At 60.4% G+C, this 54,478-nt stretch carries 59 protein-coding genes (1 of these 59 cut by a window edge); 25 read left to right on the top strand and 34 right to left on the bottom strand.

Annotated elements, in window-relative coordinates; translation table 11 throughout:
* Nucleotides 1–463, bottom strand: partial view of an NADPH-dependent 2,4-dienoyl-CoA reductase gene (locus ACR0MI_RS04240; protein ID WP_170816827.1) — the 5' portion only. The gene continues 1,565 nt to the left of window position 1, outside the view; only the first 463 of its 2,028 coding nucleotides appear in the window; it begins with the start codon at nt 461–463; its stop codon lies beyond the left edge, outside the window.
* A 138-nt stretch (nt 464–601) separates the two neighbouring features.
* On the opposite strand from ACR0MI_RS04240, the gene ACR0MI_RS04235 reads away from it, so the two are divergent.
* A complete protein-coding gene (locus ACR0MI_RS04235; protein WP_170613028.1) occupies nt 602–1,087 on the top strand; it encodes an RNA pyrophosphohydrolase in 486 nt (161 codons plus the stop codon).
* 49 nt (nt 1,088–1,136) lie between these two features.
* On the opposite strand, the gene ACR0MI_RS04230 is transcribed toward ACR0MI_RS04235, so the two are convergent.
* The 6 genes from ACR0MI_RS04230 to ACR0MI_RS04205 all read right to left on the bottom strand — a co-directional run bounded on the left by ACR0MI_RS04230 (nt 1,137) and on the right by ACR0MI_RS04205 (nt 5,081).
* A complete protein-coding gene (locus ACR0MI_RS04230) occupies nt 1,137–1,910 on the bottom strand; it encodes an extensin-like domain-containing protein (protein ID WP_480441010.1) in 774 nt (257 codons plus the stop codon).
* Between the two features lie 126 nt (nt 1,911–2,036).
* A complete protein-coding gene (locus ACR0MI_RS04225) occupies nt 2,037–2,252 on the bottom strand; it encodes a hypothetical protein (RefSeq protein ID WP_170613031.1) in 216 nt (71 codons plus the stop codon).
* Nucleotides 2,253–2,259: 7 nt separating this feature from the next.
* On the bottom strand, nt 2,260–3,249 hold the full coding sequence (locus tag ACR0MI_RS04220; RefSeq protein WP_170613033.1) for an adenosine kinase: 990 nt from the start codon (nt 3,247–3,249) through the stop codon (nt 2,260–2,262).
* The gene (gene nth / locus ACR0MI_RS04215; RefSeq protein WP_170613035.1) at nt 3,246–3,890 is read right to left on the bottom strand and encodes an endonuclease III; all 645 of its coding nucleotides are present in this window, start codon (nt 3,888–3,890) and stop codon (nt 3,246–3,248) included. Before nth ends, ACR0MI_RS04220 begins: the two co-directional genes overlap by 4 nt.
* Nucleotides 3,891–3,991: 101 nt before the next feature.
* Nucleotides 3,992–4,630: a cysteine hydrolase family protein gene (locus tag ACR0MI_RS04210; RefSeq protein ID WP_480853724.1), complete on the bottom strand. Its 639-nt coding sequence runs from the start codon at nt 4,628–4,630 to the stop codon at nt 3,992–3,994.
* Nucleotide 4,631: 1 nt separating this feature from the next.
* Nucleotides 4,632–5,081, bottom strand: coding sequence for a MarR family winged helix-turn-helix transcriptional regulator (locus ACR0MI_RS04205; RefSeq protein WP_170613039.1), 450 nt, complete (start codon nt 5,079–5,081; stop codon nt 4,632–4,634).
* Between the two features lie 120 nt (nt 5,082–5,201).
* Between ACR0MI_RS04205 and ACR0MI_RS04200 the strand changes: the two genes are divergently transcribed.
* Complete coding sequence (locus tag ACR0MI_RS04200) at nt 5,202–6,044, top strand: bifunctional helix-turn-helix domain-containing protein/methylated-DNA--[protein]-cysteine S-methyltransferase (RefSeq protein ID WP_170613041.1); 843 nt, start codon at nt 5,202–5,204, stop codon at nt 6,042–6,044.
* Between the two features lie 54 nt (nt 6,045–6,098).
* On the opposite strand, the gene ACR0MI_RS04195 is transcribed toward ACR0MI_RS04200, so the two are convergent.
* Nucleotides 6,099–7,538: an aldehyde dehydrogenase family protein gene (locus tag ACR0MI_RS04195; RefSeq protein WP_170619085.1), complete on the bottom strand. Its 1,440-nt coding sequence runs from the start codon at nt 7,536–7,538 to the stop codon at nt 6,099–6,101.
* Nucleotides 7,539–7,740: 202 nt separating this feature from the next.
* On the opposite strand from ACR0MI_RS04195, the gene ACR0MI_RS04190 reads away from it, so the two are divergent.
* Complete coding sequence (locus ACR0MI_RS04190) at nt 7,741–8,391, top strand: peroxiredoxin (RefSeq protein ID WP_170613045.1); 651 nt, start codon at nt 7,741–7,743, stop codon at nt 8,389–8,391.
* 81 nt (nt 8,392–8,472) lie between these two features.
* On the opposite strand, the gene ACR0MI_RS04185 is transcribed toward ACR0MI_RS04190, so the two are convergent.
* The 3 genes from ACR0MI_RS04185 to ACR0MI_RS04175 form a co-directional block, all read right to left on the bottom strand.
* Nucleotides 8,473–9,195, bottom strand: a complete 723-nt coding sequence (locus ACR0MI_RS04185) for a glycosyltransferase family 25 protein (protein ID WP_170613047.1) — start codon at nt 9,193–9,195, stop codon at nt 8,473–8,475.
* 70 nt (nt 9,196–9,265) lie between these two features.
* Nucleotides 9,266–9,961: an outer membrane beta-barrel protein gene (locus ACR0MI_RS04180; RefSeq protein ID WP_170816826.1), complete on the bottom strand. Its 696-nt coding sequence runs from the start codon at nt 9,959–9,961 to the stop codon at nt 9,266–9,268.
* Nucleotides 9,962–10,177: 216 nt separating this feature from the next.
* Complete coding sequence (locus ACR0MI_RS04175) at nt 10,178–11,485, bottom strand: aminotransferase class I/II-fold pyridoxal phosphate-dependent enzyme (protein WP_170613050.1); 1,308 nt, start codon at nt 11,483–11,485, stop codon at nt 10,178–10,180.
* Between the two features lie 133 nt (nt 11,486–11,618).
* Between ACR0MI_RS04175 and ACR0MI_RS04170 the strand changes: the two genes are divergently transcribed.
* The gene (locus tag ACR0MI_RS04170; protein WP_480441015.1) at nt 11,619–12,503 is read left to right on the top strand and encodes a LysR family transcriptional regulator; all 885 of its coding nucleotides are present in this window, start codon (nt 11,619–11,621) and stop codon (nt 12,501–12,503) included.
* A 52-nt stretch (nt 12,504–12,555) separates the two neighbouring features.
* On the opposite strand, the gene pnp is transcribed toward ACR0MI_RS04170, so the two are convergent.
* The 9 genes from pnp to rbfA form a co-directional block, all read right to left on the bottom strand.
* Nucleotides 12,556–14,706 (bottom strand): polyribonucleotide nucleotidyltransferase, encoded by a 2,151-nt coding sequence (gene pnp / locus ACR0MI_RS04165; RefSeq protein WP_170613054.1) that lies wholly within the window; start codon nt 14,704–14,706, stop codon nt 12,556–12,558.
* 453 nt (nt 14,707–15,159) lie between these two features.
* Nucleotides 15,160–15,405, bottom strand: coding sequence for a hypothetical protein (locus tag ACR0MI_RS04160; protein WP_170613056.1), 246 nt, complete (start codon nt 15,403–15,405; stop codon nt 15,160–15,162).
* A 163-nt stretch (nt 15,406–15,568) separates the two neighbouring features.
* A complete protein-coding gene (gene rpsO, locus ACR0MI_RS04155) occupies nt 15,569–15,838 on the bottom strand; it encodes a 30S ribosomal protein S15 (RefSeq protein ID WP_170613058.1) in 270 nt (89 codons plus the stop codon).
* A 144-nt stretch (nt 15,839–15,982) separates the two neighbouring features.
* Nucleotides 15,983–17,005 carry a calcium-binding protein gene (locus ACR0MI_RS04150; protein WP_170613060.1) on the bottom strand — a complete coding sequence of 341 codons (1,023 nt, stop codon included), beginning with the start codon at nt 17,003–17,005 and terminating at the stop codon, nt 15,983–15,985.
* Nucleotides 17,006–17,089: 84 nt separating this feature from the next.
* On the bottom strand, nt 17,090–17,593 hold the full coding sequence (locus ACR0MI_RS04145; RefSeq protein ID WP_170613062.1) for a DUF1643 domain-containing protein: 504 nt from the start codon (nt 17,591–17,593) through the stop codon (nt 17,090–17,092).
* Between the two features lie 42 nt (nt 17,594–17,635).
* Nucleotides 17,636–18,400 carry a DNA repair protein RecN gene (locus ACR0MI_RS04140; protein WP_170613064.1) on the bottom strand — a complete coding sequence of 255 codons (765 nt, stop codon included), beginning with the start codon at nt 18,398–18,400 and terminating at the stop codon, nt 17,636–17,638.
* A gap of 46 nt (nt 18,401–18,446) precedes the next feature.
* A complete protein-coding gene (gene truB / locus ACR0MI_RS04135; RefSeq protein WP_170613066.1) occupies nt 18,447–19,355 on the bottom strand; it encodes a tRNA pseudouridine(55) synthase TruB in 909 nt (302 codons plus the stop codon).
* A gap of 54 nt (nt 19,356–19,409) precedes the next feature.
* Nucleotides 19,410–20,153 carry a phosphodiester glycosidase family protein gene (locus tag ACR0MI_RS04130; protein ID WP_170613068.1) on the bottom strand — a complete coding sequence of 248 codons (744 nt, stop codon included), beginning with the start codon at nt 20,151–20,153 and terminating at the stop codon, nt 19,410–19,412.
* Nucleotides 20,150–20,545 carry a 30S ribosome-binding factor RbfA gene (rbfA, locus tag ACR0MI_RS04125; RefSeq protein WP_170613070.1) on the bottom strand — a complete coding sequence of 132 codons (396 nt, stop codon included), beginning with the start codon at nt 20,543–20,545 and terminating at the stop codon, nt 20,150–20,152. Before rbfA ends, ACR0MI_RS04130 begins: the two co-directional genes overlap by 4 nt.
* A gap of 103 nt (nt 20,546–20,648) precedes the next feature.
* Between rbfA and dapB the strand changes: the two genes are divergently transcribed.
* Complete coding sequence (dapB, locus tag ACR0MI_RS04120; RefSeq protein ID WP_170613072.1) at nt 20,649–21,458, top strand: 4-hydroxy-tetrahydrodipicolinate reductase; 810 nt, start codon at nt 20,649–20,651, stop codon at nt 21,456–21,458.
* A 38-nt stretch (nt 21,459–21,496) separates the two neighbouring features.
* Nucleotides 21,497–22,180 (top strand): DUF2306 domain-containing protein, encoded by a 684-nt coding sequence (locus ACR0MI_RS04115; protein WP_170613074.1) that lies wholly within the window; start codon nt 21,497–21,499, stop codon nt 22,178–22,180.
* Here ACR0MI_RS04115 and ACR0MI_RS04110 read toward each other — a convergent pair.
* From ACR0MI_RS04110 to tmpA, 3 genes are read right to left on the bottom strand one after another with little or no spacing between them, the layout of a single operon-like run.
* On the bottom strand, nt 22,167–22,835 hold the full coding sequence (locus ACR0MI_RS04110) for an ureidoglycolate lyase (RefSeq protein WP_170613076.1): 669 nt from the start codon (nt 22,833–22,835) through the stop codon (nt 22,167–22,169). The genes ACR0MI_RS04115 and ACR0MI_RS04110 overlap by 14 nt on opposite strands.
* Nucleotides 22,832–23,422, bottom strand: a complete 591-nt coding sequence (tmpB, locus tag ACR0MI_RS04105; protein ID WP_480441021.1) for a (R)-1-hydroxy-2-trimethylaminoethylphosphonate oxygenase — start codon at nt 23,420–23,422, stop codon at nt 22,832–22,834. Before tmpB ends, ACR0MI_RS04110 begins: the two co-directional genes overlap by 4 nt.
* On the bottom strand, nt 23,419–24,555 hold the full coding sequence (gene tmpA / locus ACR0MI_RS04100; RefSeq protein ID WP_170619087.1) for a 2-trimethylaminoethylphosphonate dioxygenase: 1,137 nt from the start codon (nt 24,553–24,555) through the stop codon (nt 23,419–23,421). Before tmpA ends, tmpB begins: the two co-directional genes overlap by 4 nt.
* A gap of 98 nt (nt 24,556–24,653) precedes the next feature.
* Here tmpA and ACR0MI_RS04095 point away from each other — a divergent pair, with 98 nt between their 5' ends.
* Complete coding sequence (locus ACR0MI_RS04095; protein WP_170613081.1) at nt 24,654–25,508, top strand: LysR family transcriptional regulator; 855 nt, start codon at nt 24,654–24,656, stop codon at nt 25,506–25,508.
* A gap of 4 nt (nt 25,509–25,512) precedes the next feature.
* On the opposite strand, the gene ACR0MI_RS04090 is transcribed toward ACR0MI_RS04095, so the two are convergent.
* Entirely contained in the window at nt 25,513–25,695 is a 183-nt protein-coding gene (locus ACR0MI_RS04090) for a DUF1674 domain-containing protein (RefSeq protein ID WP_170613083.1), read from the bottom strand.
* An 89-nt stretch (nt 25,696–25,784) separates the two neighbouring features.
* Here ACR0MI_RS04090 and ACR0MI_RS04085 point away from each other — a divergent pair, with 89 nt between their 5' ends.
* From ACR0MI_RS04085 to ACR0MI_RS04055, 7 genes are all read left to right on the top strand, one after another.
* Complete coding sequence (locus ACR0MI_RS04085; RefSeq protein WP_170613085.1) at nt 25,785–27,041, top strand: transcription antitermination factor NusB; 1,257 nt, start codon at nt 25,785–25,787, stop codon at nt 27,039–27,041.
* 90 nt (nt 27,042–27,131) lie between these two features.
* Nucleotides 27,132–28,871 (top strand): heparinase II/III domain-containing protein, encoded by a 1,740-nt coding sequence (locus ACR0MI_RS04080; protein WP_170816823.1) that lies wholly within the window; start codon nt 27,132–27,134, stop codon nt 28,869–28,871.
* Between the two features lie 22 nt (nt 28,872–28,893).
* Nucleotides 28,894–30,483 (top strand): bifunctional phosphoribosylaminoimidazolecarboxamide formyltransferase/IMP cyclohydrolase, encoded by a 1,590-nt coding sequence (gene purH, locus ACR0MI_RS04075; protein ID WP_170613088.1) that lies wholly within the window; start codon nt 28,894–28,896, stop codon nt 30,481–30,483.
* Nucleotides 30,483–30,959 (top strand): signal peptidase II, encoded by a 477-nt coding sequence (gene lspA / locus ACR0MI_RS04070; RefSeq protein WP_170613090.1) that lies wholly within the window; start codon nt 30,483–30,485, stop codon nt 30,957–30,959. Before purH ends, lspA begins: the two co-directional genes overlap by 1 nt.
* A gap of 50 nt (nt 30,960–31,009) precedes the next feature.
* Nucleotides 31,010–31,528, top strand: coding sequence for a DUF3035 domain-containing protein (locus ACR0MI_RS04065; RefSeq protein WP_170613092.1), 519 nt, complete (start codon nt 31,010–31,012; stop codon nt 31,526–31,528).
* An 81-nt stretch (nt 31,529–31,609) separates the two neighbouring features.
* On the top strand, nt 31,610–32,950 hold the full coding sequence (locus ACR0MI_RS04060) for a M16 family metallopeptidase (protein ID WP_170613094.1): 1,341 nt from the start codon (nt 31,610–31,612) through the stop codon (nt 32,948–32,950).
* The gene (locus tag ACR0MI_RS04055) at nt 32,947–34,257 is read left to right on the top strand and encodes a M16 family metallopeptidase (RefSeq protein WP_480853711.1); all 1,311 of its coding nucleotides are present in this window, start codon (nt 32,947–32,949) and stop codon (nt 34,255–34,257) included. The genes ACR0MI_RS04060 and ACR0MI_RS04055 overlap by 4 nt, the downstream gene beginning before the upstream one ends.
* Before the next feature lie 21 nt (nt 34,258–34,278).
* Here ACR0MI_RS04055 and ACR0MI_RS04050 read toward each other — a convergent pair whose 3' ends face one another.
* From ACR0MI_RS04050 to deoC, 3 genes are read right to left on the bottom strand one after another with little or no spacing between them, the layout of a single operon-like run.
* Nucleotides 34,279–35,088 carry an SDR family oxidoreductase gene (locus ACR0MI_RS04050; RefSeq protein WP_170613097.1) on the bottom strand — a complete coding sequence of 270 codons (810 nt, stop codon included), beginning with the start codon at nt 35,086–35,088 and terminating at the stop codon, nt 34,279–34,281.
* 25 nt (nt 35,089–35,113) lie between these two features.
* On the bottom strand, nt 35,114–37,447 hold the full coding sequence (locus ACR0MI_RS04045; RefSeq protein WP_170613099.1) for an aldehyde dehydrogenase family protein: 2,334 nt from the start codon (nt 37,445–37,447) through the stop codon (nt 35,114–35,116).
* 48 nt (nt 37,448–37,495) lie between these two features.
* Nucleotides 37,496–38,494: a deoxyribose-phosphate aldolase gene (deoC, locus tag ACR0MI_RS04040; RefSeq protein WP_170613101.1), complete on the bottom strand. Its 999-nt coding sequence runs from the start codon at nt 38,492–38,494 to the stop codon at nt 37,496–37,498.
* 199 nt (nt 38,495–38,693) lie between these two features.
* Between deoC and ACR0MI_RS04035 the strand changes: the two genes are divergently transcribed.
* The 6 genes from ACR0MI_RS04035 (at nt 38,694) to ACR0MI_RS04010 (ending at nt 46,018) form a co-directional block, all read left to right on the top strand.
* Nucleotides 38,694–39,647 (top strand): metal ABC transporter solute-binding protein, Zn/Mn family, encoded by a 954-nt coding sequence (locus ACR0MI_RS04035; RefSeq protein ID WP_170613103.1) that lies wholly within the window; start codon nt 38,694–38,696, stop codon nt 39,645–39,647.
* A gap of 4 nt (nt 39,648–39,651) precedes the next feature.
* Entirely contained in the window at nt 39,652–40,455 is an 804-nt protein-coding gene (locus ACR0MI_RS04030) for a metal ABC transporter ATP-binding protein (protein WP_170613105.1), read from the top strand.
* 3 nt (nt 40,456–40,458) lie between these two features.
* Nucleotides 40,459–41,664 carry a metal ABC transporter permease gene (locus ACR0MI_RS04025; protein WP_170613107.1) on the top strand — a complete coding sequence of 402 codons (1,206 nt, stop codon included), beginning with the start codon at nt 40,459–40,461 and terminating at the stop codon, nt 41,662–41,664.
* On the top strand, nt 41,661–42,590 hold the full coding sequence (locus tag ACR0MI_RS04020; protein ID WP_170613109.1) for a metal ABC transporter permease: 930 nt from the start codon (nt 41,661–41,663) through the stop codon (nt 42,588–42,590). The genes ACR0MI_RS04025 and ACR0MI_RS04020 overlap by 4 nt, the downstream gene beginning before the upstream one ends.
* A gap of 280 nt (nt 42,591–42,870) precedes the next feature.
* Entirely contained in the window at nt 42,871–44,736 is a 1,866-nt protein-coding gene (gene mutL, locus ACR0MI_RS04015) for a DNA mismatch repair endonuclease MutL (RefSeq protein WP_170613111.1), read from the top strand.
* Nucleotides 44,737–44,788: 52 nt separating this feature from the next.
* A complete protein-coding gene (locus ACR0MI_RS04010; protein WP_170613113.1) occupies nt 44,789–46,018 on the top strand; it encodes a DNA recombination protein RmuC in 1,230 nt (409 codons plus the stop codon).
* 9 nt (nt 46,019–46,027) lie between these two features.
* Here ACR0MI_RS04010 and ACR0MI_RS04005 read toward each other — a convergent pair whose 3' ends face one another.
* Nucleotides 46,028–46,678: a ChrR family anti-sigma-E factor gene (locus ACR0MI_RS04005; RefSeq protein WP_170613116.1), complete on the bottom strand. Its 651-nt coding sequence runs from the start codon at nt 46,676–46,678 to the stop codon at nt 46,028–46,030.
* Between the two features lie 7 nt (nt 46,679–46,685).
* Complete coding sequence (locus ACR0MI_RS04000; protein ID WP_170613167.1) at nt 46,686–47,342, bottom strand: sigma-70 family RNA polymerase sigma factor; 657 nt, start codon at nt 47,340–47,342, stop codon at nt 46,686–46,688.
* Nucleotides 47,343–47,491: 149 nt separating this feature from the next.
* On the opposite strand from ACR0MI_RS04000, the gene ACR0MI_RS03995 reads away from it, so the two are divergent.
* The 4 genes from ACR0MI_RS03995 to ACR0MI_RS03980 all read left to right on the top strand — a co-directional run bounded on the left by ACR0MI_RS03995 (nt 47,492) and on the right by ACR0MI_RS03980 (nt 49,345).
* On the top strand, nt 47,492–48,262 hold the full coding sequence (locus ACR0MI_RS03995) for a DUF1365 domain-containing protein (protein ID WP_170613117.1): 771 nt from the start codon (nt 47,492–47,494) through the stop codon (nt 48,260–48,262).
* Between the two features lie 99 nt (nt 48,263–48,361).
* Entirely contained in the window at nt 48,362–48,679 is a 318-nt protein-coding gene (locus ACR0MI_RS03990) for a DUF3775 domain-containing protein (RefSeq protein WP_170613119.1), read from the top strand.
* Nucleotides 48,680–48,856: 177 nt separating this feature from the next.
* A complete protein-coding gene (locus tag ACR0MI_RS03985) occupies nt 48,857–49,090 on the top strand; it encodes a YjiS-like domain-containing protein (RefSeq protein WP_170613121.1) in 234 nt (77 codons plus the stop codon).
* A 54-nt stretch (nt 49,091–49,144) separates the two neighbouring features.
* A complete protein-coding gene (locus ACR0MI_RS03980; protein ID WP_170613123.1) occupies nt 49,145–49,345 on the top strand; it encodes a DUF1127 domain-containing protein in 201 nt (66 codons plus the stop codon).
* A 68-nt stretch (nt 49,346–49,413) separates the two neighbouring features.
* Here the strand turns inward: ACR0MI_RS03980 and ACR0MI_RS03975 are convergent, their stop codons facing one another.
* From ACR0MI_RS03975 to ACR0MI_RS03960, 4 genes are read right to left on the bottom strand one after another with little or no spacing between them, the layout of a single operon-like run.
* Nucleotides 49,414–50,556, bottom strand: coding sequence for a saccharopine dehydrogenase C-terminal domain-containing protein (locus ACR0MI_RS03975; RefSeq protein WP_170619091.1), 1,143 nt, complete (start codon nt 50,554–50,556; stop codon nt 49,414–49,416).
* A gap of 3 nt (nt 50,557–50,559) precedes the next feature.
* Nucleotides 50,560–51,615 (bottom strand): saccharopine dehydrogenase, encoded by a 1,056-nt coding sequence (locus ACR0MI_RS03970; RefSeq protein ID WP_170613127.1) that lies wholly within the window; start codon nt 51,613–51,615, stop codon nt 50,560–50,562.
* A gap of 14 nt (nt 51,616–51,629) precedes the next feature.
* Nucleotides 51,630–52,244: a glutathione S-transferase family protein gene (locus tag ACR0MI_RS03965; protein ID WP_170613129.1), complete on the bottom strand. Its 615-nt coding sequence runs from the start codon at nt 52,242–52,244 to the stop codon at nt 51,630–51,632.
* A 19-nt stretch (nt 52,245–52,263) separates the two neighbouring features.
* Nucleotides 52,264–52,914: a histidine phosphatase family protein gene (locus tag ACR0MI_RS03960; protein WP_170613131.1), complete on the bottom strand. Its 651-nt coding sequence runs from the start codon at nt 52,912–52,914 to the stop codon at nt 52,264–52,266.
* A 155-nt stretch (nt 52,915–53,069) separates the two neighbouring features.
* Here ACR0MI_RS03960 and ACR0MI_RS03955 point away from each other — a divergent pair, with 155 nt between their 5' ends.
* Complete coding sequence (locus ACR0MI_RS03955; RefSeq protein WP_170613133.1) at nt 53,070–54,272, top strand: Zn-dependent hydrolase; 1,203 nt, start codon at nt 53,070–53,072, stop codon at nt 54,270–54,272.
* A gap of 14 nt (nt 54,273–54,286) precedes the next feature.
* Here the strand turns inward: ACR0MI_RS03955 and ACR0MI_RS03950 are convergent.
* On the bottom strand, nt 54,287–54,478 hold a 192-nt coding region (locus ACR0MI_RS03950), incomplete at its 5' end, for a hypothetical protein (protein WP_480441028.1).

Here is a 54,478-nt window from a genome sequence, read left to right as displayed (position 1 = left end):
CCGCTTTCTGCGCCAGAACGGCGGCGGTCACGATGTCGCTGATCTGCTTCTCGATGCCGTCTTCATCCAGCTCATGCGGGGGAAACGGCGAGATCGGGGATTTGACCGGGCTGGGGGCCACACATTTCGGGCCATAGGCATACCGTCCCGCATGCAGGATCTGCATGGCGATCTTGCCGCCCGCGTCGTGCACGCGCTGGGTCACGATGGAATGGTTCGCCACTTCTGTCTCGTTGGTCATCATCGCCGCCCCGGGCAGCACCGATCCCTCAAGGTTCGGGCCAATTCCGCCCGTCACCATCAGTGCGACGCCGCCCCGCGCCCGGTCGGCATAGAATTCGGCCACCCGGTTCCAGTCGCCGGTTTCCTCAAGTCCCGAGTGCATCGACCCCATCAACACGCGGTTTTTCAGCGTGGTAAAGCCCAGATCCAGCGGGGCCAGCATGTTTGGGTACGCAGTCATGGCGGAACTCTCCCTCGTAAACTTGGCTGATAGATTGACGTTCGCGTCAACATTGTCACGTGAAACCTAACGTCATACTCTTTGCCTTCGCCGTGCCGCTTGTTACAGACGCTGCACAGCATTTTCACGAGGCCGCACATGACACCTGAAGAAATCGCCAGACTGCCGTATCGTCCCTGCGTCGGGCTGATGCTGATGAATGGCGAGGGCAGGATATTCGTCGGTCAGCGCAACGACCGCCACGCCGAGGCCTGGCAAATGCCGCAAGGTGGCGTGGACAAGGGCGAAGACCCCCGCGATGCGGCCCTGCGCGAACTGATGGAAGAGACGGGCGTGACCGCGGACCTGGTTCAGATCGTGGCCGAGACCGACGGCTGGCTGCCCTATGATCTGCCGCATGACATCGTTCCGAAAATCTGGAAGGGCCGCTTTCGCGGGCAGGAGCAGAAATGGTTTCTGCTACGCTTTACAGGCCGTGACGATCAGATCGATATCCAGACCGAACACCCGGAATTTACCCGCTGGAAATGGCAGGAACCCGCACACCTGGTCGACGAGATCGTTCCGTTCAAGCGGGACGTTTACCAAAGGGTGTTGGAGGCCTTTGAAGAACACCTTTTCTAAGTCAGGCGTCCGTCAGCCGACTTGACTGCGTGATGACCATGCCCTGCGCCTACCGGCACAACGGCCCACCGCCGCGTCGGGCGGTGTCGAAATGAAAATGGCCTTTGTGAAACCGGTCTGAATCTGGGCCGAGAACTGTTCCGAACAGACCACAGGCACCCTTGTGCAGTTCACGCAAAACGTCGCTGTTGTCCTCATCTGTCCAACCGTCGCCCACCGTGATGATGGTGCCGTCCCAGAGCACAAAGGAAGAAATGTCCACGGCACGGCCTCTGGCGTGTTCCGACAGGCGCGCGCGGGGCCGGTTGTTCTGCGTCCGACAGGCGTAGTGGCCCGCAAGCCGCATTCCTTTCAGGCCACCGCCCTGATCCGCGAAGGCCGGTTTGGCCGTGTTTTCAATCCAGGTCTTCAGCGTGATTGCGGTTTCGCAATCCATCAACGCCAATTGACTGAGCGCAACATCCGAGATCTTTCGGACACGAACCGGGTTCGCGATCCTGCACCCCCTGTATGGCCCCGATATCTGCTTGAGCGTTTCGCCCAGGATGGTCCAGTCTTTGCACACCGCACCCCGATTGCGCATGCGTTCGCGTCCCAGGGCAATGTTGCGGAACTTGCAGGGCCTTAATTGCGGTCGCCGTGACTCGGTGACTTCGGTCCCGGGTGTTTTGGCAGACAGGTCCGATGCCTTGTCCGATTCAAGCGCGCCGATTTCAAAGGCAACCAGATCGACCGCGTTTCGCACCGGGCTTTCGGCACAGTCCGGTTCGGCGTGTGCTGCGGCGGCCCATAGCACCAGAAGTGCGACCAGACCCCGCCTCAACGCGCTGAATCCACCGAAAGGTTCTTCACATTCAAATCCCGGGACGCCGCTGACTTGTGGGCACATCCGGATCGGGAACGGGTAAAGAATGGTCCCAGAAAGGAATTATCAGATTTACGTGCCAAACTAAGTTTCGCTTTTCAAACAGTGCCAGAACGCCGGGAGCAGCGAAGGGCTTCGGCTGAATGATAAGAAGAAATGCCTTCTGTTGTTAAACAGTTTTTTCCAAGCGATCAGGACACGTCGGCGCAAGGCTACGCGGAAAAACCCGCGCCCGATCCGCCGATCCTGAAAAAGAAAACCCGCCAGCCGATCCGGCAGGCGGGTCAGGAACGCATCCATGCAGGGGTCAGAGCAATCCTTCTTCCCACAACAGCGCGACCAGATCCGCCTCGGGCCTGGGTCCGATATGGCTGATGACTTCACGGGCGCAGATATTGCCGATCCGGGCGCATGTCTCATAGTCCCGGCCTGTGGCCATACCGAACAGGAACCCGGCAGCGAACTGGTCGCCCGCGCCGGTCGCATCCACCGGTACAACCTTCTGAACGGGAACGTCGATGCGCTGTCCTTCGTGCAGAATAGTCACACCGTCGCCCGAGCGGGTGCATACGACCAGCCGGCAAATCTCGGCGGTTTTGGCCAACGCTTCTTCCAGGTCGTCAGTTTCGAACAGCGACTTGATCTCGGCTTCGTTGCCGATCACGAAATCCAGCTCGTTCTCGATCAGCAGAAGGAAGTCCACCCGGTGGCGTTCCACGCAGAAGGGATCTGAAATGGCGATACCTGCCTTGCCGCCGCCTTTGTGGCAATTGCGCGCGGCCTCAAGGAACGCGGCTTTGCCCTTTTCCTTGTCGAACAGATAACCCTCAAGAAACATGATCTGGCTGTTGCCTGCCACGTCGGCTGGAACATCCTTGGACGACAGTTCCGAGGAAATCCCCAGATAGGTGTTCATCGACCGTTCACCATCGGGCGAGACAAAGATCATTGAGCGAGAGGTCGGCAGTTCACCACCCGGGACCGGTGCGTTCACGAAATCCACACCGTCTTCGTTCATCGCGTTGGCATAGAACCGGCCAAGCGCGTCGTCATGCACCCGACCGATGAAGGCAGCGTCCAGCCCAAGCGCTCCGGCACCGGCGATGGTATTGGCCACCGAGCCACCTGGCGTCTGGACCCGGCTGCCCATCGCGGCGTACAGCACCTCGCCGCGCTCGCGTTCGATCAGTTGCATGATGCCTTTTTCGATGCCCATCAGCTCAAGAAAGCTGTCATCGGCTTGGGAAATCACGTCAACGACGGCATTTCCGATGCCGACAAGCTGGTAGGTTTTCATAGGTTCTTGTCCTCGAATTGACAGAGATCGCGGATAATGCAGGTTCCGCACAGAGGTTTGCGCGCTTTGCAATGATAGCGGCCGTGCAGGATCAGCCAGTGATGCGCGTGCAGCTGGAAATCGGCCGGAATGTTGTCCTCGATGGCACGTTCGACGGCGTCCACGTCCTTGCCGGGGCAGATCCCGGTTCGGTTGCCAACGCGAAAGATATGGGTGTCCACCGCCTGCGCCGGTTGCCGCCACCACATGTTCAGCACCACATTGGCCGTCTTGCGCCCCACCCCCGGCAGCGATTGCAGCGCGGCACGGGAGTTGGGAACTTCGCCGCCATATTCCTCGACCAGAATTCGGCTCAGCTTGATGACGTTCTTGGCTTTCTGACGAAACAAACCGATGGTCTTGATGTGTTCGGTCAGACCCTCTTCGCCCAGCTCCAGCATCTTCTGCGGTGTATCTGCGATCTTGAACAGCGCGCGCGTGGCCTTGTTGACACCCGCATCGGTTGCCTGCGCCGAAAGCGCCACCGCCACGACCAGGGTGTAGACATTCACATGTTCCAACTCGCCTTTGGGTTCCGGGTCGGCTTGTTGAAAGCGTGTGAAGATCTCTCGGATCGTGTGGTAGTCGAGTTGTTTAGCCATCCAGCACGGTATGCCCTGCCGGATCGCTGCCCGCAATTAAAAAGGCGGGAAATTGGCAATACGGATGGCCGAGTGTCGGGGCTGCTATCAGAGTTTCACGCCTATAGCCCTCGAAGCTCCGCCCCATTTGACTCCAGCCGCTCCTTGACCTTCGCCCAGTTTGCTGGATTGGCCGCCAGAACAGCAGTTGGATCGATGCGAACCTGATATCCCCGGTTCAGCGCCCCCTGCGCCGTCTTGTTGACGCAACGACAACGATCAAGGCCGGTCAGGATCAGTGTTCCGATCCGATTGTCTTCCAAAAACTGTTCAAACGCACTCGAGGAAAAGGCATCACCTATGGATTTCACAAATTCCGCGTCCGCATCCAGCCCGAGGCGCGGATCGGTCTCGATCCCGGCCGACCCTTCATTGCCACGCCCCTGATTGAACCAGCCGTTCAGAAGGTTCGCCAGCCTGCCCTTGAAAATGTGCCGAATGGCGATCACGGGCATTCCGGTTTCGCGGGCCTGCCTGACGGAGTCTCTGATGTTCGAAATGGCACCATCCAACTCCGCTGCATCCCATCCGGGTATTGAGGTGAAATCAGTCTGCATGTCGATCACCACCAGCGCCGTTTCAGGACGAGCGGCCAGATCAATTGCCGGTCCGGTTGTTGGCGTGCCGATCCTGCGAATTTCATTGAGAACATAGAGAACCGCGATCACACTTCCAGTGACGATGATCCAAAGAACCGACATCTCATACCTCCTCAGTCAGATTGGCAAAAAACCGTGTGAGCGCCAGTTGCACCTTATGGTAAGTCGCAAGCTCTTCGGGAGAGAAGTCTGTGGAAAAACCGGCCAGTTTTGACATTTCATCTGTTCTGATCGCAGTGATGATGTCTTGGCCGGTAGGTGTCAGCCGATAGCAGTAAGAACGCGCGCGCTTGGGGTTGGCGCGACTGTCGACCAGACCGGCCTTCATCACTTCCTGCAGGATGCGCGCGACGTATTGCCGTTTTAGCTGCAACTCGGTGCACAACTGTGGGGCTGTCGCTCCGGGGAAAAGGGATAACCCCTCAAGGATCGCACGTTGTCCAACAGTTACGCCTTCGCGATTGCTGCCGCGTTCAACCGCGGCTGTAATGTTGCGCAGCAGGGGCCGGGTGGCCTGAACTGCCTGATAGAGCTGATCCAACGAATGTTCCATGCCCTCAATCTTGATGGGTGTAAAACAATTCGTCAACTCAGTTGACAAGAATATGCGCAGGTTCCGGGTCGCGGCATTGGTCTGAGCGCGGTAATGTTAGTGCAAGCGAAGAGGTGCAACATGAACGTCCAGAACCCAGAAACCGGCTATCACTACAACGTCATGCGCCGGGCCATCGATCTGATCGACCAGGGCGGCGAAGCGCTCAGCCTCGAAGAGCTTGCTCGTCAGATGGACATGAGCCCCGCGCATTTTCAGCGATTGTTTTCGCGCTGGACCGGTGTGTCGCCGAAACGTTACCAGCAATATCTGACGCTGGGCCACGCCAAGGCCCTGCTGAGGGAACGGTTCACCACGCTGGAAACCGCGCACAATGTCGGCCTGTCCGGCAGTGGCCGTCTGCACGATCTGTTCCTGAAATGGGAGTCCATGAGCCCCGGCGAATATGCCCGCAAAGGTGAAGGGCTGACGATCTTCTGGGGCTGGTTCGAAAGCCCCTTTGGCCCGGCTCTGGTCATGGGAACGGAAAAGGGCATCTGCGGTATCGCGTTTGCGTCCGAGACGGGCGGGGAAGCAGCGATGGAGGACATGGTCGCGCGCTGGCCGAATGCGGAGTTTGTGGAAAATTCCGAACGGCTGCAATCATGGGTGCAGGGCGCTTTCGGGCCCAGCCGCGCCGAGACGCCGCTGCACCTGCTTGGCTCACCTCTGCAGATCAAGGTGTGGGAAGCGCTGATGCACATCCCGTCGGGTCAGGTCACGACCTATTCCGAGATTGCGCAGCGGGTCGGTTCGCCACAAGCCGTGCGCGCCGTGGGAACAGCCGTGGGCCGTAACCCGGTCAGCTGGCTGATCCCCTGCCACCGCGCGCTGCGCAAATCCGGCGGGTTGGGCGGCTATCATTGGGGGTTGCCGGTGAAACGCGCGATGCTGGCATACGAAGCCGCGCAGGCGGATGCCTGACGCCCAGTAAGCGAGGCACCCTCAGGTGCCGCGCATCTGACTTGTTGTGGCGCGTTACTCTGCCGCCCAGCCGCCGACGGCTTTGACTTCCAGAAAGTCCTCAAGCCCCCAGACGCCGCCTTCGCGCCCATTGCCGGATTGCTTCATGCCGCCAAAGGGCGAGCCGGCACTGCGGGACTGGCCATTCATCTCAACCATGCCGGACCTCAGGGCGCGGGCCATCCGGTTGGCACGTGCACCGTCCTGTGTCTGGACATAATTCGTCAGGCCGTAGGGCGTGTCATTGGCGATCCCGATGGCCTCTTCCTCGGTGTCGAAGGGGATCATGGTCAGGACCGGGCCAAAGATCTCCTCGCGGGCGATGGTCATCTGGTTGTTGGCATCGGCAAACACGGTGGGTCGCACATAGTAGCCCTTGTTCAAACCTTCAGGCCGACCGGTGCCGCCCGCGACCAGGCGTGCGCCTTCGTCAATGCCTTTCTGGATCAGGTCCTGAATCTTGGTCCACTGCACCTCATTCACGACCGGGCCAATGTGGCGACCTTCTTCGGCAGCGCTGCCGACAGTGACCTTACCGGCCACTTCGGCCGCCGTTTCGACCGCCTGATCATAAATCGGACGTTGCACCAGCATTCGGCTGGGCGCGTTGCAGCTTTGGCCCGTGTTGTTCATCATGTGCAGAACGCCGCGCTTGACCGCCTTTTCGTCCGCGTCGGCGAAGACGACATTGGCGCCCTTGCCGCCCAGTTCCAGATGAACTTTCTTCAAGGTATCAGCCGCGCTTTTCGAAATTGCGGTCCCAGCACGGGTCGAGCCGGTGAAGCTGACCATATCCACATCCGGATGCGCAGACAGTTGCGAGCCGACCCCGGCGCCATCACCGTTGACGAGGTTGAACACACCGGGCGGAAAGCCTGCCTCGTCCATCATCTCGGCAAAGATCATCGCGTTCAGCGGGCTTTGTTCCGAGGGTTTCAGCACCATGGTGCAGCCTGCGATCGCCGCCGCACCGACCTTGAGCGTGATCTGGTTCATCGGCCAGTTCCACGGGGTGATCAGGGCCGCCACGCCGACGGCCTCGTAGATGATTCGGTCATTTGGGGCGTGGTCGCCCAGCGGACGCTCGAACTCAAAGGCTTTGGCGGCCCGGATGAAGTTCTTCAGGTGCCAGATACCTGCACCCGATTGCTGGGTGCGCGCCATGTCGATGGGCGCACCCATCTCAAGCGACATTGCCTGCGCCAGATCTTCGCTGCGGGTCTGGTAGATATCTGCAAGTTTTTCCACCATTGCGATCCGCTGCGCCACCGGTGTCGCCATCCAACCCGGCAGAGCGGCCTTGGCAGCAGCAACTGCAGCGTCGGTATCCGCCTGGGAGCCCAGTGAAATCACCGCGCATGGTTCCTCGGTCGAGGGGTTGATGACGTTGAAATCCTGGGGCGCTGACGGTGCGACCCACTGTCCGTTGATGTAGAAATTGCGTTTCTCGATCATGGCCTGTCCTCCTGATCCTGTTGCCCCGGCTTCGGGCTCGGCGTCACTCTGTCATTGCCGCCAAATACGGGCAAGAGATAATTTGATCAAATTATTTCTGCGAATTGCTGACTGCTTTGCCCTGCATATGGTTTAACAATTGCGGAAAGTGTTTAGGTTTACGGCAACCGACTCGGTTTTTTCACAGGAAAGGAGATGCCCCATGGGTTTGCGCATCAACGATACCGTCCCGAATTTCACTGCAGAAACGGATCAGGGCACTGTTCAGTTCCACGATTGGATCGGCGACAGCTGGGCCATCCTGTTTTCGCACCCCAAGGATTTTACCCCGGTCTGCACCACCGAATTCTCGGCTGTGGCGCAGCTGAACGATGAATGGGCTGCGCGTAACACCAAAGTGATCGGCGTGTCCGTCGACGGTGTGGAAGATCACAAGAAATGGAAAAAGGACATCGAGGCCTATGGCAATGCCAACCCCGGTTTCCCGATTATCGCCGACGACGGTCTGGCGGTATCCAAGGCCTTTGACATGCTGCCTGCCGAAGCCTACCTGCCCGATGGCCGCACACCTGCCGACAGCGCCACGGTGCGGTCGGTCTTTATCATCGGGCCGGACAAGCAGCTGAAGCTGTCCATGACCTATCCGATGACTGTCGGCCGCAACTTTGCCGAGATCCTGCGCGCGCTGGACGGGTTGCAGATGAGCGCGAAGGGCGTAGCGACCCCGGCAAACTGGGTTCCGGGTGAGGATGTGATTATCCCGCCCACCGTGTCGAATGAAGACGCCAAAGCGAAGTTTGGCGAGTTCGAGACGATCTTCCCATATCTGCGCAAGACCAAGGCGCCGTCGTAACGGCTGCTTGGGTCCAGGGGGGGCTGCCCCCCCATCGCGCCCCTCGGGGCGCGATTTCTCCCGAAGGTAATTTCTATCTGATTACGGCAGTGGTCTTTGTGGGTGCAGGTGTAGCTTCGCCCGGTAAGCAGCGCGCTTGAATTCGCGGGTCAGCTTGTCGCTGAGCGGTGGTTTTGTCTGAATGGTGGAGCCGCCGATTTCCCGCGCCACTTCACGGTTGCCGCTGCCCAGCAGGGCGTGGATCGGCTGGCCGGTCAGCCAGTGCATCTGCTGAAACGTGTCCACGGGGCGGTCGATTTCGTTGGTTGCGGCCAGCAACCGTTCTGCGGCGCGCCGGCCAACCATCTGGCACACGCATTGCAGTCCGATGACCTTCGGCAGGATCAGTTTCAAACCGTTCTGTTCGGCCAGGGTCTGCACCGGCACTTCGCGCTGTTTCACCGGGATGCGGATGTATTGGTCGGGTGTCGCAAGAGGGTCCAGCATGTCCAGTGCTTGGGCCATGCGGGGGGGATCTATGCGCAGATCATCCTCGGTGATGATGGCCAGATCGATCTGTTCATCGACCATCTTTTTCCAGATCCGCCTGTGGCTTTCGAAGACGCCGATTTCAGCGGGGCGCAGGGGAAACGGATAGTGGGGTCGGTGCAAGTTGCCGGGATGCAGTCTGACATGCGCGATCTGGTCCGGGTCGCGACCATTCACGGCCTCGAACAATTCGGCATTGGGAAGGTCTTGGCACAGTTGATCGGCATTGGCGCGGCGCGCTGTGCTTGAGGACATATGAATGACAAAGGATCGCATGCCCCCGTGCATAGATCACGAGGGCACGCGGGGAAAGCGAAACCGGAGGGAAACACTTTCCCGTACCGCGTCAGAACTTGTAGCGCAGGCCGAGATTTATGCTGAACGTATCCAGATCGTCCTCGACCGACCCGGTCAGCGCGCCGTTTGGCGCCAAACGATCGGACGAAACATCAAAGGCGCGCGAATAGCGGGCATCGACGATGAAGGCGGTGTTGTCATTGATGTCATACGCCGCCCCGGCAATCAGTTGTGCGGCAAAATCGGTGCCGCTGTCGTTCAGCTCAACCCCCGGACCATAGGCGAAGTCCAGATCTGAATAGGTCGCACCCAGACCAAAGCCGAAATAGGGTGTCAGCGGTCCGCTTTGTTTGATGTCGAACAGGATGTTTGCAAACAGCGAGGTCTGAGTGACATCGCCCGAGATATTCCCCTCGGTCGCCGGTCCGTTGCCAGAGAAGTTCACCCCGTCCACATCATTTTCGCGATAGGACAATTCCAGCTCGATCCGGGTTCCGATCCTGTCGTTGGACCATTGCGGAACTTCCGTTCCGATTGCCAAGCCAAGCCCATAGCCCGCGTCGAAATCGGTATCAACTGACTGGGTCGCGCCACCGATCGAGCCCGAAAAATCGCTGTCCTGCAACTGGCTGTAGCCGGCGAAGCCCTGAATATAAGCGCCCTCGGTCAGGCTTTGCGCGCCGGCGGCGGAAACGCCCAGGCCTAATGCGGCAGAGGCGAGGATGAAACGGGTGATCATGGTCATGTCCTTTGTTCCGTAAGATGCACGCGGCACATGTGGGGCGGATCGGAACAAACGAAAGCCGGTCCCCGATCAACTCGGGTCACGGTGGATTTGAACGGCGTGAGTGAATAATTTCGTCGGTGGCATCGGCCCTATTGGAAATGGTGCAAGCTGCTATAATGTATGAGGAAAACAACCGCAGGCGCATGAGATTGCGGCTCACGCGCCCGCATCGTCTTAGTGCATGAAATGCAGGGTCGAAAAGCTTTGCCGCCAGTCTGAAACCTGTTCTGCGATATCCTTTTTCGCCAAACCGTCTGCAATCTGCGTGGCCAGCTGTTCGGCGTCGGCCGCAGTCATGCCCCACCGGACCAGTTCCGGTGTTCCGATGCGCAGGCCGTTCAGATCGCCGGCGACAGCGTTAACGGGCAACCCGATGCCACAGGCCAGGAAACCCGCATGCCGCAGTGTTTTTGAGGCCGCTTGCCCGCCGCCAAAGGGCTCCGCCAGCACGGCGAACTGATGCGAGGCGGTAAAGCCCCCGGCACCCGCAAAAACCGGAACCCCTTTGGCATTCAACGCTTCGGCCAGCGCTTTGGCCATCGCAATCATCGCCGCCGCGTATTCGGCACCAAAATCGCGCCAGTCCAGCATCGTCACAGCCAGGGCCGCCGATTTGGCCGCGTCGAAATTTGCCGTCATGCCGGGAAAGGCGATGCGATCCAGCGCCTGCGCAATCTCGGCGTCATTGCTGACGATCAGTCCCCCTGCAGGTCCGCCCAGGCTTTTGTAGGTGCTCATGGTCATGAAATGCGCGCCTTCGGCCAGCGGGTTGCGCCAAGCCTTTCCGGCAATGATCCCGCACTGATGCGCGGCATCGAACATGACCCTGGCGTCGATTTCATCAGCAATGGCACGGATTTCGGCGACCGGATGTTCAAACAGGTTCAGGCTGCCGCCAATCGTGATCAGGCGAGGCCGTTCCGTCAGCGCGATCTGCCGCAGCTGGTCCAGATCGACGGTGTAGCCATCGGGATTTACCGGCGCTTCGATGGTTCGCAGGCCGAACAGCCCGGCACAGCCGGCCAGGTGATGGGTGACATGCCCGCCGATTGACGCGGGTGGTGCGATGATCGTGTCGCCCGGTTTGCAGGTGGCCATAAAGCCGTAAAGATTCGCAATCGCCCCAGAAGGCACACGGATTTCGGCATATTTCGCATCGAAAATCTCAGCACACAGCTCGGCCGCGATCACCTCGATCTCTTCAATGGCTTCCAGGCCCATCTCGTACTTGTCGCCGGGATAGCCCAGCGAAGGGCGCGAGCCGATGCCCGAGGCCAGCAATACCTCGGCCTTCGGGTTCATCACGTTTGTGGCAGGGTTGAGGTTGAAGCACTCTTTCTCGTGGATGTCCCGGTTTCGTGCCACAAGCTGGTCAATCCGCCCCAGCAGATCTGCCGAGGACGCCTGTGCCGTCCTGGCCGCGATGTCCTGCACCAGTGTCTCGCATGCCGCAGGAACCCAGGCCCGTTGTTCGATTGTCATATCTGTGTCCTCCATTTGCGGCCAAGATTGATCACTTCGAATGACAGCGCAAATCAGATTTGCTATTTCTTGGCGTAGAAAAGCTAAGGCTAGGAATTTGCCCGTTTCACCACGCCGCCCCAAGGGGCCACCCATGAACGCCCTGCGCGCCTTCGAGGCCGCGGCGCGTCACGGCAGTTTTGTCGCCGCTGCGGATGAACTGAACGTCACGCCCGGTGCGATTTCCCAGCATATCAAGGCGTTGGAGGGCTGGGCAGGGGTGACATTGTTCCGCCGGAATGCGCAGGGCGTACAGTTGACCCCGGCTGCCCGCAGTCTGAGCCGCGAATTTACCGAGGCCTTTGACGCGCTTGCATCCGCGACGCAAAGCCTGAGGAACCAGCAACCCAATGCGGATATCCATATCGCCGCTCTGCCGTCGGTCGCGCAGCTTTGGCTGCCCGCCCGGCTTGGGCGGATTCGGAAAAGCTATCCTGATATCAATTTCTCGGTCACCGCGCTGGAATCACCGCCCAACCTGACGCGCGAGTTTTTCGACCTGTCCGTATTCTTCGCCATCCCCGATGGCAGCGCCGAGCAGGTGGTCCTGGCCAGGGATATCATCTTTCCCGTCTGCACTCCGGCATTGGCCGAAGACGTCGCAAAGGGTCGCGATCTGGGCACCCTTCCATTGCTGCACGATCAGACATGGCAGGACGATTGGGCGATTTGGTCGGATAAATCCGGGCGGGCGCTGGCTGATCCGCAAAAAGGACCGCGCTATTCCCTGTACAGTCTGGCTGTCGAGGAAGCCAAATCCGGGGCGGGGGTCTTGATGGGCCATGCCTGCCTGATCGAGCAGGCGCTGCACACTGGATTGCTCTGCCCGTTATTTCCCGAAAGATGTGAGAGCGGCCTCTCACTGGTCCTGAACCGCCCGCACAGGACCCGGCGCAGGTCAGAGGTCGATGAAATCGCCGACCTGCTGAGCCAGAGCGTTCAGTCGCCGGATACCTGTCCTGAAAACCAAAGCCCATAAAAAAGACCCCGGCCGAAGCCGGGGTCTTCTGTATCTCTGAAAAAGGGGCAGATTACTCTGCGCTTTCCTCTTTCTTTTCTTTCTTCTCGGGGACGATCTCTTCACCGGTTTCCTGATCGACGACTTTCATCGACAGGCGAACCTTGCCACGATCGTCAAAGCCCAGCAGCTTGACCTTCACTTCCTGACCTTCCTTCAAAACATCCGACGGATGGTTCAGGCGGCGATTTTCGATCTGGGACACGTGCACCAGACCGTCGCGCTTGCCAAAGAAGTTCACGAAGGCACCGAAGTCGACGATCTTGACCACTTTACCGGTATAGACCTGACCTTCTTCCGGCTCGGCCACGATCGAATAGATCATGTCATAGGCCTTCTTAATCGATTCACCATCCGGCGAGGCGATCTTGATGACGCCGTCGTCGTTGATGTCGACCTTGGCACCCGAAACCTCGACGATCTCTCGGATGACCTTGCCGCCCGAGCCGATCACTTCACGGATCTTGTCGGTCGGGATGTTCATGGTCTCGATGCGCGGAGCGTGGACCGAGAATTCGTTGGTCTCGGACAGGGCTTTGCCCATCTCGCCCAGAATGTGCATCCGGCCTTCTTTGGCCTGTGCCAGAGCAGTTTCCATGATCTGCGGCGTGATGCCTGCGACCTTGATGTCCATCTGCAGCGAGGTGATGCCGTTTGCGGTACCCGCAACCTTGAAGTCCATGTCGCCCAGGTGATCTTCGTCACCCAGAATGTCGGTCAGAACAGCGTACTCACCGTCATCTTCCAGGATCAGGCCCATGGCCACACCGGCAACCGGTGCTTTCAGCGGAACGCCTGCATCCATCATCGACAGCGAACCGCCGCAGACAGACGCCATCGAGGACGAGCCGTTGGATTCAGTGATCTCCGACACCACGCGGATGGTGTAGGGGAAGTCGGTCGGCGCAGGCAGAACCGCCTGCAGCGCACGCCATGCCAGCTTGCCGTGGCCGATCTCACGACGGCCGGGCGAACCAACGCGGCCAACTTCACCAACCGAATACGGAGGGAAGTTGTAGTGCAGCAGGAAGTTCGATTTGAAGTTGCCGTGCAGCGCGTCGATGAACTGCTCATCGTCACCAGTGCCCAGCGTGGTCACGGCCAGCGCCTGCGTTTCACCACGGGTGAACAGGGCGGAGCCATGCGTACGCGGCAGCAGCGAGGTTTCGGCTTCGATGGCGCGGACATCGGTGGTCGAACGGCCGTCGATGCGCTTGCCGCCTTTGACGACGTCGCCGCGCAGGATGCCAGCTTCCAGCTTTTTCATCGCGGAACCCAGGTTCGCGTCTTCCAGCTGTTCCTCGGTCAACGCTTCCTTGATCGCTTCACGGGCAGCGGCAACAGCGGCGGTGCGCTCCTGCTTGTCTGTGATCGCGAAGGCGGCGCGCATCTGCTCTTCACCGGCTGCGGCAACAGCGGCGTAGAGGTCCGAATAATCGGGCGCTTGGAAATCGAACGGCTCTTTAGCGGTTTCTTCGGCCAGATCGATGATCAGGTCCAGAACCGGCTGAATCTGCTCGTGCGCAAAGTTCACGGCGCCCAGCATTTCGGCCTCGGACAGCTCGTACGCTTCGGACTCCACCATCATCACGGCGTTCTTGGTGCCGGCGACAACCAGATCCAGACGCTGTTCGGGGTTCAGGCGCAGGTCCTGCATGTCGTCCACAGTCGGGTTCAGGACGTATTCGCCATCCACGAAACCAACACGGGCACCAGCGATCGGGCCCATGAACGGCGCGCCCGAGATGGTCAGGGCAGCCGAGGCGGCGATCATCGCAACGATGTCGGGGTCGTTGACCAGATCGTGGCTCAGCACGGTGCACATCACCAGAACTTCGTTCTTGAAGCCGTCAACGAACAGCGGGCGGATCGGACGGTCGATCAGACGAGCGGTCAGCGTCTCTTTCTCGGTCGGGCGCGCCTCGCGCTTGAAGAAACCACCCGGAACCTTACCGGCGGCATAGTATTTCTCTTGGTAGTGCACGGTCAGCGGGAAAAAATCCTGACCGGGCTTTTGTTGCTTGGCAAAGGTCACGTTGGCCATGACGCTGGTTTCACCCAGCGTGGCAATCACGGTGCCGTCGGCCTGACGGGCAACCTTGCCGGTTTCCAGTGTAAGCGTCTCCTCGCCCCACTGAATTGATTTCTTTGTTACATCAAACATATGCGTATCCTAGAAGGGAGCGCTCCCGGCCCTCCGGGTCTCCCGTTTGCATGGCGGCCCCATTGCCGCCGACCCCACTTTATCTTCCATTCGAGTGCCGGGGTCAGGGCACAACGTCTCAGATACCCGCGCGCATACATGAGTTTTGGCCCGAAGGGAAGGGAAACCGGATGCCGATAGCGAAAGGGTGCCGAAAGCGTTTAGAAAGACCGTTCGCGCGATTTGCGCAGCGCGCGGATGTCTTGCGCGGGCTCTGCCGTCGGCGCGGTTGTGGCACTTGCTGCCCACTGCGATAAGCGCGAACGAGACCTGCGTGCTTTCGGCAGCATTTTGCAGCGCGCTCCAAGAGAAAGGCTCACCCGCCTGCCAGATGGCAAACAAGGTAGCGGACAGGTTCACGATGAAGGTCAGGCACCACAGTGCCGCCGCAAAGAACAATCCGTACATTACCGACTACAGAACCAAAGCCCTGTAATCCGTGCGCCGCGTTTCCCCCTTCAATGCCAGAGCAGCGCGTATCCCGAACAGGCTGATGAAGGCGCTTGTAATCGGCTCGCTGACGTGACCGGCCAACCCAAGGGTGAAAACATCCAGAACCATCCACACAACTATTGAGGCGAGGCTGATCGCAAGGATGGGGAAAATCATGCGGGGTGTGACGCGGAGCGACAGCACGAATGAGTTCAGAATTAGAAGCATTAAACAGGCTTTTGACATAACCTTAAGTTGTGCAGGTGGATACACCTCAACCCCCTGGCAATGTCAAATGCGTGGGTCGACCGCTCTAAAAAAAGAGGTTCGATGGCCACAACAAAAAACGCCCGCCAAAATGGCGGGCGTTTGAAACAAATGCAAAAAGCGGTTAGCGGCGGATGCCCAGCTTTTTAATCAGGTCCTGGTAACGCGCTTCTTCCTTGCCTTTCAGGTAGTCCAGCAGCTTACGGCGCTGAGCAACCATCTTCAGCAGACCACGACGACCGTGGTTGTCTTTCTTGTGGGTCTTGAAGTGCTCGGTCAGGGTGTTGATGCGCGAGGTCAGGATGGCAACCTGAACTTCAGGCGAACCGGTGTCGCCCTCTTTGGTTGCGAATTCTTTCATGACGCGTGTTTTTTCAGCGGCAGTGATCGACATCGGGGTCTCCTTTGAAAGGTTAGAGTGAATGGCGCAGGCCGGGATGTCGTCCAGCGCAGGCCCATGGAGAAAACCGCACCGATTCCGATGCGGATGCGCGCGTATAGGCGCATTTGCGGCAAATGGCAAAGGGAATCTCCTGGCTCAGTCCGGAAGGCCCAGCTGTTCCAGTTCTGCTTCGGTCATGAATTGGATATCATCTGCCGTGATACCTTGGGCACCGAGCAGATGCGCCACATCCTGCCCGTTGACCATCACCCGGATCAGATTTTCGTCTTCGGCGTCGGTTTCCAGACGAATATCGGGTTCTTCAGCGTCATTCCAGGAAATCAGCAACTTGTCCTGCCCTGGCTGAAAATCCATCACTGTGACCTGATCGTCGTCGTCCTCGGGGCTCAGAACAAATGTATCCGCGTCCTGTCCGCCAGTGACGATATCGCCGCTTTCCGCCAGAATCGTGTCTTCCCCTGCGCCACCGTTCAGGAAGTCTGCTGATTGTTCCGCGTCGCCATCGTCGCCTGAAATAAGATCATCGCCATCGCCGCCGAAAACGACGTCTTCACCGGCCCCGCCGCTTAGCGTGTCATTGCCATAGCCGCCCTGCAGCACATCATCGCCTTCCCCGCCGGTCAGAATGTCATCACCTTGCCCACCAATAAGCGTGTCGTCACCCTGCCCACCGTGCATCTCGTCCGAACCGCCATGTCCGTAAAGCTCGTCATCCCCGCAATCGCCGTTCAGAAGATCATCCCCATCCATGCCATGAATCAGGTCATCGCCTTCTGCACCGGACACGATGTCATCGCCGGTGCCCCCGAACAACATGTCGTCCTCATGGCTGCCTTCGATGATCAAATTGCTGTCCTGAACGTCAGCCGGATCGTCGCCGGCCGCATCTGGTTGCGTCTCGGTGTCATCGCCCGTTTCGGGGACTTCAGTGCCCTCGAACTCGGGTTCTTCAGTTCCGGTGGGCAGGTCTTCAACCTCGGGAGGGGCCGGGTCATCGACATTGTCGTCGATTTCCAGAAATGCCCCCTGTCCGGCGTCATCCGGCTGATCCGGTGCGACGTCGTCATCTGATTCTTCATCTTCGGACGAAAAGATATCGCTGACCGCGTAGGCGGCACCGCCTACGGCCGCCAGTCCAAGCAAACCGATCAGAAACATGAAAATCCTCCGAAAGCCTGGTGAAATATCCCATGGATTCAGAAGTTTGGTCAAAGCAAGCCTGAAGGTGTGGTTAACCTCTTGTCACCACGCTTGGGGCTGCTGAGAGTAGGCGATGTAGAGGGGATGCTTGGGATGCCCGTCTTTTGTCAGCCCAAGATGAAACAGGGGCTGGCCGGTTCCGCGCAGCAGGTTTTCAACAGCAGGGCCACGCTCAAGATGTGCGCCGTGGGTGCCCCAGGCGGCGATGACCTGGTCGGCCCATTGGACACCGTCCAGAATGGCCGCGTCATTCTCGGGTCCGACCGGATCGGGGGCGGCTCGCATCTTGCGCGGGTCGGTGTCGCGCCAGGCAAAGATGTTGGTCACCTGAAATGCGCCGAACCCCAATGCCCGCGCCCGACGTTCGCACCGTTCCACCGTTGGGTCGTTCTGTACCTCGGTCGCGGTCGATGGGTTCAGCATGACGAACAGCGCCTTGCGCCCCGTCGGATCCCAGATGCGTGTCAGGCTATAGCGATAGTTCTCGCAATCGGAATACACGGCGGTCGAGGGCGCGTCGCCTTTGGTGTGGGAACGGGTGATCATGAGGGTTAGTGACCAATTGCGCCGGCTTTCGCAAGCGCAAGCTCAGCGGTCGGTGTATTTGTCCAAACCTTTGTCGACCCAGTTCAAGGCATATCCCGCTGGCCCGCGTATGCCCTGTTTCGGATTCGTGGGACAATCAAGCTGCACATGCGGATTGTCACGAAGAAGCGTGAGCGCGTCCCTGGCCGCAGCCAACTGGTCCTTGGTGACTTTGGGTACGTCGCTGTGCTTGACGGCTGCCAGTGTCATCCGATGCAGCGCCGAAGCCAGTGTCCAGACCGTATGATACCGCAGGCCTTCCAGTTTTGGGTGCGCCGCGATGCGGGCGATGACGGCAACCAAAACGTCATAGAAGGTCAGGTCCCTGTTTGTCCGCAAAATCTCGGCGGCCACGTAAACATCTGCAGGGTCCGCGCCGGGTTTCAACCCGTCATGGATCGGCGCCGTATCGGGCAGGTTCCCCGCCAGAACTTTCAGCGACTGCCGGGTTTCTTCCAGTTCGGACACCGGCGCGTGAATGTCGAAGGCCGAATACAACGTGTTCAGACGCGCGTTTTCCTCTTCCAACTCGGCGACATGCGCCTCTGTTTCGTCGAGCTTTTGCTTGACTTCACGAAGCTGAACTTCGAACTCGCCAAGCTTTGCGGACGAAATGTAGCGAGGGATCGCCTTAAGGCGCTCGGGCTTGCGGATGATCCATATGACCAGCCCCAGGGCGATCAGCGACCAGATCGAGATGTTTTCAAGAAACAGCTTCAGGTATTGGAAGACCGCATCGTTTTCCAACGTGAACCCCCATCGTTGCAATCGGTAATCCGACCGTAGCGGCAAAACCCAGTTGGGGGAACATCGCTCAGCTGTCGACGAACACCCGGCTGGGGTGCAATTCGCCCGATTTGTAGATACCCACGGCCACAGCCTTGCCATTCAGTGAGGCCCAGGCCTCATCGCCGTATTCAACGTCCGATGCCAGAACCATGCCCGGATTGCCATTGCGCAGGCGGGTAGCACCTTCGGGGGTGCATTTCAGCTCGGGCAGGTCGGACAGGCCGGTCTCCAGCGGGTGCAGGTAATCGTCCAGTGCCTCGGTCTTGGCCATTTCATCGATCTGTTCGATGCTCAGCCCGTCTTCGGCCTCGAACGGGCCGGACCAGATGCGGCGCAGCTCTCTGACGTGGCCGTGACAGCCCAGTGCCTCGCCCAGATCGCGTGCGATCGAACGGACATAGCCGCCCTTGCCGCATGTCATTTCCAGCACGACGTGATCTTCATCGGGGCGGTCGACCAGTACCAGTTCCTCGACCCATAACGGGCGGGCGGACAGGTTCACATCCTCGCCGTCGCGGGCCAGCTTGTAGGCGCGCTGGCCGTCGATCTTCACGGCTGAGAACTTGGGCGGCACCTGCATGATGTCACCCAGAAACGGGGCCAGTGCCTGTTTGATGTCGTCATCCGAGGGGCGCGCGGGGCTTTCAGCGATCACCTCGCCTTCGGCATCGTCGGTGTTGGTGGCCTGACCCAGACGCACGGTGAAAGTATAGGCTTTCAAAGCATCGGTGATGTAGGGAACGGTCTTGGTCGCCTCGCCCAGAGCTACGGCCAGAACACCGGTCGCTTCAGGGTCAAGTGTACCCGCATGGCCCGCCTTTTTTGCATCCATCGCCCAACGCACCTTGTTGACCACTGCGGTCGAGGTCATGCCCGCGGGCTTGTCCACCACCAGCCAACCGGAAATATCGCGGCCCTTGCGTTTGCGTCCCATACTGCACCTAGAAGATTGCTGAGGCGCGCGGGTTAGCGGATCGCCTCACTGCTGTCAATTTGCAGGCGCATCCTCGACCACTCCGACTATTGGCCCCAGCGAAAACCCGACATCGGACCGTTTGTTCGCCCGGTCATACATCCGAGAGATATTGCCGTCGAAGAACAGCGCGTTGGGCGTACCCAGCAGATCCCGGAACAGGCCGCCGAACTCGTGGAAAGTGACGTAATCATCCGAAATTGCGAACACCGCCCGTGTGCCGTCGGCACTGGTGCCCACCCCGTTGCGCACATAGAGCGAGGTCGAATCGGGCAGGAAACGCGGATGCAGCTCTCCGTTGATGACCAGCATCGGGCCGGATTGTGTGGCAAAACGGCAGTCGGGAACCTGATCGACGAAATCCAGTGTCTCGAACACGTCGGCGCGACCCTCGCGAATGCAGAACACGCCATTGGGCAACAGACCGAAATTGCCGGGGCCCGGGTTGGCGATCACGCGCATCTGTTCCTGGCCGTCTTCGACATAGTGACCGACAGGTGAGCGGTCTTCGTGATACATGCCCGCGTTCATCGCGAAGGCAAGCCGTTTGCCGCCCGGTTTCAGTGCATCATTGACGGAAGAGAAATGCCCCAGCAGCTCGCCGTTTTCATCGTTCAGAAACAGACGTAGATCTTCGTTCGCGGCATCCACCTCGCAGACTGTGTACCGCTTGCCCTCATGGGTCAGCTTATCACAGGTCACCGCAGAGGCTTGCGCGGCCCAGAAGGCCGCGATCAGCGAGACGGCGGGGCGGATCACTCGTCCAGATCGCGGCGCACCGCGTCCTGATCGAACATGCGGCGGGTGTCGTCCAGCCGGTCGAACGTGTCGTCCAGCCGGAACCGCAGATCGGGCGAGAATTTCAGACCGACCTTCTTGCCGACCATGCGCCGCAGCTCGCCCTTGTTGCGGGCGAGCAGCGCGATCACGTCTTCCTGCCCTTTGCCGCCCAGCGGCAGCACGTAGGCAGTGGCAATCTTCAGATCGGGCGAGGTGCGCACCTCGCCTACGGTGATCGACATGCGATTCAGGTCGGGGTCGTGGACATCTCCGCGCGCCAGAACCTCGGACAGGGTGCGGCGGATCAGCTCGCCGACGCGCAGCTGTCGTTGGGACGGGCCGGGGCCATCGTGGAATTTGTTCTTTGCCATAAACCCCGATCTAAGCGCAAAGCGGGGCTTTGCCAAGCGGGCGCGAACGGGGTAGGAGGCTTTGAGCCGACCATCCGGCAGGCAACGCGAAAGGACCAGCGCCATGACCCATATTCCGGGGATCGTCATCACAGGGGCTTCGGGCCGTATGGGGCAGATGCTGATCAGGACCGTCACGGACAGTGATCAGGTTCGTCTGGTCGGCGTGGTCGAGCGTAACGGCCACGACTGGATCGGTCAGGATGTCGGCAATGCGATGGGCGGGCAGGCGCTGGGCGTAGCCGTGACCGATGACCCGCTCGAGGCTTTCGCGCAGGCGCAGGCTGTCATCGATTTCACCGCACCCGAGGCGACGCTGGAATTTGCCGCCCTGGCCGCGCAAGCGCGTTGCGTGCACGTGATCGGCACCACCGGCATGACCGAAGAACAGATCGCGGCGCTGGAACCGGCCGCGCGCCATGCCGTAATCGTGCGGGCCGGTAACATGAGTCTGGGGGTCAACCTGCTGGTACAACTGACCAAAAAGGTTGCCGCCGCGCTGGATGAGGATTTCGATATCGAGATCATCGAAGGCCATCATCACCACAAGGTCGATGCACCATCGGGCACCGCGCTGATGCTGGGCGAGGCGGCTGCCGAGGGCCGGGGCGTCAATCTGGCCGATGTGTCCGACCGGGGTCGCGACGGCATCACCGGCGCGCGCAAGCGAGGGGACATTGGGTTCCATGCCATTCGGGGTGGGGACGTTGTCGGCGAGCATGACGTGCTGTTCGCAGCCCCCGGCGAACGCATCGTATTGCGCCATCTTGCCTCGGACCGCGCCATCTTTGCACGCGGTGCGCTGAAGGCGGCGCTGTGGGGGCAGGGCAAGGCGCCCGGTCAGTATGACATGGTGGATGTGCTGGGGCTCTGACCCGTAGACAGGTCGCAAGCCGGCGCTAAAGTCCGGGTATGCGTATCCTGAAATCCCCAGTGGCGTCCGGCCTGTTGCTCGTGGCGTTTTATCTGACACTGCTGCCTTTTCTGGTGCATGGGTTTGGCATGATTGGTATTGGGCTGTCTGACGATGCAGCCCAGCGCAGCTATTTGTTTGCCGACGGTCAGGGCATCGGCAATACGATGATGATGGTGCACATACTGGCCGGAACTGTGCTGGTGGCATTGGTGCCGCTGCAACTGATCAAAAGGCTTCGGCTTGGATTCAACCGATTTCACCGTGCATTGGGTTCTGTTCTGATTTCGCTGGCATTGATCACAGGCGCGGCGGGAATGGCCTATATCCTGTTGCGAGGAACGATTGGTGGCCCGGTGATGTCTGTGGGCTTCTTCCTCTATGGCCTGTGCCTGTTTGTTTCGGCTCTGATGCTGGCCCAAAAGGCAGTGGCAGGTGATCGCGCTGGTCACTGGGCCTGGGGATTGCGACTGTTCTGGCTGGCGCTTGGGTCTTGGTTATACCGTGTGCACTACACATTATGGTACCTGCTGACCGGAGGGCTTGGGTCAGAGCCCGATTTTTCGGGCCCTTTTGATCTGGTGCAGAATTTCGCGTTCTTTCTTCCCTATCTGCTGGCCGTGCAGGTTTGGATTTCAGGGCGACGTAACGACCATCAGCGGGCGTTGGTCACAGATCCCTGATCTTGTCCGCACGCAGCGGGCAGGCGAGGTAGACACCGAATTCCTTCCCGATGTCAGCGCTGACCCGGGCGTGGACTTTGCCTTGACGGTCCAGGAACCGTTGATTGTCCTCAACGGGAAAAATCCCCTCGTGCCAGATGCCGGGATGGATATAAAGACCGCGCGAGCCGTCGCACCAGAATGCCACCACCTTGTCGGGGGTCAGGTTATCGCCGGGCAGCGCGGCAGGCACGATGAACGGTCTGTTATCCAGCGGCCAGAACATCTGCCCGCCATCCGGGTGATAGTTCATGTGCCACAACAACACCTGATCGCGCGGCGCGGTTTGCTGTTGCGATTGCGCTTGCTGCGGATCGGTCGACCAGCCAAGCACATAGTGACCATTGACGGCCTCGTTTCGACCATAAAGCACATCACCCTTCCATTCCCCATGGAATGTGCCCTCGACCCAGCCACCTTCGTCACCGGTGCCGTCGTCGATCGGCCGCCAACCCTGTTGCGGCCAGCGGACGATTTCGATTTCGAACGTATCAGGATCATCGACCAGGCAGCCGTAGCCTTTTACCGACTGCTCTGTCGCCCGGATCAGCGGAACCTCATGCCATGGCAGTGACGGCTTGGAGCTCGCTTCGAAGATGTATTCCGGCGCGTTCATGATGCCCCCAAATGTCTGTCGACCATACGCTGCACCATCGGTGCGAAATGGGCGAATTCCGGAGTTTCCATGTCGGCACGCTTGCCCGCCTCATCCAGATACCGCACCTGAACAATCTCTTTCAGGTTCGGGTTGCCCTCGAACTCTGCCACTTCATCGGCACTCATGGGTCCGCCCTGCAGTTCCAACGTGTGGACCGACGCGGCGGACAGGCGGTTGAAGTATTCGGGCTTGGTGGCGCAGAGATAGCGCTTGGCCGCGACGTGATAGCGGCAACAATCGGTGATGACCGACGGAAAAAACTGCTCCAGCACCTCGGCACCAGCGTCCTCGTGGTGGCGATCCTCGGTGTCGTCGGGATGATAGGTGCCGAATTCGGACGTGAAATGGCCGATATCGTGCAGCAATGCTCCGACGATGATCTCTTCGGTCTGGCCGTTCTGCTCGGCAATCGTGGCGCCCTGCAACATGTGCTGGGCCATGGTGACGGGTTCCCCCAAATACTCCTCTCCGCCACGGCGCTCGAAAATATCACCTATGAAGGCCACGATATTGTCGCGGTTCAGGGTCGAGAAATCGGGCTTCATTCCGCCGCCTCCGGTTGTGCCATCTCCATCGCGGCTAGAGTGGACAGCAGTCCATCCTTGTCGGCATAACACCCCTGCAGCCAGCGTGATCCGGCACCGGAATAGCCCAGACGGGCGTGCAGCACGCGGGTGTTGTCGACGATAAAGCTTTCGCCCGGTTCCAGCTTGAACGACACGCCCATGGCCGGGTCGTCGATGATTTCACCGAACTGTCGATAGGCGGCGTAGTAGGCTTCCATCTTGTCGAACGGCACATCCACAAATGGCGCGGATGAGCGGTTGTTGAAGCGGATGCTGATCAGTTCTCCGTCAGGCGAAAGCTCGATCATCGGGCGGCGTGAGCGCAGGCAGACACCGTCCGAACCCTTATACTCGAACCGCGCCGGATAGCCCGCCAGCAGGGCGAAACCTTCAGGATTCAGGTCCCGCAGCTTTTCAGCGGCCCGGAAGCCATCGACCACGATCGAGTCACCGCCTTCGGCGCTGTTTTCCAGGCAATAGAGGATTTGCAGCGTCGGAACCGGATCACGGTAGGGATTGTCGGTATGGGCCTGCAGACCAAGGCCGGTATAGGCAAGGTTGGTGGGGTTCACCTCGGTCCGGACCTCGAAATAGGGGCCGTAGTTTGTTTCGCGGACGTAACCGAACAGATCGGCCACTTTCAGCAGCGATTCCGGTTCGGCGGGACCGCCGGTCAGTTTGGCAAAACCGAACTCGGCCACTGCGGCCAGCCAGTCCCGTTTGGCACCGGGGTTGACGTGAACCGCAGTCCAGTCGCCAGAAGGCGCCTCCATGCCGCGTTCCCAGGTAGTGATGCCCTGCGCGACTCGCCCGAAAGCACCGGCGTGATCGTGATCATAGCCGTGGTCGGCCAGCCAGTCGGCCGGGAAGTAAACGGTCTTGTCTTCGGGCTGGAACGTGACCTGCAGATCGCCGCCGACAATTTCCGCCGCACTGACCGAAACATTTGCGGGAATGTCACCGATGGTGATCAGACGTTGTCCGTTGCCCGGCGCGCGGGTGTCGGGGTCCAGCGCGTTGTCACGCAGCCAGATGGCGTGAAAGCGCGATTGGGACGCGTCGGCAAAAGTGACAGTTACGACGGAAGGGGTGAAAGTGGCGGTGCGCAGCATTGGGAATCTCCTGTTCAGCGCGGCTTTGGTTGAGGAGATACGGTGCTTGTGGCATTAATACAATTAATCCTTCTTTCTGCTGAGGCCCGGAAAAACTAATGGATAGAAAGAAAGCCGGTCTGCCCCCTCTGGATTGGCTGCGCGTGTTCGAGGCCGCCGGGCGTCTTGGCGGGTTTTCAGCCGCCGCGCGTGAGTTTGGCCTGACGCAGGCGGCGGTAAGCCAGCGGATCGGCAACCTTGAATCCTGGCTGGGCCGAACATTGTTCGTGCGCGAAGCGCGCGGCGTGTCCCTGACTGTTGAAGGCGAAAGTTACCTGCCGCTGGTGCAAGACAGCCTGCAGGCACTGGAGCGAAATACGGAGGACCTGTTCGGCAAATCCCCGCGAGAGCTGCGTGTCGCGGGCCTGTCCTCGAACATCCACGCACTGGTTCTGCCGGCCGTCGCGCGGTTTCAGGAGGTGCGGCCCAAGGTGCGGGTGATGACCGACTCGGTTGCGCGCCGGTCGTCGCTGGACGAGGAGCGGACATGGCTGCAAATCCGCTACGGCCGCGGAACCTGGCCCGGGCGCGATGCGGCGCTGATCGCGCGTGAGGTTCTGGTGCCGATGGCCGCGCCGGGTGTCGAATGGGGCGCGCCGCTGATTGATCTGCGCGGGGAACGACCAGCATGGCGGGACTGGGCGCGCAAGACGGACAATGCGGAATTGCCGCCGTCAAAGATCAGTCTCGATTCGATGGAACACGCGATTTCCGCAGCTCGGCAGGGGATCGGCGTGGCGCTGGGTTCGGTGCCTCTGGCCCATTCGGACTTACATGCGGGACGATTGTGCAGGCTGGATCTGCCCGAGTTGCCGACCAAGGATGGCTATTGGCTGACATGGCCCGAAGAGCGTGCGAAATCGAACAAGCAGCGCGCTCTGATTGCTGATTTTCTGCAGGCTTTGCGGGGCTGAACGATCAGAAATCGATGGCGATGCCTTTTTTCTCCCAGTCGCCATAGCGGGCGGGGTCGGGACCGTCGCGCCCGCCCAGTTCCTTTGGCATTTCCTTGGCTTCGGTCTCGGCCTTCTTGCGGCGTTCTTCGGCTTCGGCCAGCGCGCGCTGGGCAGCAGGCGGCAGGTCTTTGCGCTGATCGGTCATGACATCGGGTTCCTTTCCGTGCTTGGGCTTGATATACGCCCGCGTCCGCCCTTGGCAATGCGGGCTTGGGTCACAGGAAAGGCGAATCCATGTCTGACAGCGCAACAGCGGCGCGGCGCAGCGCGATCTATCTGCTGGATCAGATTTTGGGAGAAGGGCGATTGCTGTCGGAATGCCTGGCCGCAGGCGCGCTGGATCGTCTTGAACCCGAGGACCGTGCAAGGGCTCAGCGTCTTGCGCTGCAAACGTTGCGCGGGTTGGAACGGGCGGACCGCCTGCTGGACAATCACCTGAACCGGACACCGGCGCTGACTGTCCATAACGCCTTGCGTCTTGGCGCAGTCGAGTTGTGTCACGGCGAGGCGGCACATGGTGTCGTCAACTCCATGGTCGAGATCGTAGGCCGGTCGCGCAAGCATGGACGCCTAAAGGGCTTGGTGAACGCCGTGCTGCGTAAAGTCGCCGCCGAAGGCCCGGACGCCTGGCCAAGAATGCGAGTGCCGCGCCTGCCGGAGTGGCTGCGGGAACCGCTGATCATGGCCTGGGGTCCCGATGCCGTTGCGGGCATGGAGGTGGCTCATTTCAACGGCGCGCCGCTGGACATCACGCTGAAGCCCGGCGCGACCGGACCCGGTGAGGCTTTGCCAACGGGTTCAATGCGCGTTCACGATGCAGGCCAGGTATCGACCCTGCCCGGATATAACCGGGGCGCGTGGTGGGTACAGGATGCAGCGGCGGCCTTGCCCGTTCGGGTACTGGCGCCGAAAGCGGGTGAGCAAATTCTGGACCTTTGTGCTGCCCCCGGCGGCAAGACGTTGCAACTGGCGGCGGCAGGGGCAGACGTCACTGCGCTGGATATCTCGGAAGGTCGGCTGGAGCGGGTGCGCGAAAACCTTGCCCGCACCGGTTTGTCAGCCAAGGTCATCGCCGGCGACGCGTTGGAACATCAGGGACAGTATGATGCCATCCTGCTGGATGCCCCCTGTTCCGCCACGGGCACCATTCGTCGGCACCCTGACCTGCCTTTTGCCAAGGATGGTTCGGAATTTGGCGGGCTGATCGAATTGCAGGCCCAGATGCTGGCCCATGCCTGGACCCTTCTGAAACCGGGCGGGCGGCTGGTCTATTGCACCTGCTCGCTGCTGCCGGATGAAGGCGAGGTGCAGGTCGAAGAGGCGCTGGAACAATATCCCGATATGCAGATCGACCAAGGCGCGCTGGGCATCGAAGGTGTCAATTCCGACTGGATCACACAGGAAGGCGGGTTGCGCCTGCGGCCAGACTTTTGGGAGGATCGGGGCGGCATGGACGGGTTCTATATCGCCTGCCTGAACAAATCCGCCTGAAGGCACGCTTTTCGATGACTTGACGCGCCGCCCGGTCTATCGTTGGGTCTCAGGCGCCAGCAGAGCGCAAGGGGCAGAGAAACAAGCGTCATGTCGAAGTCGGACACCATGGCCAACCGGTGGATGCGGTTTCAGAACCGTTTCTACGCGCGCCTCAGCCAGCGCCAGAAGGCGGTCACCGGATTTGTCAGCCAGCCCGAACCCCGCGCTGTCGGCTCATTCGCGCGCGGCAGGCAGTTGGTGGCCGGGAACCTGCTGTTCGCCGGTTACTTGGTCGAGGCGCAGGATACCGGGCTGTGGGATGTCGCAGCGCCCAGTGCCGGTTTTGACAATGAACGTCACGGATTTGCCTGGCTGGACGATCTAGCCGCAGTTGGAGACATGCGCGCGCGGGAAAAAGCCCAGCGTTGGGTCTGGGGTTGGATCGCGACACATGGCCGGGGGCAGGGGCCCGGCTGGGCGCCCGACCTGACAGGTCGCCGGGTGATCCGCTGGATCAACCACGCCATTTTCCTGTTGCGCGGTGTGGACGAGCAGCACAGCAGGCTGTTCTTCCGCTCTCTGGCGCAGCAAACGTGGTATCTGTCCAAACGCTGGCACGCCGCGACGCCGGGCTTGCCCCGGTTCGAAGCGTTGACCGGTCTGGTGCAGGCCGGTCTGGCGCTGGAGGGATTGGAGAGACTGGCCGATCCGGCCCTCAGCGCATTGTCGCGGGAATGCGAGCGGCAGGTGGATAAGCAGGGCGGGATCAGCACCCGGAACCCCGAAGAATTGCTTGAGGTATTTACGCTTCTGTCCTGGACATCCGCCGCGCTGAGTGAACTGGGCCGGGGGACGCCGGGATCTCAGCTGAACGCGATCAGACGCATTGCACCGACCCTGCGCAGTCTGCGGCATTCGGACGGCGCGCTGGCCCGGTTTCATGGGGGGGGGCGCGGCCTCGAAGGGCGGCTGGATCAGGCCCTGGCGCAAAGTGGCGTGAAGCCGGACAATTCAACAGAGCTGTCAATGGGATATGCCCGTCTCTACGCCGCACGAACCAGCGTGATCATCGATGCCAGCGCGCCACCCAAAGGGGCTGCATCCTATAACGCGCACGCTTCCACCCTGGCGTTTGAGCTGACATCCGGACGCAGGCCTCTGGTCGTGAATTGCGGGTCCGGCGCTAGTTTCGGGGTCGAATGGCGTCGGGCCGGGCGGGCGACGCCTTCGCATTCCACCCTGTGCCTGGACGGATACTCCAGCGCCCGCCTGACCGATCCGGCCCCGGGCACGGAATACGAAGCGCTGGTCGATGCGCCCTCGCAGGTCCTGACCGAGGTTGAGGCCGGTTTTGAAGGAACCCGCTTCATGGCTGGCCATGACGGGTACGCAAAAGTGTTTGGTCTGACCCACGCCCGTACTTTTGAACTGCGTTTTGACGGCCGCGAACTTGTGGGTGAGGACATTTTGCTGACCGCAACCGACAAGGCGAAGCGGCAGTTTGACAAGGCGATGGATGCCTCGGGCCTGTCGGGGATCGGGTTTGATATCCGGTTTCACCTGCACCCCGACGTGGATGCGGCGCTGGATTTGGGGGGCGCTGCGGTGTCGATGGCTCTCAAAAGCGGTGAGATCTGGGTTTTTCGCCATGATGGCGCGGGAAAATTGTCAGTCGAGCCAAGCGTTTACCTTGAGAAAGGGCGTTTGAAGCCGCGCGCGACAAAACAGATCGTTCTATCCGGGCGCGCAATGGAGTATGCGACCCGCATCCGGTGGACGCTGAGCAAGGCACAGGATACAGCCTATGCCGTGCGCGATCTGCACCGGGACGAGCCCGAGTTTGACTGACGCCAAAAGGACCTTTGGACCCATGACCGACCTTCACCCCGTGCGCCGCGCGTTGCTTTCCGTTTCCGACAAGACCGGGCTGATCGAGCTGGGAAAGGCGCTGGCCGAGCGCGGAGTCGAGTTGCTGTCGACCGGCGGCACGGCCAAGGCGTTGCGCGAGGCAGGGCTTGAGGTGAAGGACGTCAGTGAGATCACAGGCTTCCCCGAGATGATGGATGGCCGTGTGAAAACCCTGCATCCGATGGTGCATGGCGGGCTGCTCGCGCTACGCGACAACGACACCCACGTTGCTGCGATGGAAGAACACGGCATCGGTCCAATCGACCTGCTGGTGGTGAACCTCTACCCGTTCGAGGCGACAGTGGCCAAAGGTGCTGGTTACGACGAATGTATCGAAAATATCGATATCGGCGGACCTGCGATGATTCGCGCGGCCTCCAAGAACCACGCCTTCGTGAACGTGGTCGTGGATGTCGAGGACTATTCCTCACTGTTGGATCAACTGGAAGAAAACTACGGCAAAACTTCCTATGGTTTCCGTCAGTGGCTTGCGCAAAAGGCTTACGCCCGCACCGCGGCGTACGACACCGCAGTTTCGAATTGGATGGCCGACGCATTGCAGCTTGAAGCGCCCAAGCGCCGATCTTTTGCGGGTGAGCTGAAACAGACCCTGCGCTATGGTGAGAACAGCCATCAACAGGCGGCTTTCTACACTGATGGAACCAACCGTCCGGGTGTGGCGACCGCCGTTCAGCACCAGGGCAAGGAACTGAGCTACAACAACATCAACGACACAGATGCTGCGTTTGAATTGGTGGCCGAGTTCAATCCTGCAAAAGGTGCGGCCTGTGCGATCATTAAGCATGCCAACCCTTGCGGCGTAGCCACAGGCACGACCTTGCTGGAAGCGTATAAGTCAGCCTTCGACTGCGACCGGACTTCGGCCTTTGGTGGGATCGTGGCACTGAGCCAGCCGCTCGACGCCGAAACCGCACAGGAAATCACCGGGATTTTCACCGAAGTCGTGATCGCCCCCGGCGCGTCGGACGAGGCAAAGGCGATCTTCGCGGCCAAGAAAAACCTGCGTCTGCTGACCACCGAAGGCCTGCCGGATGTGACCACTGGTGGCAAAACCGTGCGACAGGTGGCCGGTGGCCTGCTGGTGCAGGACAAGGACAATGGGTTCATCGGAATGGATGACCTGAAGGTTGTCACCAAAAAGGCCCCGACCGAAGAGCAGATGCGCGACCTGCTGTTTGCCTGGAAAGTCGCCAAGCACGTCAAATCCAACGCCATCGTCTACGTCAAAGACGGTGCGACCGTGGGCGTGGGCGCGGGCCAGATGAGCCGCTTGGACTCTGCCATGATTGCCGCCAAGAAGGCCGAACGCATGGCCGATGCGCTTGGCTTGCCGCAACCGCTGACCATTGGCTCGGCCGTGGCGTCCGATGCGTTCTTCCCCTTCCCTGACGGGCTGATGGAGGCCGCCGAAGCCGGCGCGACCTGCGTGATCCAGCCGGGCGGCTCGATGCGCGATGACGAGGTGATCGCTGCGGCGGACGAGGCAGGCCTTGCAATGGTCTTCACCGGCATGCGCCATTTCCGTCACTGATGCGTTATCGCCTGCTGCTCTGGGCCGCGCTGGCGGCGCTGTTGATCGACCAGATCAGTAAATATCTGGTCGTTCACGTGATGCGCGTGGCCGAAAGGCCCGGGGGTGTCGACGTGTTGCCGCCGCTGCTTGTGTTCAAGTACGGCGAGAATCGCGGGATTAACTTTGGCCTGTTTCAGGGGAACACGGACGCAGCCCGCTGGTTTCTGATTGGCATATCGGTCGTGATCTGCACGGCCGTTCTGATCTGGTTGATGCGGACGACGCCGCCGAAGCTGATGCAGATTTGCGGCGGCTTGCTGATCGGCGGGGCGCTTGGAAATGTGGTGGACCGGGTTCTCTATGGCTATGTCCTGGATTTCCTGAACATGTCCTGTTGTGGCATCGAAAACCCGTTTGTCTTCAATCTGGCCGATGTGTTCATTTTTGCCGGAGCGCTGGGACTTGTTCTGTTTGACGGCAAAAAGCCCTCGTGACGCGCCGGACGATATGCGATAAAAGCGCCTCAAACAGGCTGGAGACACAAATGCGGATGCCGCTTGCCATACTTGCACTGACACTTGCCGTTGCCGTGGCGGGCTGTTCCAAACGTGGTCTGCGCGATCTTCAGCCACCCGGACCGGGTCCCGACGAGTTTTCGGTGCTGCCGGTCAAGCCGCTGACGGCGCCTAAAGATTACAGCTTCCTGCCGGCCCCCACACCGGGCGGCGGCAATCTGGTTGATCCGACGCCCAAGGCGGATGCCGTGGTGGCGCTGGGGGGCAGTGCGGCGGCACTGAACTCGAATACCAGCATTCCGTCTTCAGATGCGGCACTGGTCACCGCCTCCAGCCGTTATGGCGTTCCGGCCAATACGCGGCAGGTCGTCGCGCAGGAAGATGCGGATTTCCGCAAGCGCCGTGGCCGCTGGACAGGTCTGAAACTGTTCCCGGTTGACCGCTATGAGCAGGTTTACGAGCGGCAGGCGATAAACGCGAATGCGCAAAACGAAGCAGCCCGCGCGGCAGGGATTGAGACTCCCTCGGCCCCGCCTGCCGATGAATAATTCTTAACTTTCCGTCATCGCCCTTGAACCCGCGCGGCGCCACCGTAGTTTGAAACGCATAAACCAAACGGAGGATGCCGCATGGTTCGGGCACTGGCGTTGTTTGCCGCCCTGATGACCGCGACCCCGCTTCTGGCCGAAGACGGGCAGGAGGCAGTCACGACTTTTACACTGGATAACGGCATGGATGTCGTGGTGGTCGAGGATCATCGCGCCCCGGTCGTACAGCATATGGTCTGGTATCGGGCCGGTTCGGCGGACGAGCCCATCGGCGCGTCCGGCGTGGCGCATTTCCTGGAACACCTTCTGTTCAAGGCCACCGACACGCTTGAGGCCGGAGAGTTCTCGGCCACCGTGGCGGCCAATGGCGGCAATGACAACGCGTTCACGTCGTATGATTACACCGCCTATTTCCAGCGCGTCGCCGCTGACCGGCTGGAACTGATGATGCAGATGGAATCGGACCGGATGCGCAACATCCGCCTGACCGAAGCCGATATCGAAACCGAACGCGATGTGATCTTGGAGGAACGCAACCAGCGCACGGAAAACAACCCTCGTGCCCTCTTCGGCGAGCAGATGAGCGCGGCGCAGTATCTCAACCACCGGTATGGTGTGCCGATCATCGGCTGGAAGCACGAGATGGAGGAGTTGGATCTGGACGATGCGCTTTCCTTCTATCGGATACACTATTCGCCCAACAACGCGATTTTGGTGGTCACGGGTGACGTCGACCCGGAGGAGGTCCGCGTTCTGGCCGAAAAATACTATGGCGTGATCCCCGCCAACCCGGACCTGCCTGAACGGGTCCGCTCGCAGGAACCGCCGCAAACCGCCGAACGACGCCTGACCTTCAAGGATCCGCGCGTGGCGCAGCCCTACCTGCAGCGCAGTTATCTGGCGCCGGAACGTGACGCAGGTGCTCAGGAAAAGGCCGCAGCGCTGTATTTGCTGGCCGAATTGCTGGGCGGCGGCACCACCTCGTACCTCAATGAAAAACTGCAGTTCGAGAAGCAGATGGCCGTCTATGCAGGCGCGTTCTATCGGGGCGTATCGCTGGATGACACGACCTTCGATATGGTGGTCGTCCCGGCCGAGGGCGTCTCGCTGCAAGAGGCTGAGGATGCGATGGATCAGGCGGTTGCGGACTTCATTGCCGAAGGTGTGAACGCAGATGATCTGGACCGGATCAAGATGCAGCTGCGTGCCGCCCAAACCTATGCGCGCGACAATGTCGACGGGATCGGCAACCGCTATGGCCGCGCGCTGACCACCGGTCTGACGGTCGAGGATGTGCAGGCCTGGCCCGGCATTCTGCAGGCCGTGACCGGGGAAGAGATCATTGCGGCCGCCCGCGAGGTGCTGCAGTCCGAAGCGTCTGTCACCGGATGGTTGATGCGTGACGATGAGGTGACGCAATGAAACGGATATTCGCAACCCTGATCGCCTTGGTCATTGCGATGCCTGCATGGGCCGAGATCGAGATCCAGGAAGTCACCTCGCCCGGCGGCATCAAGGCCTGGCTGGTCGAGGACCCATCGATCCCTTTCACCGCGTTGGAGTTGCGGTTTCGCGGCGGCACCTCGCTGGATGACCCGGACAAGCGTGGCGCGGTCTATCTGATGAGCGGCCTGATCGAGGAAGGCGCGGGCGATATGGACGCGCGGTCCTACGCGCGAGAACTGGAATCGCTTGCGGCCTCGTTCACCTACAACGCCAGCGATGACACGGTTTCGATTTCGGCGCGGTTTCTGACCGAAAATCGGGATGAAGTGATCGATCTGCTGCGCACCACGATTCATGAGCCCCGCTTCGATCAGGACGCGATTGACCGGGTTCGCGCTCAGGTACTGTCCGGTTTGCGGTCGGACGAGACCGATCCGAACGACATAGCTGGCCGCAGCTTTGCCCGTATGGCCTATGGGGACCATCCCTACGGGTCCGAGGGCAAAGGAACGATCGAAAGCGTTTCCGCCCTGACGCGCGACGACATCGTTGCGGCCTACGACAACGTCTTTGCCCGGGACCGGCTGTATGTCGGGGCCGTCGGCGACATATCGGCAAAAGACCTGGGTGCACTGCTGGACAGGCTGCTGGCCGATCTGCCCGAAACCGGCAAACCGATCCCGGACAAGGCGCAGGTTTCAATTACGGGCGGCATCAGCGTCGTGGATTTCGACACCCCGCAATCGGTCGCCCTGTTTGCCCAGAAGGGGATTGACCGTGACGATCCGGATTTCTTTCCTGCCTTTATTCTGAACCACATTCTGGGTGGCGGCGGGTTCGAAAGCCGCCTGATGCAGGAGGTTCGCGAAAAACGGGGCCTGACCTATGGCGTCGGAACCTATCTTGTGCCCAAGGATCTGGCCTCAGTCTATCTGGGGTCGGTGTCATCGGCCAATGACAGGATCGCAGAAGCGGTCGAGGTGATCCGCGATGAATGGGCGCGCGCCGCGTCCGAAGGCGTGACTCAGAAGGAACTGGATGATGCCAAGACCTACCTGACAGGAGCCTATCCGCTTCGCTTTGATGGCAATGGCCAGATTGCCGGGATCATGGTCGGGATGCAGATGGAAGGCCTGCCCATCGATTATGTCGCCACCCGCAACGATAAGGTGAATGCCGTGACGCTTGAGGATGTGAACCGAGTGGCAACCGAACTGCTGGACCCGGAAGGCCTGCACTTTACCGTCGTGGGCAAGCCGGTCGGTCTGGAAACGACCAACTGATGACCAGGGGCTGAGCGAAGCTCAGCCCTTTTTCATGCTCCGCAACATCTCACCCATCATCTGTCCGAACTTACCCGACCCACGCTGGTACAGCGCTCCGTCAACGGCCAGAACCGTGCCGCTGATATAGCTGGCCAGATCAGAGCTGAGGAACAGACAAGCATTGGCCACATCCTTCGGCTGTCCCCAGCGGCCCAAGGGCACGTCCTTGCGAAGCTCTTCGTGGGCGTTTTCGGTGGGGGCCAGACGTCTGGCCCCTTCTGTGCCTTCGATAAATCCGGGCACGACCGAGTTCACGCGGATGCCCTCGACACCCCATTCCATCGACAATGTGCGGGTGATCTGATCGACGCCCGCCTTGGCGGCGCAGACATGCGCCTGACCTTCGTAAGGCAGATAGGATTGCGGGGCCGAGATGTTGATGATGCTGGCCCCGGGACGCTTGAGGTAAGGATAGGCCCCCTTCATCACGTGGATCGTGCCCATCAGATCAATATCGATCACGGTCTTGAACGCATTGACCGACATCTCGGCCGCCAAGGCGGGGAAATTGCCCGCCGCGCCCGACACCAGAACGTCGAAATCTCCAAATGCCTCGTGGAATTGCTTGAGGCCCTCAGCCACAGCCTCAGGGTCACGCACGTCAAACGCCGCACCGACGGCATCCTGTGCGCCCGCAGCTTTCAGTGCGGCAACCGTATCATCGACCTTCTCCTGCGACCGGCTGGCAACGGCCAGTTTGGCACCCGAGGCCGCAAAGGCCTCGGCAATGCCTCGGTTGATACCGCTGGTTCCGCCGATGACGATGACGGTCCTTCCTGAAAAGTCCATGTAGGCCTCCCGAGATGCGGGAGCCCTACTCGCCGTAAGGCACCCAGATGTTTTTTACTTCGGTCGCAGCCTGCAGGAAGCGGCGGGAATGGTCCATGCTCCAGTCAAATGCCGTCGCGTTATTGACCCAGGTCCGTTTCAGGTTCCCGGCCGAGACCACCTCGATCTCTTTCGACAGGTCGGTGGAAGAGAACGACCAGACCGCATCGACGTTCAGATGCGAGGCCAGCGGTTTCGCCAGTTCCGCGTGGCTGCCGGTCAGGATGTTGACCACACCAGCGGGCACGTCCGAGGTTTCGAGGATCTGGTAAAAATCCGTCGCCGCCAAAGGATAAGGCTCCGATGCCACCAGAACTGTCCGGTTGCCCATCGCAATGGCCGGGGCCATCACTGAAACCAAACCAAGCAAAGGTGCTTCGTCCGCGCACAGCGCGCCGATGACCCCCACGGACTCTTTCATGGCAATCGCCACGCCGCGGATCGGAACGCCGTGCACCTGACCGTCATATTTGTCGGCCCAGGCCGCGGCGGTGAACAGGCGCTGGATTGATGCTTCAACCTCTTTGGCGCCGTCCTTCTTTCCGGTCATGGCGTCGATACGAGCGGCGAACTCATCAGCACGGGCCGAGAGGTTCTCACCGATAAAATACAGGATCTGTGCGCGCAGATGGCCGGTGGTCTTGGACCAGCCTTTGGCCCCCGCGGCAGCTTCAACGGCGTTGCGAACGTCTTTGCGGTTGGCAAGGCCGACATGACCCAGCAGGCCGGATTTGCCCCAGACCGGTTTCGAATAACCCCCATCGGGGCGCGCCTGCTTGCCGCCGACATACATCTTGGCGGTGCGGTCAATCGGATCGACCGGTGCGCCTTCGCCCGTCGTTGCTTCGACCTTTGCCAGTGGCTTGGCCTTGCCCTTGGGTTTGGTATAGGCCGCCAGACCTTCCCAGCCGCCTTCACGGCCAAAGCCGCTTTCGCGCACGCCGCCAAAGCCTGCGGCGGCGTCGAACAGGTTGGTGGCATTCACCCAGACCACACCCGCGACCAGCTTGGGAGCGATGTCCAGCGCGAGGTTCACATTCTCGGTCCACACAGTCGCGGCCAGCCCGTAGCGGGTGTTGTTGGCCAGCTCGACCGTCTCTTCCGGTGTGCGGAATGTCGAGGACACCAGCACGGGACCAAAGATCTCTTCCTGCATCAGCGGATCGGATGTCTCCAGCCCCGAGATCAGCGTCGGAGGATAGTAGCAGCCGTTCGCGGGCATCTCGCAAGCGGCCTGATGCACATGACCAGCCGTGTTGCTTTCGACCAAGCTCTTGATGGTCTGCAATTGGACCGGGTCCACAACGGCACCCACGTCGATGCATTTGTCCAGCGGATTGCCGACGCGCAAACCGTCCATGCGCGCGCGTAGCTTGTCGTGGAAGCGGTCGGCAATGCCTTCCTGCACCAACAGGCGCGAGCCCGCACAGCAGACCTGACCCTGATTGAACCAGATCGCGTCAACCAGACCTTCGATGGCGCTGTCGATATCGGCGTCGTCAAACACGATGTAGGCGGACTTTCCGCCCAGTTCCAACGTCAGTTCCTTGCCCGATCCAGCCGTCGCTTCCCGGATCCGGCGGCCAACGACGGTCGAGCCGGTAAAGGCGATCTTGTCAACGTCCGACGCCACGATCATCTCGCCCACTGCACCATCACCGGTTACAATGTTGACCACCCCTTTGGGCAGGCCCGCCTGCGAGCAGATATCGGCAAACAGCAGCGCAGTCAGCGAGGTGTATTCGGCCGGTTTCAAAACCACCGTGTTGCCCATGGCCAGCGCCGGAGCGATTTTCCACGCCAGCATCAGCAGGGGAAAGTTCCACGGAATGATCTGGCCGCAAACCCCCAACGCCTCGGCACCGGGCAATTCGCTCTCCATCAGCTGCGCCATGCCCGCGTGGTAATAGAAATGCCGCTGCGCCAGAGGGATATCGATATCGCGCGACTCGCGGATCGGCTTACCGTTGTCCAGGCTCTCCAGAACCGCAAACAGGCGCGAATGCTTCTGCAAAAGCCGCGCAATGGCATAGAGATACCGCGCACGTCCAGCGCCACCCAGTTTCTCCCATTTCGGCTGCGCCGCGCGTGCGGCAGCAACAGCGGCGTCCACGTCTGCCTGTTTGGCCTGCGTCAGCCTGGCCAGCACCTCTCCGGTGGCTGGATTGCGGCTGTCAAATCCCTTGCCGGGCTTGGTGAAGGCGCCATCGATATAGTGACCGAACTTGTCGCCCTGATCGACCAGCCAGGCCAGCGCCTCGGCAGCGCTTTCAGGGGCGGGGCCATAGTCCATGGTTTCGAATATCTCTTTGACTGTCATGACTTCATCTTTTCCCAAATACTCACTGTCCAGACTTCAAAACGGGGCTCAGCCCATAGAATGTCTGTAACCAGCCGAGTAGGCCCCGGTGACATAGTGTTCCAACTGCCGTTCGATATCGCCCAGCAACGATGACGCGCCAAAGCGGAACAGTTCGGGTTCCAGCCAGCGGTCGCCCAGTTCATCCTTGATCAGCGCCAAGTACACCAGCGCATCCTTGGCCTTCGAAATTCCGCCCGCAGGCTTGTAGCCAACCCGATAGCCGGTGCGGTCATAGTAGTCACGGATCGCGCGGATCATCACCAGCGACACGGGTAAAGTGGCGTTGACGCTTTCTTTCCCGGTCGAGGTCTTGATGAAGTCCGCCCCGGCCATCATGCAGACCAGCGAGGCGCGCGCGACATTGCGCAGGCTGCCCAGTTCTCCGGTTGCAAGGATGGCTTTGACATGTGCATCGCCACAAGCCACGCGGAAGGCCTTCATTTCGTCGTACAGGGCTTGCCAATCGCCCGACAGCACATGGCGGCGCGAGATCACGATATCGATCTCTTCGGCCCCGGCTTTGACGCTTTCCTCAATCTCGGCCACGCGCAGATGGAACGGGGACAGGCCAGCCGGGAAGCCGGTGGATACGGCGGCAACCGGAATGCCGGTGCCCTTCAGCGCCGCGACAGCGGTTTCGATCATGTCGTGATAGACGCAAACGGCCCCGGTGGTGATCGGCGGCATGTCCAGCGCCTGCAAGGTTGCAGGCGATACAGGCTGCCGCGCCTTGGCGCACAGGCGTCGCACGCGGCCAACGGTGTCGTCGCCGGACAGGGTCGTCAGGTCGATCGTGGTAATCGCCTTGAGCAGCCAGGCCGCCTGATATTCCTTTTTGACTGAACGGCGGCCGGGCAGCGTCGCCGCGCGGCGCTCAATCGCCGAGGTGTTGGCCTGAACGGCGCGCACCCAGTCCATGTCCAGTTCCATGCCGGGGTTTCTGGGTTCTGTCACTTGCGGCAGATGCGCGGTGCGCACGGGGCTTTCTGAGCTCTGCGTATCCATCATCACGTCCTTTGGGAGGTTTGCGCCAAAATCGCACGGGACGAGGTGAAAGGGAAGGTGTTCGGCTGCTCTCGACACATATTTTTTGACCATTTGGACAAAAACAGGCGTTTTCTTGCGAGTAATTCGCAATAGCATTGACTTAGTTGCGAATGGTTCGCATATTCATTCTCAAGAGGATGCCATTTTGGGGCTGAATATGATTCGTCGCAGCTTTCTTGCAGTACTGGCCGTGGTCGCCATTCTGCCTTTGTCCGCCTTGGCCGAAGCGCCGCTGAAGGTGGTCGCCACTACCGGCATGATTGCCGATGCCGCCCGTCAGGTCGGGGGTGATCAGGTCGAGGTTAAGGGCCTCATGGGCCCCGGCGTCGACCCGCATGCATATCGCCAGACACGCAGCGACATCGTTGCGATGACCCGCGCCGATCTTATTCTATGGCACGGTCTGTACCTTGAAGCGCAAATGGAAGATTTCTTTCATGACCTTGGCCGCAAGCGCACCGTCGTTGCCGTTGCTGAAGGAGTCGACAAATCCAAGCTGCGGGCGCATGACGATTATGCCGACAAATACGACCCGCATGTGTGGATGAGCCCGGCCCTGTGGCGTGATGTCGTGGCCAAAGTACAGGAGGCGCTGACCGAGGCGCGCCCCGAAGCAGCGGGCATCTTTGCCGCCAACGCACAGGCGCATCTGGCCGAACTCGAACAGCTCGAAGCCTATGCCGGTCAGGCCCTGGCGTCTGTCCCGGAAAACAACCGTGTACTTGTCACCGCGCATGATGCCTTTGGCTATTTCGGGGCCGAGTACGGCTATGAAGTGATGGGTATACAAGGCATCTCGACCCAGTCCGAGGCCGGTCTGAACCGGATCGGAGAGCTGGTGGATGCGCTGGTCGAGAAGCAATTGACCGCAGTTTTCGTGGAAAGCTCGGTCTCCGACCGCTCGATGCGTGCATTGATCGAAGGCGCCGCAGCGAAAGGCCATGAAGTGGGCGTTGGTGGCGAGCTGTATTCAGATGCCATGGGCGAACCGGGCACGTATGAGGGTACCTATATCGGCATGCTGGATCACAACATCACGGTTATTGCCGGGGCGCTTGGGGCCGATGTGCCTGCACGCGGCATGAACGGCAAATTGTCGGCGGGGTTCTGAGGCAATGCTTGAACTGGCCGCAAATCAGGGTGTTTCAGTGACCGACCAAAGCGCCGGAAACAGCCCGCTGGCCATTCGCGGACTGACCGTTTCCTATGGTCAGAAACCGGCGGTGTTTTCGGTGGACATGACGGTCCAACCGGGGGCGATGACGGCGATTATCGGGCCAAACGGCGCTGGTAAGTCGACCCTTCTCAAGGCAGCTCTGGGGATCGTGTCGCCTTTGTCGGGGCAAGTCACGGTCTATGGTCAGCCGCTTGAGAAACAGCGCGCTCGTATTGCCTATGTACCGCAGCGCGCCAGCGTGGATTGGGATTTCCCGACCCGCGTGATTGATGTGGTGCTGATGGGGCTGTCGCGCGAACTTGGGCTGCTGGGCCGCGTACGTGCGCGGCATATGTCGCGGGCGATGGACTGCCTGCACCGCGTCGGGATGCGCGATTTCGCCGATCGTCAGATCGGCCAATTGTCCGGCGGGCAGCAGCAACGTGTGTTTCTGGCCCGCGCGCTGGCGCAGGATGCCGATCTGTATCTTCTGGACGAACCCTTTGCCGGTGTCGACGCAGCTACCGAAAAAGCTATCATCGCGGTTCTGAAATCACTGAAAGAAGCCGGCAAGACTGTCGTGGTCGTGCATCATGATCTGGCCACCGTCACCGACTATTTCGACCATGTCTTCCTGATCAACACCCGTAAGGTTGCCGAAGGCACCGTGGCGCAGGCCTTTACGGCCGAAACCCTGCAATCCGCCTATGGAGGTCGCCTGGCAACCGCCCAGATCGACCAGATTTCGCGCGCGCTGGGGTAAATCATGCTTTGGGACGCCCTGACCCTGCAGCTTGGCTATAACGCCACGCTGGTCGCCATCGGTGCCAGCTTGCTGGGTGTGTCCGCCGGTGTGGCTGGAACCTTCTTGTTTCTGCGCAAACGCGCGTTGGTAAGCGATGCGATCAGCCATGCGACCCTTCCGGGCGTGTGCCTGGCCTTCATGGTGCTGGTTGCGCTGGGCGGCGACGGGCGCAACCTGATTGGCCTGCTGGCGGGCTCCGCTGTGTCTGCATGGGTGGGTCTGCTGTGCATGAACTGGCTGACGCGGCACACCCGTCTGGCCGAGGATGCCGCCATCGGCGCCGTCCTGTCCGTGTTCTTCGGGATGGGGATCGTGCTGCTGACCGTGATCCAGACCATGGGTGTAGGCCGTCAGGCCGGGTTGGAGGGGTTCCTGCTGGGCTCGACCGCAGGGATGCTTTGGGCTGACGCACTGATCATCGCCATGGGCGGGGCGGTTACGCTGCTGCTGGTGATGATTATACGCCGCCCCATGATGATAGTGGCCTTTGACCCGGAATACGCGGCCGCCCGAGGCGTGCCGGTGCACCGGGTCGATCTGGCCATGATGGGGCTGGTCATGGCCGTCACGGTTGTGGGCCTGAAAATCGTTGGGCTGATCCTGATCGTCGCCCTGCTGATCATCCCGCCCGTGACTGCGCGGTTCTGGTCCGACCGGTCGGACCGGGTCGTCCTGCTGGCCGGGTTGACCGGTGGGATGGCTGGGTATCTGGGTGCTGGGATTTCAGCATCGGCCCCCAATCTGCCGACAGGGCCGATCATCGTGCTGGTCAGCTTTGGCTTTTTTGCCCTGTCGCTGCTTTTTGCGCCGGTTCGCGGCGTTCTGGCCGCGATTTTGCGCCACCTGAGGTTCCAGCGTCGCGTTCATATCCGTCAGGGCTTGCTGGCGATGGCGCAGGGGCAGAAGATATACGAGCCGTTGACCTTGCGGTTGTTGCGCCGGGCCGGCCTTGTGCGTGCCGATGGCGTGGCGACTGAGGCGGGCAAGGCGCGCGCCGCCAAAGCCCTGCGCGATGAAAAACGGTGGGAGATCGTGCGCGCCGATCAGGCGCATGAGGCAACGGCGGCACTTTATGACGGGTTGCGCGACATCGAATCTGTTCTGACCCGCGATCAGATCACTGAAATCGACCGCCGCATCGGTGGCCCGCAGGAGGTCATGCCATGAGCGGTGAAGAATTCGTCCCGCTGTCCCTGACGCCATTGCTGATCGGAACGTTTGCGGCGATTGCATGCGCCCTGCCCGGCAACTTTCTTGTGCTGCGCAAGCAGGCGCTGATCGGGGATGCCATCAGCCATGTCGTGCTGCCCGGCATCGTTGTTGCCTTTCTGCTGACCGGAGCGATTTCGACCTGGCCGATGATGCTGGGTGCAGCGGGTGCTGCGGTTGTCGCCGTGGTGATGATCGAGGCGATACGGCGTCTTGGTCAGATCGAGCCTGGCGCAGCGATGGGCGTGGTCTTCACCACCATGTTCGCCGCTGGTGTGCTGTTGCTGGAACAGACCGACACCTCGACCGTGCATCTGGACGTTGAGCATGCGCTTTACGGCAACCTGGAAAGCCTGATCTGGCTGGACGCTACGGGCTGGGCCTCGCTGCTGGACGCTACGGCGCTGGCGGGCCTGCCGCCGGAACTGCCGCGCATCGCCCTGACGCTGGCCGGTGTAGTTCTGTTCACCTGGCTGTTCTGGCGACCGCTTAAGATCTCGACCTTCGACGAAGGGTTCGCGCGCACGATGGGCATAAGAACGGGTGCCTTGGGTATGGCGCTTGTGATCGTGGCGGCGGTCGCAGCGGTTGCGGCGTTTGACGCGGTAGGGTCAATCATCGTGATCGCGATGTTCATCTGCCCGCCTGCCGCGGCGCGGATGATGACAAACCGGCTGGAAACCCAGATCGCATGGAGTGTTCTGTTTGCTGTTTTGTCCGCCGTTTCCGGCTACATACTGGCCGGGTACGGGCCACTGTGGCTGGGCGGTGCGGATGCGGTCAGTGCGGCAGGGATGATTGCGACCATGTCGGGTCTGATACTGGCGTTGGCCGCCGTATTCGGCCCGTGCCGGACCCGCGCCGGGGCGCCTGCGTCTGCCTGAAGCGGCGCTTTCCCGCCAACCGTTGACGCAACGTCTCGGCCAAAACCTGCCCAAGTGAATGCGCATTCAGAGTTAACGCGAAATTCATCAGGTCCCGTGCTAGGGACGGGCCAATTGAACTTCGAACGACCACCACTCACCAAAGAACGTTCGGGCAATTGTGATCATGATGCCGCTATCAGACCGGCGCGATGCAATTGTCCGAACGCCCCCTCGTATCCCGAAATACAGGTTTCAAACCGGTGGCAGAATCGCTCGTGATTGTGCTAGGTCTGGTGGTATGGCGCAGGCATACCCCAATATCGGCGAAAATCGCCCCAAAATCCGTCAACTTGACGACGCGGCGATTAATCGTATCGCTGCGGGTGAAGTGGTGGAGCGCCCTGCCTCGGCGGTTAAGGAACTGGTCGAAAACGCCATTGATGCGGGGGCGACGCGGATCGCCATAGATATCGCCGATGGCGGCAAGACGCTGATTCGAGTCACAGACGATGGCTGCGGCATCGCGCCCGAGGATTTGCCGCTGGCCTTGTCCCGCCATGCGACGTCAAAGATCGATGGGACGGATCTGCTGAACATCCACACCTTCGGCTTCCGGGGTGAGGCGCTGCCGTCGTTAGGTGCCGTTGGCCGCCTGACCATCACAAGCCGCGTGCCAGGGGCGGATGCGGCACAGGTCCATGTGTCGGGCGGGAAGATAGAGCCGGTTAAACTGGCGGCTCTGCGCGCAGGCACCGTGGTCGAATTGCGCGACTTGTTCTTTGCCACACCCGCGCGCCTGAAGTTCATGCGCACCGACCGGGCCGAGGCACAGGCGATCAACGACACGGTCAAACGTCTGGCCATGGCCGAGCCCTCGATCACTTTCGTCCTGCGCGACGTCTCGGGCGGGGGAGAGGGGCGTGTGACCTTCCGCGCCGACCGCGAGAACGGCGATCTGTTTGACGCCCTGCACGCCCGTCTGGCCCGCGTGATCGGGCGCGAGTTTGCCGAGAACGCGTTGCAGATCGATGCCACGCGCGAGGGCATCCGGCTTTACGGTTACGCCGCGTTGCCGACCTATTCCCGGGGGGCAGCGGTGGCGCAGTACCTGTTCGTGAACGGGCGACCCGTTCGCGACAAGATGCTGACCGGCGCGTTGCGGGCAGCCTATTTCGATTTCCTCAGCCGAGACCGCCATCCGGCAGCAGCCCTGTTCATCGATTGTGATCCGGCGCTGGTGGATGTGAACGTCCATCCCGCCAAATCCGAAGTGCGGTTCCGCGACCCGGGTCTGGCGCGCGGGTTGATCGTGTCCGCCTTGCGTCATGCGCTGGCTGATGCCGGGCACCGGGCGTCCTCGACCGTGGCCAATGCCACTTTGGGTGCGATGCGGCCGGAACCTGCGCAACCGGCGCCGGCGCGGGTCTACCAGATGGACCGGCCTTCACCAGCCGCGCGTCAGGCAGCCTACCGGGCGCAGGCTCCGGGCTTTGCCGAACTGGCAAACGACTACAGCGGCAGCATCGTTGACGCGACGCCTTTGGCGTCTGCGATTGCGATGGTGGAAGAACCGCCTGCACAGGACCTGCCGCTGGGTGCGGCGCGCGGGCAGGTGCATGAGAATTACATCATTGCCCAGACCGCCGATGGCATGGTGATCGTTGATCAGCACGCTGCGCATGAACGGCTGGTCTATGAAAAGCTGAAAAACCAGATGGCCGCAAATGGCGTTGCCGCGCAGGCCTTGCTGATCCCCGAAATCGTTGAAATGTCCGAAGGGGATTGTTCGCGTCTGATGGCGGTGGCCGAAGATCTGTCCCGCCTCGGCCTGATGATCGAACCCTTTGGAGGCGGCGCAATCGCCATTCGCGAAACCCCGGCCATTCTGGGTGAGGTCGATGCCGGGGCGATGATCCTGGATATCCTGGATGAGCTGACCGATCAGGGCGAAAGCCAAAAGGTACAGGCGCGGATCGAGGCGATCCTCAGCCGGGTGGCCTGCCATGGTTCCGTCCGGTCAGGCCGTCGGATGCGGGCCGAAGAAATGAATGCTCTGCTGCGCGAGATGGAGGCCACTCCACATTCCGGCCAGTGCAACCACGGTCGACCCACCTATGTCGAATTGAAGCTGAGCGATATCGAACGCCTGTTCGGGCGCAGTTGATCCTGCGCCCAAGACAGGCTAAGGGGAATAAAACAAGAACATCCGAGGCAGCATGATCGAGATTGCAGGTACACAATACGCGTTGAACGACCCATTGATTCTGATCGTGGGTGGAGTGGTTGCGCTGATCTTGCTGCTATTGTTCCTGTCGCTGCGGGCGGCCAACCGCTCAGCCCGGATGGCGGAACCGCTGGCGCGGCAGATGGCGCATCTGGGCCAGCATGTGCAGCAGTTGGGGCAAGGGCAGGAGCAGCTGCGTGGCGGGCTGCAGCACGTGTCGGACACGCAGGCCAATGCGCAGGTTCAGGTGATCCAGACGGTCGAGGCGCGCCTGTCTTCGGTCCAGCAGCAGATGAACGACCGGCTGGCGGACAACGCGATGAAATCGGCCCGCGCCCTGGCCGAGATGCAGGAACGGATGAAGGAATCGCTGCACGGGTCGTCGAAACAGACCGCGACCTCGCTGACCCAATTGCAGGAAAGGCTGGCCGCCATCGACAAGGCGCAGGACAACATCACCAAATTGTCAGGGGATGTGCTGTCCTTGCAGGATATTCTTTCCAACAAACAGCGGCGCGGGATGTTTGGGGAAATCCAGCTGAACGACATCGTGTCCAAGGCGCTGCCGACCGACAGCTATTCGTTGCAGGCCACCCTTTCGAACGGCAAACGGGCGGATTGCCTGATCCACCTGCCCAACCCGCCCGGCCCCATCGTGATTGACGCAAAGTTTCCGCTGGAAGATTTCGAAGCGCTGGCCGCTGCTCAGACTCGGGCCGAAGTGGACAGATGCCTGAAGGCCTTTGGTGCGGCGGTTAAGGTGCACATCAGGACTATATCCGAGAAGTACATTCTGGACGGTGAAACAGCCGACGGTGCGCTTATGTTTGTTCCGTCCGAAGCCATCTATGCCGAATTGCACGCGCGCCTGCCCGAAGTGGTCCGCGAAGGGTTCGCGGCACGTGTCTGGATCGTTTCACCCACGACCTGCATGGCAACGCTGAACACGATGCGCGCGATCCTCAAGGACGCCCGGATGCGCGAACAGGCTGGCGCGATCCGCCGGGAGTTGGGGATGCTGCACAAGGATGTCGAAAGGCTGGGCGATCGCGTGGCCAATCTGGACCGGCATTTCGGGCAGGCCGCCAAAGACATCTCGGACATCAAGATCAGCGCTGAAAAGGCGGGACGCCGGGCACAACGGCTGGACAATTTCGATTTTGAGGAACTGTCCCCGGACGATCACGCCAACGTTGTGCCCTTGGGCAAAACCGAGGCCTGATCGCGCGGGTCAGATGCGCAGGAATGGCTGGAACAGGCGCGGCATCAGTTTGGTGAATTTCAGGGGCGCGTCCGTCACCGCCAGACAGATGCAGTCGGCCGAGATGTCGGCCACCGGCATGTGATGCAGGTCCTGATCGGCGATTTCGACATCACCACGCGCAAAGTTGTCGACCTCATCCGAAAACGCGCCCTGCAACACCATGGTCAGTTCTGTTCCATGGTGGCTGTGATCCGGTACGGCAGACCCTGCAGGGATAAACAGCAACCGGGCCGTCGACTCGCGTGTCGTCGGCAGGATCGCTTGCTTGACGCCCATGCCAATCGGCCTCCAGCGGATCGCGTTCACATCGCCACCGACGTAATCCTGCAAGGGCGCGGGCAGAACGGAACAGGCTGGCCGTGCGGGCTTGGGCGTCGGCGCGCCCTGGGAAATCAAGGCCATGGTCGCCGCCAGCGAATCCTCGCCCATTGCGGACATCTCGGCCTGATCCTGCAAAAGCTCACCACCAATGATGTTGTAGCTTTCAGCCGCAGCCCGGCAGCGGTCGCACAGTGACAAATGTGTCGCGACCATCAGATCGAATGCTTCGGGCAGCGTACCTGCTGCATAGGCCATCAGCAGGTCGTCGGTCAGGTGATGTTTAATTGCTTCTGTCATCGTTTTCTCAGTTCATCGCATGGCGCAGGCGATCCAGCGCCAGTCTAATTCGTGATTTGATTGTTCCCAGCGGCAATCCGGTTTCCGACGCGATTTCGCGGTGACTCAGATCGCCGAAATACGCTTTTTCGATCAGTTGGCGCTGCGCTTCGGGCAGAGCCTTCATCGCAATCCGCAATTGGTCGGTTTCCTGTTGCAGGGCAACAACCTCGGTTTGATCTGGTTCGGCTTCGGGTCCCCAGCCCAGATCCTCGGGTTCGGGGCGGCGTTGTTTGCGCAGGATGTCGATCCGCTTGTTCCTTGCAATCGTGAACACCCAGGTTGCCACAGTGGCGCGGGTCGGATCGAACAGATGCGCCTTGTGCCACAACGTTGCCATCACCTCCTGCGCGCATTCTTCAGCGGTGGTGCCATCGGCACCGGACTTGATCAGGAACGCCTTGATACGTGGTGCAAAATGCCGGAACAGCTCGGCAAAAGCCGCCTGATCCTGCGTGTCACGGATGCGCTTGACGTGATCAACCCATTCGGACCTGACACCGCACTTCTTTTGCGTTCCGTTCAATTGTTTACCCTTGATGCGTTTCTTTGCGACCCAAGGCTGGCCCGCGCCACTTGGGGGCGCAGGATCGTCGAGCGTCGCGGTGTCGATCTCGGTAAACATAACCACATTACGTGGCAGCGCCAAAGCCGGATCATTTAGCCCTGCATTTTTTGATCCGATTTGCCTATCTGGCCGTAACAAAACTGAAATCAGCGCATTAAGTTTGCAGACACTGTATTATTGGCAGACTGACAGGAACCCGTAGCCGCATGAACAAAATCGACCATATCGCGGGACACACCTATCACAGCCGGAAAGGTGCGATTGAGAACGCGTTTCGGTATTCGGTCGATTTCATTCTGTTCGACCCCGAAAACCTGCCGAAAACACCATATCTGTTCTCGTTTCGGCGTGCCAACCTGATGAACTGGCGCGACCGCGATCATGGTGGCAGCCCAGGTGAAGGGCAGGGCGTGAACTGGCTGCGCAGCAGGCTTGAGGAGATGGGCTTGCCCTCGCCGTCTCGAATCTTGCTGCTGACGCAACCGCGCGTACTAGGGCACGTGTTCAACCCGGTCAGCTTCTGGCTTTGCCTTGACCCCGACGCGCAACTTTTCGCAGTGATCGCCGAAGTGACCAATACCTATGGCACGCGTCACAGCTATGTTTGCCACAAGCCCGACCTGTCGCCGATCCAGCCCGAAGATCGAATAGTGGCGGACAAGAAGATGCATGTTTCTCCGTTTCAGAAGATTGAAGGGACGTACAGCTTCCGGTTTGACTTCCGACCGGACCGAGTTGGCGTCATGATCGACTATTCCCGGAAGGATGGCGGATTGGTGGCAACCCTGACCGGGTTGCGGGCACCGTTAACCAACCGCTCTATCCTGACGGCGCTTGTCCGTCGCCCCTTTGGGGCGCGCCGGGGATTTGCCCTGATCCTGTGGCAGGCTTTGAAGCTGTGGATCAAGAAGGCCACGTTCCGACCCTTTCGAACCGCACCGGTGCCAGAGCAACCGGTGTCGCGCCCCCGCATGTAAGATTCCCTCAGACTAGGCGACGTTTGCGTAAGATCAAAGACGCGGCCGTTGCGTCGTGATTGTGATAGCCTGAAACCCGCGAACATAAGGAGATGGGACATGCTGGAAATTTCGGCCAGAAAGGTTGCCCAGGTGGCAATGATGGGGCGCGAACTTGGGCGTGCCGAAGCAGAGCTGCGCGCTTTCGTCGACCGCATGAGCGAAGACGAGCAGGCCGAGCTGGTGGCGATCATGTGGATCGGCCGCGAGAGCTTTTTTGCCGAAGATCTGGCCGAAGCCATCGCAACCGCAAAGTCCGAGGCCTCGACCCCCTGCGCCGACTACCTGATCGGCACGCCGCACTTGTCGGATCACCTGGAAAACGGGCTGGATGCGCTGGGGATTTCGGCCGAGGATGTCGAGAATGACCTGATGTAGGCTCCATTGGCCTGAACCATCGAACAGGGCCAGAGTCGTCTGATCCTAACTTTGGATTTCGAACACCCGCAAGCCGAACATTAATTCGGATTAATCCGGTGTTTTGGCATCGTTAACACTCCGCTCCTTTATCAGAACTGTGACCAGAAACGTTGTTCGGATGAGAAGGAGAAGGCGATGGCACATGTACACACAGCCAGACCGCAGCGCAGCTTCTTTGCCGGTCTGAGTTCAGAATGCCGCGCGCTCAGGGATGAGTTTGCGCGTCGCCGGCAGGTCGCTGAGTCGATGCAAACGCTGGAAAAAATGACTGACCGACAATTGGACGACATTGGCATCCCGCGCCATCGGATCGCACGATCCGCCTATCAAAGCGTCTATGGTCAGTCGCCGGTGGAACTGCGTCGCTAGGCTGGTTCGTCCCGACACGGACCGATCTTTGTCTGCAATTCAAGGAACAAAACGATGTTAGATACTATTGGAGTACACCAGGAGCGCCCCATTGCCAGCGCATTGCTGCTTTTTGACCGGGCCATGCAAATCCGTGCTGTTCGGTCTGATATTGTGCGGGCCGCTCAGGAGCTGAATCGTCTGTCCGATAACCAGCTGTCCGAGCTTGGAATCAATCGGTCTGACCTTGATGAAACGATCCAGCTTTACATCTGAAAGCGGTATGTCGTAACAGCCGCATCGTCACGCCGATGCGGCTGTCTTCTTGCGCGCTGAGAAAAAGCTCAGCTTGTGTGATCCACAATCTGCAAATGTTGCGCCAGCGTGTCGATTTCGCCCATCCACGCCGCCACCAGCTTGGGATCGCTGGGCGCCGCATGAACGCCAGCGGGAATGGCGCGGTTCAGGACGGCTTCGACGGCCAATGAGACCGGGATCGATACCAGACGGGCCATGGCAGTGCCGCGTTCATCGCCCCAGGCGTCCATGACGTAGGTTTTGTGCCAGACCTCGGCCCCGTCTTTTTCGGCCTTCAGGCCGACGCACAGAACCACGCGGTCGGGTTCGCCGTCGTCATAGGCGTTTTCTTCCCAGAACTGATCGGACATCTCTTTCAGCCGCGCATCGCCTTCCGGTCCGGTCAGGGTTTCGATTTCGCGGAACACGTCCGACCAGGCATCCGCCCAGCCGTTCAGACGCAGAGTACCGCGGACGAATTCCTTGACCGGCCAGTGATCCTCGAAATGATACTGCGCCATGAACGGGATCGAGTCGCGGTTCGGGTAAACCTCAAAGCTTTCCGGCGCTGGCAGCGGCGCGATATAGCTGCTGATCGCATCCCATGGACGGGCGACATCCAGCGGGGCGTAATCGCGGATCGATTTCGAGGGCGAGCGCAGCGCCTTGAGCACACCCAACGGCGACCAACTGAACTTGTACCGGAACGGGTTGGGGTTCTTCGGGATACCGCCGCAATACGAGATGAAGCTCAGGTGGTTCTGCGGATCGAACGCGTCCGATGCGCGGTACTCATCGACCAGTGCATGTGCCATCAGGTGGTCGATACCCGGGTCCAGTCCGACCTCGTTGACCAGTACCACGCCGGCCTCGCGTGCCTTTCCGTCCAGCGCGCGCATTTCGGGCGCGATATAAGACGACGAGACAAAATTCGCCCCTTTCGAAATCGCCAGCTCCGCCAGCGGCACATGCCAGTCGCCCGGCAGCATGGACACGATCACGTCGCCCTTTTCCAGTACCGCACCAATTGCGTCGATGTCGAAAGCGCGGATGTCATCCGTCAGGTCTCCGACCTCGGCTTTGGCTTTTTCGATGGTCCGGTTCCAGACAGTGATCTTGTGCCCGCCCTCGAACAGGCGGCGCAGGCCGGGAATGGCCGATAGGCCGGTGCCACACCAGTGAATCGTCATCGCTCAGATCCCTTCGATATGTGTTTTGTAAGTTGCTTCTGCCCGGCCCCAAACACCACTTTCCAGATCGGTCAGGGTCAGCAGAGAGGGCAGCAGTTGCGCCGCGTAGTCTTCGGAACTTTCAACCGGCAGCATCGACGGCAGGTTGTCGATGGCCATTACATCCATCACCGGATCACTTGCTACGCGCAGGGCGGGGACGTCCCAGGTGGTGGCCCGGTCATAGACCGGAACCGGGTTGTAGTCGCTGTCCGGGTCGCAAGCCACGTCACCGATGGCGGTCAGCTTGCGAGTTGCGGTCAATGCCTCACGCGGGACGAAGACGGGCGTACCGGGGCGGGCGAAGATGCAGTTCAGGAACAGGTCATGGTCGAGAATTTCCGGAAAGGGCCCGCCGCTGGCGGTTTCGGCCATGTCCCATTTGGTAACAGTAACGCCCATGGCTTCGCACAGATCAGCCGCGCCTGTGCCAACGCGGCCCAAGGCACCGATGACAATGGCGCGGGGGCGGTCGGTGCCGGTCGCGTCCAGTTCGGCCAGAAGCTCCGCGTTCAGCGCATCTTTGCTGGGATAAACACCCACGGGCGGACATACCTCATTGCGCTGCTGTGCGGCCCACGTCTTCAGCGTCACCGCCGCGCCTGCGTACCCGGCCCAGTACCCGAAAGCCGCAACCCGGCGGTCGTTTTCGTCGACCAGGTATTCCAGGTCATAAAGCGTGCCGCCACCGGTCTTGAACCGCTCCAGCAGCGCGCGGCCAGAATGCTGGCCCTTAAAGGCGTGGCCGAACATGATGTGTCGATGCCGCAGGAGCGTGCCATCCTCGGGCAGTTCCTTGAGGCCGAAGATGATCGCGTCCCGCGGGGCGTCGGGCCATGAATTCTCGGCCGCGATCTCACACCCGGCGTCCTTGTAGCCGTCGATCGGGATCGCACGGACATGGCTTTCCTCGACCGTCACGCGGATGCCTGCGGCAAGCAGCGCGGCGGCGCCTTCGGGGGTCAGGCCGACCCGTTCTTCGTTCGGGCGCTGTTCTGCCCGGACCCAGAGATGTGTCATTCGTTGTCCTTTTGTCAGAGCATTCCGGTGGCGCGCACCGCCTGAACCGATGCGCGTGCTTCCATCGCCTCGCGGAAGGCGACAATCTTGGAAAAGGCCGAGACGTCCACGCCGTCGCCCTCAAGCCAGCTGCAGACGACAAAAAGATATGCATCAGCCACCGAGAACGCCTCGCCCAGCACAAATGGTCCGCGCAGACCGTTCGACGAGATATAGTCGCAGGACGCGGTCATCGTCTGCGGTACCTTGTCCTTCATATCCTTCCAGCTGGCTTTCTTGTCTGCCCAACGTGGCCCGCGCAGCTTGTGCGCGTGGTTCACATGCATCGTTGAGGCCAGATAGTACATCACTTCGCGCATACGGGCCGCCATGATCGGGTCGTCAGGCACCAGCCCGGCTTCGGGCGCTTTGGCAGCGATGTAGTCCAGCAGCGCGCCTGTTTCGGTCAGAATGCCGCCGTCAACGGCCAATGCCGGCACGCGTCCTTTGGGGTTGATCTGCTTGTAGGCCGGTTTGGTCTGCTCGGCTTCTGCAAAATCCAGACGTATGGCCTCGTATTCCAAACCCGCTTCCTCCAGCGCGATGGCGACGGCGACCGATATGGTGCGGGGCGCGTAGTAGAGTTGCATCAGATGGCCTCCGGTTTCCTTACAGATGGGTCTGGGCAAACTGCCGGTCGGGCGCTTCCAGATGTGGCACGGCATTGAACAGAACCGTACTGAGCTGCGGGCCGATCGGATGCAGACGATGCATGGACGTGTTCATGATGGCAAGAGCCACGCGAGCCATGGAAGGTATGTCCAGCCCCATCGCCTGCCGCACGACCATGGAAATCAGTCCGCCCGAGGTGACAACGATGGCCGGGCCACCCTCGGTTCCGATATCCCGCAATGCCGCCGAAACCCGGGCTTCGAATTCAGCGAAGGTCTCTGGTGTGTTGCGGATATCGCCGCTTGCCCAGGCCGCAAAGGTTCGGGGCAGGTGTTCGACAAAACCTTCCCGGTCGATTGGGACGGCCACGCCATGCTGTTCCTCGAACAGCTTTGCGATTGTGAAATATTCAATCTCGTTCAGCCGCGCGTCGCGCACCGGGTTGAGGAGACCCATACTGGCAGCGGTCTCCACATGCCGGGTCAGGGTGCCACAATACGCCCGCGTGTGATGCGTATGCGTATCCTTGAGGTACCCCCCAAGCCACCGCGCCTGCTGATGGCCCAGCTCGCTGAGCTTGTCATAGTCTTTTTCATCACGCGCAGAGGTGTTGGCCTGTCCGTGACGAACCAGTGTAATATGTGACATGGTGGTTCCTCTTGGCGTCATGTCTTAAGACAGCTTCATTGCCGGGGCCAGAGGTGTTGCACCCGCCCGGAGTGAAAAATCGCGGATCCGATGCAGCGGAAGACTTGCAGGTCAAGGCGCAGCCCATAAGGTTGATCGGCACAAAGGGGGCAATCATGGCTGTCGATGAAAACCGGTTTCTGGCCGATCTGCACAAATTGCGTTCATTTGGGGCGGCGGGTGTTGGGAAGGGCGTGGTAAGGCCCGCCTATTCCGACGCGGATATCGCGGCGCGCCGCTGGCTGGCCGGTCGGATGGAAGACGCCGGACTGCGCCCGCATTTCGATCCGGTCGGAAACCTGTTTGGGTTGGCCGCCGGTCCGTCGCTGCTGATGGGGTCGCATTCCGACAGCCAGCCAGAAGGTGGTTGGCTGGATGGTGCGCTGGGCGTCATCGCGGCACTTGAAGTGGCGCGCGCAACGGATCGCGCGATTTCGGTCGTCAGCTTTCAAGATGAAGAAGGGCGGTTTGGCGTGACCACCGGGTCTGCCGTGTGGTCGGGAACGCTGCCTTTGTCCGCAGCGGATGCTCTCACCGATCATGAAGGCACGGCATTTTCCGAGGCCCGTGCCTTGATGAGTGGTCTGGCTCAGGACTTCGTCGATCCCGATCAGTTCACCGGGTTTCTCGAGATGCATATCGAACAGGGACCCGCGCTGGACACCAGCGGGGATCAGATCGGTGTCGTGACCGACATCGTTGGCATCCGCGACATGAAAATCACCTTTGAAGGACAGCAGAATCATGCGGGCACTACACCGATGCATCTGCGTCGGGATGCGTTTCAGGCAGTGTCCCTGTTCAATTCGCTGATCAACGACCGGTTCCGGAATGTGGTTGCGCCCGAAACGGTCTGGACGATTGGCCATGTCGATCTGCATCCCAACGCCTCGTCCATCGTGCCGGGGCTTGCGCGTTTCTCGATGCAATGGCGCGACGGTACATCTGACCGGCTGGAACGGATGGAGCAGATCATCCGCACGACCGCGCAAGAGGTCGCCGATCAGATGAACATGTCGGTGACCTACGGGCCGTTGCTGGGGCTGGAGCCCGTGGCGATGGATCGGGAACTCCGCGCGGCGCTGGAACAGGGGGCGGAAAGAATTGCCCCATCCCGCTGGCGCTCCATGCCGTCCGGCGCGTTGCATGATGCAACCAATGTGTCCCGCCTGATGCCGGTTGCTATGCTGTTCGTGCCGTCGATCAACGGGATTAGTCATGACTTCTCAGAAGATACGTCCGAACATGATCTGATCGCGGGGCTGCATGTTCTTGAACATGCAGTCAACGCGCTGCCTTCGGGCAAATCCGTTGCCTGACGGAGAAAAGTTTCCTAAAGGGGAATTGTTGGTTGTATATCCTGGTATACAACTGCTGCCAAAAACAACGTTTGCGCCTCAGCCATCTGAGATTGTGTCGTTGCCGTTTGTTTTGCAAAACTACAAGCGTTGAAGTCAGGAGAGAACAGGAATGTCGACGTATTATTCTGAAGAGCACGAGTGGCTGCGAGTTGAAGGAGAAGTTG

The sequence above is a fragment of the Ruegeria sp. D4 genome (assembly GCF_056534475.1).
This window is presented reverse-complemented; position numbering and strand designations above follow the sequence as displayed.

What these genes read in the sequence shown, in the direction of transcription:
- ACR0MI_RS03980 (WP_170613123.1), top strand. Translation starts at nt 49,145, where the DNA reads ATGTTAGATACTATTGGAGTACACCAGGAGCGCCCCATTGCCAGCGCA.
- ACR0MI_RS04160 (WP_170613056.1), bottom strand. Translation starts at nt 15,405, where the DNA reads ATGCTTCTAATTCTGAACTCATTCGTGCTGTCGCTCCGCGTCACACCC.
- ACR0MI_RS04175 (WP_170613050.1), bottom strand. Translation starts at nt 11,485, where the DNA reads ATGACAATCGAACAACGGGCCTGGGTTCCTGCGGCATGCGAGACACTG.
- pnp (WP_170613054.1), bottom strand. Translation starts at nt 14,706, where the DNA reads ATGTTTGATGTAACAAAGAAATCAATTCAGTGGGGCGAGGAGACGCTT.
- ACR0MI_RS04190 (WP_170613045.1), top strand. Translation starts at nt 7,741, where the DNA reads ATGGGTTTGCGCATCAACGATACCGTCCCGAATTTCACTGCAGAAACG.
- ACR0MI_RS03955 (WP_170613133.1), top strand. Translation starts at nt 53,070, where the DNA reads ATGGCTGTCGATGAAAACCGGTTTCTGGCCGATCTGCACAAATTGCGT.
- ACR0MI_RS04030 (WP_170613105.1), top strand. Translation starts at nt 39,652, where the DNA reads ATGCTTGAACTGGCCGCAAATCAGGGTGTTTCAGTGACCGACCAAAGC.
- ACR0MI_RS03985 (WP_170613121.1), top strand. Translation starts at nt 48,857, where the DNA reads ATGGCACATGTACACACAGCCAGACCGCAGCGCAGCTTCTTTGCCGGT.
- ACR0MI_RS04110 (WP_170613076.1), bottom strand. Translation starts at nt 22,835, where the DNA reads ATGAACGCGCCGGAATACATCTTCGAAGCGAGCTCCAAGCCGTCACTG.
- ACR0MI_RS04195 (WP_170619085.1), bottom strand. Translation starts at nt 7,538, where the DNA reads ATGATCGAGAAACGCAATTTCTACATCAACGGACAGTGGGTCGCACCG.
- dapB (WP_170613072.1), top strand. Translation starts at nt 20,649, where the DNA reads ATGACCCATATTCCGGGGATCGTCATCACAGGGGCTTCGGGCCGTATG.
- ACR0MI_RS04065 (WP_170613092.1), top strand. Translation starts at nt 31,010, where the DNA reads ATGCGGATGCCGCTTGCCATACTTGCACTGACACTTGCCGTTGCCGTG.
- ACR0MI_RS04115 (WP_170613074.1), top strand. Translation starts at nt 21,497, where the DNA reads ATGCGTATCCTGAAATCCCCAGTGGCGTCCGGCCTGTTGCTCGTGGCG.
- ACR0MI_RS03990 (WP_170613119.1), top strand. Translation starts at nt 48,362, where the DNA reads ATGCTGGAAATTTCGGCCAGAAAGGTTGCCCAGGTGGCAATGATGGGG.
- ACR0MI_RS03970 (WP_170613127.1), bottom strand. Translation starts at nt 51,615, where the DNA reads ATGACACATCTCTGGGTCCGGGCAGAACAGCGCCCGAACGAAGAACGG.
- ACR0MI_RS03960 (WP_170613131.1), bottom strand. Translation starts at nt 52,914, where the DNA reads ATGTCACATATTACACTGGTTCGTCACGGACAGGCCAACACCTCTGCG.
- ACR0MI_RS04080 (WP_170816823.1), top strand. Translation starts at nt 27,132, where the DNA reads ATGTCGAAGTCGGACACCATGGCCAACCGGTGGATGCGGTTTCAGAAC.
- ACR0MI_RS04020 (WP_170613109.1), top strand. Translation starts at nt 41,661, where the DNA reads ATGAGCGGTGAAGAATTCGTCCCGCTGTCCCTGACGCCATTGCTGATC.
- ACR0MI_RS04180 (WP_170816826.1), bottom strand. Translation starts at nt 9,961, where the DNA reads ATGACCATGATCACCCGTTTCATCCTCGCCTCTGCCGCATTAGGCCTG.
- ACR0MI_RS04145 (WP_170613062.1), bottom strand. Translation starts at nt 17,593, where the DNA reads ATGATCACCCGTTCCCACACCAAAGGCGACGCGCCCTCGACCGCCGTG.
- truB (WP_170613066.1), bottom strand. Translation starts at nt 19,355, where the DNA reads ATGGGACGCAAACGCAAGGGCCGCGATATTTCCGGTTGGCTGGTGGTG.
- ACR0MI_RS04090 (WP_170613083.1), bottom strand. Translation starts at nt 25,695, where the DNA reads ATGACCGATCAGCGCAAAGACCTGCCGCCTGCTGCCCAGCGCGCGCTG.
- ACR0MI_RS04185 (WP_170613047.1), bottom strand. Translation starts at nt 9,195, where the DNA reads ATGCGATCCTTTGTCATTCATATGTCCTCAAGCACAGCGCGCCGCGCC.
- ACR0MI_RS04085 (WP_170613085.1), top strand. Translation starts at nt 25,785, where the DNA reads ATGTCTGACAGCGCAACAGCGGCGCGGCGCAGCGCGATCTATCTGCTG.
- ACR0MI_RS03965 (WP_170613129.1), bottom strand. Translation starts at nt 52,244, where the DNA reads ATGCAACTCTACTACGCGCCCCGCACCATATCGGTCGCCGTCGCCATC.
- ACR0MI_RS04200 (WP_170613041.1), top strand. Translation starts at nt 5,202, where the DNA reads ATGAACGTCCAGAACCCAGAAACCGGCTATCACTACAACGTCATGCGC.
- ACR0MI_RS04150 (WP_170613060.1), bottom strand. Translation starts at nt 17,005, where the DNA reads ATGTTTCTGATCGGTTTGCTTGGACTGGCGGCCGTAGGCGGTGCCGCC.
- ACR0MI_RS03995 (WP_170613117.1), top strand. Translation starts at nt 47,492, where the DNA reads ATGAACAAAATCGACCATATCGCGGGACACACCTATCACAGCCGGAAA.
- ACR0MI_RS04045 (WP_170613099.1), bottom strand. Translation starts at nt 37,447, where the DNA reads ATGACAGTCAAAGAGATATTCGAAACCATGGACTATGGCCCCGCCCCT.
- nth (WP_170613035.1), bottom strand. Translation starts at nt 3,890, where the DNA reads ATGGCTAAACAACTCGACTACCACACGATCCGAGAGATCTTCACACGC.
- purH (WP_170613088.1), top strand. Translation starts at nt 28,894, where the DNA reads ATGACCGACCTTCACCCCGTGCGCCGCGCGTTGCTTTCCGTTTCCGAC.
- mutL (WP_170613111.1), top strand. Translation starts at nt 42,871, where the DNA reads ATGGCGCAGGCATACCCCAATATCGGCGAAAATCGCCCCAAAATCCGT.
- ACR0MI_RS04035 (WP_170613103.1), top strand. Translation starts at nt 38,694, where the DNA reads ATGATTCGTCGCAGCTTTCTTGCAGTACTGGCCGTGGTCGCCATTCTG.
- deoC (WP_170613101.1), bottom strand. Translation starts at nt 38,494, where the DNA reads ATGGATACGCAGAGCTCAGAAAGCCCCGTGCGCACCGCGCATCTGCCG.
- ACR0MI_RS04210 (WP_480853724.1), bottom strand. Translation starts at nt 4,630, where the DNA reads ATGTCGGTTCTTTGGATCATCGTCACTGGAAGTGTGATCGCGGTTCTC.
- lspA (WP_170613090.1), top strand. Translation starts at nt 30,483, where the DNA reads ATGCGTTATCGCCTGCTGCTCTGGGCCGCGCTGGCGGCGCTGTTGATC.
- ACR0MI_RS04060 (WP_170613094.1), top strand. Translation starts at nt 31,610, where the DNA reads ATGGTTCGGGCACTGGCGTTGTTTGCCGCCCTGATGACCGCGACCCCG.
- tmpB (WP_480441021.1), bottom strand. Translation starts at nt 23,422, where the DNA reads ATGAAGCCCGATTTCTCGACCCTGAACCGCGACAATATCGTGGCCTTC.
- ACR0MI_RS04005 (WP_170613116.1), bottom strand. Translation starts at nt 46,678, where the DNA reads ATGACAGAAGCAATTAAACATCACCTGACCGACGACCTGCTGATGGCC.
- ACR0MI_RS04170 (WP_480441015.1), top strand. Translation starts at nt 11,619, where the DNA reads ATGAACGCCCTGCGCGCCTTCGAGGCCGCGGCGCGTCACGGCAGTTTT.
- ACR0MI_RS04050 (WP_170613097.1), bottom strand. Translation starts at nt 35,088, where the DNA reads ATGGACTTTTCAGGAAGGACCGTCATCGTCATCGGCGGAACCAGCGGT.
- ACR0MI_RS04025 (WP_170613107.1), top strand. Translation starts at nt 40,459, where the DNA reads ATGCTTTGGGACGCCCTGACCCTGCAGCTTGGCTATAACGCCACGCTG.
- ACR0MI_RS04010 (WP_170613113.1), top strand. Translation starts at nt 44,789, where the DNA reads ATGATCGAGATTGCAGGTACACAATACGCGTTGAACGACCCATTGATT.
- ACR0MI_RS03975 (WP_170619091.1), bottom strand. Translation starts at nt 50,556, where the DNA reads ATGACGATTCACTGGTGTGGCACCGGCCTATCGGCCATTCCCGGCCTG.
- rbfA (WP_170613070.1), bottom strand. Translation starts at nt 20,545, where the DNA reads ATGGCAAAGAACAAATTCCACGATGGCCCCGGCCCGTCCCAACGACAG.
- ACR0MI_RS04205 (WP_170613039.1), bottom strand. Translation starts at nt 5,081, where the DNA reads ATGGAACATTCGTTGGATCAGCTCTATCAGGCAGTTCAGGCCACCCGG.
- ACR0MI_RS04000 (WP_170613167.1), bottom strand. Translation starts at nt 47,342, where the DNA reads ATGTTTACCGAGATCGACACCGCGACGCTCGACGATCCTGCGCCCCCA.
- ACR0MI_RS04220 (WP_170613033.1), bottom strand. Translation starts at nt 3,249, where the DNA reads ATGAAAACCTACCAGCTTGTCGGCATCGGAAATGCCGTCGTTGACGTG.
- ACR0MI_RS04235 (WP_170613028.1), top strand. Translation starts at nt 602, where the DNA reads ATGACACCTGAAGAAATCGCCAGACTGCCGTATCGTCCCTGCGTCGGG.
- ACR0MI_RS04055 (WP_480853711.1), top strand. Translation starts at nt 32,947, where the DNA reads ATGAAACGGATATTCGCAACCCTGATCGCCTTGGTCATTGCGATGCCT.
- ACR0MI_RS04225 (WP_170613031.1), bottom strand. Translation starts at nt 2,252, where the DNA reads ATGGATGCGTTCCTGACCCGCCTGCCGGATCGGCTGGCGGGTTTTCTT.
- tmpA (WP_170619087.1), bottom strand. Translation starts at nt 24,555, where the DNA reads ATGCTGCGCACCGCCACTTTCACCCCTTCCGTCGTAACTGTCACTTTT.
- rpsO (WP_170613058.1), bottom strand. Translation starts at nt 15,838, where the DNA reads ATGTCGATCACTGCCGCTGAAAAAACACGCGTCATGAAAGAATTCGCA.
- ACR0MI_RS04095 (WP_170613081.1), top strand. Translation starts at nt 24,654, where the DNA reads ATGGATAGAAAGAAAGCCGGTCTGCCCCCTCTGGATTGGCTGCGCGTG.